At 60.2% G+C, this 55676-nt stretch carries 58 protein-coding genes and 1 tRNA gene (1 of these 59 only partly in view); 27 read left to right on the top strand and 32 right to left on the bottom strand.

Annotated features, from left to right (window positions below; translation table 11 throughout):
- The 8 genes from aceA to AD670_RS03895 all read right to left on the bottom strand — a co-directional run.
- A protein-coding gene (aceA, locus tag AD670_RS03860; RefSeq protein ID WP_003219577.1) for an isocitrate lyase crosses the window boundary here: on the bottom strand, positions 1 to 899 show its 5' portion. The gene continues 427 nt to the left of window position 1, outside the view; only the first 899 of its 1326 coding nucleotides appear in the window; it begins with the start codon at positions 897 to 899; its stop codon lies beyond the left edge, outside the window.
- Positions 900 to 1392: 493 nt separating this feature from the next.
- Positions 1393 to 2130, bottom strand: a complete 738-nt coding sequence (locus AD670_RS03865; protein ID WP_053128492.1) for a secretin N-terminal domain-containing protein — start codon at positions 2128 to 2130, stop codon at positions 1393 to 1395.
- 154 nt (positions 2131 to 2284) lie between these two features.
- Positions 2285 to 2707, bottom strand: a complete 423-nt coding sequence (locus tag AD670_RS03870) for a GNAT family N-acetyltransferase (RefSeq protein WP_053128494.1) — start codon at positions 2705 to 2707, stop codon at positions 2285 to 2287.
- Positions 2700 to 3866: a cupin domain-containing protein gene (locus tag AD670_RS03875; RefSeq protein WP_027606329.1), complete on the bottom strand. Its 1167-nt coding sequence runs from the start codon at positions 3864 to 3866 to the stop codon at positions 2700 to 2702. Before AD670_RS03875 ends, AD670_RS03870 begins: the two co-directional genes overlap by 8 nt.
- An 84-nt stretch (positions 3867 to 3950) precedes the next feature.
- Positions 3951 to 5321, bottom strand: a complete 1371-nt coding sequence (gene purB / locus AD670_RS03880; protein WP_032889684.1) for an adenylosuccinate lyase — start codon at positions 5319 to 5321, stop codon at positions 3951 to 3953.
- A 125-nt stretch (positions 5322 to 5446) separates the two neighbouring features.
- Positions 5447 to 6070, bottom strand: coding sequence for a high frequency lysogenization protein HflD (gene hflD / locus AD670_RS03885; RefSeq protein WP_027606331.1), 624 nt, complete (start codon positions 6068 to 6070; stop codon positions 5447 to 5449).
- The gene (mnmA, locus tag AD670_RS03890) at positions 6067 to 7191 is read right to left on the bottom strand and encodes a tRNA 2-thiouridine(34) synthase MnmA (protein WP_053128495.1); all 1125 of its coding nucleotides are present in this window, start codon (positions 7189 to 7191) and stop codon (positions 6067 to 6069) included. The genes hflD and mnmA overlap by 4 nt, the downstream gene beginning before the upstream one ends.
- A 59-nt stretch (positions 7192 to 7250) precedes the next feature.
- Positions 7251 to 7697, bottom strand: coding sequence for an NUDIX hydrolase (locus tag AD670_RS03895; protein ID WP_053128497.1), 447 nt, complete (start codon positions 7695 to 7697; stop codon positions 7251 to 7253).
- A gap of 187 nt (positions 7698 to 7884) precedes the next feature.
- On the opposite strand from AD670_RS03895, the gene AD670_RS03900 reads away from it, so the two are divergent.
- Positions 7885 to 8781 carry a DMT family transporter gene (locus AD670_RS03900; RefSeq protein ID WP_053128499.1) on the top strand — a complete coding sequence of 299 codons (897 nt, stop codon included), beginning with the start codon at positions 7885 to 7887 and terminating at the stop codon, positions 8779 to 8781.
- A 72-nt stretch (positions 8782 to 8853) separates the two neighbouring features.
- Positions 8854 to 9726 carry a LysR family transcriptional regulator gene (locus AD670_RS03905; RefSeq protein ID WP_053128501.1) on the top strand — a complete coding sequence of 291 codons (873 nt, stop codon included), beginning with the start codon at positions 8854 to 8856 and terminating at the stop codon, positions 9724 to 9726.
- A gap of 57 nt (positions 9727 to 9783) precedes the next feature.
- On the opposite strand, the gene AD670_RS03910 is transcribed toward AD670_RS03905, so the two are convergent.
- Entirely contained in the window at positions 9784 to 12009 is a 2226-nt protein-coding gene (locus AD670_RS03910; RefSeq protein WP_053128504.1) for an NADP-dependent isocitrate dehydrogenase, read from the bottom strand.
- A gap of 493 nt (positions 12010 to 12502) precedes the next feature.
- On the opposite strand from AD670_RS03910, the gene icd reads away from it, so the two are divergent.
- Entirely contained in the window at positions 12503 to 13759 is a 1257-nt protein-coding gene (icd, locus tag AD670_RS03915; protein ID WP_053128506.1) for an NADP-dependent isocitrate dehydrogenase, read from the top strand.
- A 79-nt stretch (positions 13760 to 13838) separates the two neighbouring features.
- Here the strand turns inward: icd and cspD are convergent, their stop codons facing one another.
- Complete coding sequence (gene cspD / locus AD670_RS03920; protein ID WP_053128588.1) at positions 13839 to 14105, bottom strand: cold shock domain-containing protein CspD; 267 nt, start codon at positions 14103 to 14105, stop codon at positions 13839 to 13841.
- Positions 14106 to 14330: 225 nt separating this feature from the next.
- On the opposite strand from cspD, the gene clpS reads away from it, so the two are divergent.
- Together clpS and clpA are read left to right on the top strand one after the other, a co-directional pair.
- Positions 14331 to 14699 (top strand): ATP-dependent Clp protease adapter ClpS, encoded by a 369-nt coding sequence (clpS, locus tag AD670_RS03925; RefSeq protein ID WP_010567912.1) that lies wholly within the window; start codon positions 14331 to 14333, stop codon positions 14697 to 14699.
- A gap of 29 nt (positions 14700 to 14728) precedes the next feature.
- Entirely contained in the window at positions 14729 to 16999 is a 2271-nt protein-coding gene (gene clpA / locus AD670_RS03930) for an ATP-dependent Clp protease ATP-binding subunit ClpA (RefSeq protein WP_053128508.1), read from the top strand.
- Positions 17000 to 17183: 184 nt separating this feature from the next.
- Here the strand turns inward: clpA and infA are convergent, their stop codons facing one another.
- From infA to aat, 3 genes are all read right to left on the bottom strand, one after another.
- The gene (gene infA / locus AD670_RS03935) at positions 17184 to 17402 is read right to left on the bottom strand and encodes a translation initiation factor IF-1 (protein ID WP_002553999.1); all 219 of its coding nucleotides are present in this window, start codon (positions 17400 to 17402) and stop codon (positions 17184 to 17186) included.
- 100 nt (positions 17403 to 17502) lie between these two features.
- Positions 17503 to 18210 (bottom strand): arginyltransferase, encoded by a 708-nt coding sequence (locus tag AD670_RS03940; protein ID WP_053128509.1) that lies wholly within the window; start codon positions 18208 to 18210, stop codon positions 17503 to 17505.
- A 56-nt stretch (positions 18211 to 18266) separates the two neighbouring features.
- Complete coding sequence (gene aat, locus AD670_RS03945) at positions 18267 to 18947, bottom strand: leucyl/phenylalanyl-tRNA--protein transferase (RefSeq protein ID WP_053128511.1); 681 nt, start codon at positions 18945 to 18947, stop codon at positions 18267 to 18269.
- 497 nt (positions 18948 to 19444) lie between these two features.
- On the opposite strand from aat, the gene AD670_RS03950 reads away from it, so the two are divergent.
- The 6 genes from AD670_RS03950 to cysG are packed head-to-tail and all read left to right on the top strand — an operon-like array spanning position 19445 to position 26947.
- On the top strand, positions 19445 to 21853 hold the full coding sequence (locus AD670_RS03950) for a DNA translocase FtsK (protein ID WP_053128513.1): 2409 nt from the start codon (positions 19445 to 19447) through the stop codon (positions 21851 to 21853).
- Between the two features lie 54 nt (positions 21854 to 21907).
- The gene (gene lolA / locus AD670_RS03955) at positions 21908 to 22531 is read left to right on the top strand and encodes an outer membrane lipoprotein chaperone LolA (protein WP_016975527.1); all 624 of its coding nucleotides are present in this window, start codon (positions 21908 to 21910) and stop codon (positions 22529 to 22531) included.
- A gap of 27 nt (positions 22532 to 22558) precedes the next feature.
- On the top strand, positions 22559 to 23881 hold the full coding sequence (locus AD670_RS03960) for a replication-associated recombination protein A (protein WP_027606344.1): 1323 nt from the start codon (positions 22559 to 22561) through the stop codon (positions 23879 to 23881).
- On the top strand, positions 23881 to 24255 hold the full coding sequence (gene crcB / locus AD670_RS03965; protein WP_027606345.1) for a fluoride efflux transporter CrcB: 375 nt from the start codon (positions 23881 to 23883) through the stop codon (positions 24253 to 24255). Before AD670_RS03960 ends, crcB begins: the two co-directional genes overlap by 1 nt.
- A 16-nt stretch (positions 24256 to 24271) precedes the next feature.
- Positions 24272 to 25552, top strand: coding sequence for a serine--tRNA ligase (serS, locus tag AD670_RS03970; RefSeq protein ID WP_053128515.1), 1281 nt, complete (start codon positions 24272 to 24274; stop codon positions 25550 to 25552).
- On the top strand, positions 25553 to 26947 hold the full coding sequence (gene cysG / locus AD670_RS03975) for a siroheme synthase CysG (RefSeq protein ID WP_053128517.1): 1395 nt from the start codon (positions 25553 to 25555) through the stop codon (positions 26945 to 26947).
- Positions 26948 to 27076: 129 nt separating this feature from the next.
- On the opposite strand, the gene AD670_RS03980 is transcribed toward cysG, so the two are convergent.
- The 6 genes from AD670_RS03980 to tusD form a co-directional block, all read right to left on the bottom strand.
- The gene (locus tag AD670_RS03980) at positions 27077 to 28072 is read right to left on the bottom strand and encodes a glutathione S-transferase family protein (RefSeq protein ID WP_053128518.1); all 996 of its coding nucleotides are present in this window, start codon (positions 28070 to 28072) and stop codon (positions 27077 to 27079) included.
- 88 nt (positions 28073 to 28160) lie between these two features.
- Positions 28161 to 29162 carry a glycosyl transferase family protein gene (locus tag AD670_RS03985; protein ID WP_053128519.1) on the bottom strand — a complete coding sequence of 334 codons (1002 nt, stop codon included), beginning with the start codon at positions 29160 to 29162 and terminating at the stop codon, positions 28161 to 28163.
- The gene (locus AD670_RS03990) at positions 29159 to 29494 is read right to left on the bottom strand and encodes a TusE/DsrC/DsvC family sulfur relay protein (RefSeq protein ID WP_053128521.1); all 336 of its coding nucleotides are present in this window, start codon (positions 29492 to 29494) and stop codon (positions 29159 to 29161) included. The genes AD670_RS03985 and AD670_RS03990 overlap by 4 nt, the downstream gene beginning before the upstream one ends.
- Complete coding sequence (gene tusB / locus AD670_RS03995; protein WP_053128523.1) at positions 29491 to 29769, bottom strand: sulfurtransferase complex subunit TusB; 279 nt, start codon at positions 29767 to 29769, stop codon at positions 29491 to 29493. The genes AD670_RS03990 and tusB overlap by 4 nt, the downstream gene beginning before the upstream one ends.
- Positions 29769 to 30119 carry a sulfurtransferase complex subunit TusC gene (gene tusC, locus AD670_RS04000; protein WP_053128525.1) on the bottom strand — a complete coding sequence of 117 codons (351 nt, stop codon included), beginning with the start codon at positions 30117 to 30119 and terminating at the stop codon, positions 29769 to 29771. Before tusC ends, tusB begins: the two co-directional genes overlap by 1 nt.
- Position 30120: 1 nt before the next feature.
- Positions 30121 to 30513 carry a sulfurtransferase complex subunit TusD gene (gene tusD / locus AD670_RS04005; protein WP_053128526.1) on the bottom strand — a complete coding sequence of 131 codons (393 nt, stop codon included), beginning with the start codon at positions 30511 to 30513 and terminating at the stop codon, positions 30121 to 30123.
- A 157-nt stretch (positions 30514 to 30670) separates the two neighbouring features.
- Here tusD and AD670_RS04010 point away from each other — a divergent pair, with 157 nt between their 5' ends.
- Complete coding sequence (locus AD670_RS04010) at positions 30671 to 31846, top strand: CaiB/BaiF CoA-transferase family protein (protein WP_053128528.1); 1176 nt, start codon at positions 30671 to 30673, stop codon at positions 31844 to 31846.
- Between the two features lie 96 nt (positions 31847 to 31942).
- Here the strand turns inward: AD670_RS04010 and AD670_RS04015 are convergent, their stop codons facing one another.
- Positions 31943 to 32437, bottom strand: coding sequence for a SprT family zinc-dependent metalloprotease (locus AD670_RS04015; protein ID WP_027606355.1), 495 nt, complete (start codon positions 32435 to 32437; stop codon positions 31943 to 31945).
- Between the two features lie 129 nt (positions 32438 to 32566).
- Positions 32567 to 33169 carry a Yip1 family protein gene (locus tag AD670_RS04020; RefSeq protein WP_027606356.1) on the bottom strand — a complete coding sequence of 201 codons (603 nt, stop codon included), beginning with the start codon at positions 33167 to 33169 and terminating at the stop codon, positions 32567 to 32569.
- Positions 33170 to 33433: 264 nt separating this feature from the next.
- Between AD670_RS04020 and ttcA the strand changes: the two genes are divergently transcribed.
- Both ttcA and AD670_RS04030 read left to right on the top strand, forming a co-directional pair.
- The gene (gene ttcA, locus AD670_RS04025; RefSeq protein ID WP_053128530.1) at positions 33434 to 34258 is read left to right on the top strand and encodes a tRNA 2-thiocytidine(32) synthetase TtcA; all 825 of its coding nucleotides are present in this window, start codon (positions 33434 to 33436) and stop codon (positions 34256 to 34258) included.
- Positions 34259 to 34338: 80 nt separating this feature from the next.
- Positions 34339 to 35010, top strand: a complete 672-nt coding sequence (locus tag AD670_RS04030; protein ID WP_053128532.1) for a DNA-3-methyladenine glycosylase I — start codon at positions 34339 to 34341, stop codon at positions 35008 to 35010.
- Positions 35011 to 35048: 38 nt separating this feature from the next.
- Here the strand turns inward: AD670_RS04030 and AD670_RS04035 are convergent, their stop codons facing one another.
- The 3 genes from AD670_RS04035 to arsC are packed head-to-tail and all read right to left on the bottom strand — an operon-like array spanning position 35049 to position 36401.
- Positions 35049 to 35453: a DUF2069 domain-containing protein gene (locus AD670_RS04035; protein ID WP_053128533.1), complete on the bottom strand. Its 405-nt coding sequence runs from the start codon at positions 35451 to 35453 to the stop codon at positions 35049 to 35051.
- Complete coding sequence (gene wrbA, locus AD670_RS04040; RefSeq protein ID WP_053128534.1) at positions 35437 to 36051, bottom strand: NAD(P)H:quinone oxidoreductase; 615 nt, start codon at positions 36049 to 36051, stop codon at positions 35437 to 35439. Before wrbA ends, AD670_RS04035 begins: the two co-directional genes overlap by 17 nt.
- Complete coding sequence (gene arsC / locus AD670_RS04045) at positions 36048 to 36401, bottom strand: arsenate reductase (glutaredoxin) (RefSeq protein ID WP_053128537.1); 354 nt, start codon at positions 36399 to 36401, stop codon at positions 36048 to 36050. The genes wrbA and arsC overlap by 4 nt, the downstream gene beginning before the upstream one ends.
- A gap of 115 nt (positions 36402 to 36516) precedes the next feature.
- On the opposite strand from arsC, the gene AD670_RS04050 reads away from it, so the two are divergent.
- On the top strand, positions 36517 to 36978 hold the full coding sequence (locus AD670_RS04050; protein WP_053128539.1) for a TlpA disulfide reductase family protein: 462 nt from the start codon (positions 36517 to 36519) through the stop codon (positions 36976 to 36978).
- 215 nt (positions 36979 to 37193) lie between these two features.
- On the opposite strand, the gene AD670_RS04055 is transcribed toward AD670_RS04050, so the two are convergent.
- From AD670_RS04055 to AD670_RS04075, 5 genes are all read right to left on the bottom strand, one after another.
- On the bottom strand, positions 37194 to 37598 hold the full coding sequence (locus tag AD670_RS04055; RefSeq protein ID WP_053128541.1) for an META domain-containing protein: 405 nt from the start codon (positions 37596 to 37598) through the stop codon (positions 37194 to 37196).
- Entirely contained in the window at positions 37595 to 38035 is a 441-nt protein-coding gene (locus AD670_RS04060; RefSeq protein ID WP_053128543.1) for a hypothetical protein, read from the bottom strand. Before AD670_RS04060 ends, AD670_RS04055 begins: the two co-directional genes overlap by 4 nt.
- Before the next feature lie 71 nt (positions 38036 to 38106).
- Entirely contained in the window at positions 38107 to 39096 is a 990-nt protein-coding gene (locus tag AD670_RS04065; RefSeq protein WP_053128545.1) for a 2-hydroxyacid dehydrogenase, read from the bottom strand.
- A 51-nt stretch (positions 39097 to 39147) separates the two neighbouring features.
- Positions 39148 to 41901 (bottom strand): response regulator, encoded by a 2754-nt coding sequence (locus AD670_RS04070; RefSeq protein ID WP_053128547.1) that lies wholly within the window; start codon positions 41899 to 41901, stop codon positions 39148 to 39150.
- Positions 41902 to 42140: 239 nt separating this feature from the next.
- Positions 42141 to 42656, bottom strand: coding sequence for a DUF2062 domain-containing protein (locus AD670_RS04075; RefSeq protein ID WP_053128548.1), 516 nt, complete (start codon positions 42654 to 42656; stop codon positions 42141 to 42143).
- A 135-nt stretch (positions 42657 to 42791) separates the two neighbouring features.
- Between AD670_RS04075 and AD670_RS04080 the strand changes: the two genes are divergently transcribed.
- The 8 genes from AD670_RS04080 (at position 42792) to murB (ending at position 49648) form a co-directional block, all read left to right on the top strand.
- Positions 42792 to 45017 carry a DNA internalization-related competence protein ComEC/Rec2 gene (locus AD670_RS04080; RefSeq protein ID WP_256243861.1) on the top strand — a complete coding sequence of 742 codons (2226 nt, stop codon included), beginning with the start codon at positions 42792 to 42794 and terminating at the stop codon, positions 45015 to 45017.
- A 109-nt stretch (positions 45018 to 45126) separates the two neighbouring features.
- A complete protein-coding gene (locus AD670_RS04085; protein WP_053128550.1) occupies positions 45127 to 45762 on the top strand; it encodes a MotA/TolQ/ExbB proton channel family protein in 636 nt (211 codons plus the stop codon).
- Complete coding sequence (locus AD670_RS04090; RefSeq protein WP_053128551.1) at positions 45759 to 46187, top strand: biopolymer transporter ExbD; 429 nt, start codon at positions 45759 to 45761, stop codon at positions 46185 to 46187. Before AD670_RS04085 ends, AD670_RS04090 begins: the two co-directional genes overlap by 4 nt.
- On the top strand, positions 46187 to 47197 hold the full coding sequence (lpxK, locus tag AD670_RS04095) for a tetraacyldisaccharide 4'-kinase (RefSeq protein WP_053128552.1): 1011 nt from the start codon (positions 46187 to 46189) through the stop codon (positions 47195 to 47197). Before AD670_RS04090 ends, lpxK begins: the two co-directional genes overlap by 1 nt.
- A gap of 24 nt (positions 47198 to 47221) precedes the next feature.
- Entirely contained in the window at positions 47222 to 47407 is a 186-nt protein-coding gene (locus tag AD670_RS04100) for a Trm112 family protein (protein WP_003174668.1), read from the top strand.
- On the top strand, positions 47404 to 48168 hold the full coding sequence (gene kdsB / locus AD670_RS04105) for a 3-deoxy-manno-octulosonate cytidylyltransferase (protein WP_053128554.1): 765 nt from the start codon (positions 47404 to 47406) through the stop codon (positions 48166 to 48168). Before AD670_RS04100 ends, kdsB begins: the two co-directional genes overlap by 4 nt.
- Entirely contained in the window at positions 48168 to 48632 is a 465-nt protein-coding gene (locus tag AD670_RS04110) for a low molecular weight protein-tyrosine-phosphatase (RefSeq protein WP_053128556.1), read from the top strand. Before kdsB ends, AD670_RS04110 begins: the two co-directional genes overlap by 1 nt.
- A complete protein-coding gene (murB, locus tag AD670_RS04115) occupies positions 48629 to 49648 on the top strand; it encodes a UDP-N-acetylmuramate dehydrogenase (RefSeq protein ID WP_053128558.1) in 1020 nt (339 codons plus the stop codon). Before AD670_RS04110 ends, murB begins: the two co-directional genes overlap by 4 nt.
- Before the next feature lie 62 nt (positions 49649 to 49710).
- Here murB and AD670_RS04120 read toward each other — a convergent pair whose 3' ends face one another.
- Complete coding sequence (locus tag AD670_RS04120; RefSeq protein ID WP_048728419.1) at positions 49711 to 50382, bottom strand: Bax inhibitor-1/YccA family protein; 672 nt, start codon at positions 50380 to 50382, stop codon at positions 49711 to 49713.
- A gap of 152 nt (positions 50383 to 50534) precedes the next feature.
- On the opposite strand from AD670_RS04120, the gene AD670_RS04125 reads away from it, so the two are divergent.
- The 4 genes from AD670_RS04125 to AD670_RS30540 all read left to right on the top strand — a co-directional run bounded on the left by AD670_RS04125 (position 50535) and on the right by AD670_RS30540 (position 53161).
- Positions 50535 to 50625 (top strand) — tRNA-Ser (locus AD670_RS04125).
- A 272-nt stretch (positions 50626 to 50897) separates the two neighbouring features.
- Positions 50898 to 51461: a hypothetical protein gene (locus AD670_RS31855; protein ID WP_256243862.1), complete on the top strand. Its 564-nt coding sequence runs from the start codon at positions 50898 to 50900 to the stop codon at positions 51459 to 51461.
- Positions 51462 to 51820: 359 nt separating this feature from the next.
- Complete coding sequence (locus AD670_RS04130; protein WP_156338094.1) at positions 51821 to 52462, top strand: alpha/beta fold hydrolase; 642 nt, start codon at positions 51821 to 51823, stop codon at positions 52460 to 52462.
- Between the two features lie 552 nt (positions 52463 to 53014).
- Positions 53015 to 53161 carry a hypothetical protein gene (locus AD670_RS30540; protein ID WP_172681440.1) on the top strand — a complete coding sequence of 49 codons (147 nt, stop codon included), beginning with the start codon at positions 53015 to 53017 and terminating at the stop codon, positions 53159 to 53161.
- A gap of 167 nt (positions 53162 to 53328) precedes the next feature.
- Here AD670_RS30540 and AD670_RS04135 read toward each other — a convergent pair whose 3' ends face one another.
- Positions 53329 to 54954 (bottom strand): methyl-accepting chemotaxis protein, encoded by a 1626-nt coding sequence (locus AD670_RS04135; RefSeq protein ID WP_053128590.1) that lies wholly within the window; start codon positions 54952 to 54954, stop codon positions 53329 to 53331.
- A gap of 243 nt (positions 54955 to 55197) precedes the next feature.
- Positions 55198 to 55431 (bottom strand): Pathogenicity locus, encoded by a 234-nt coding sequence (locus tag AD670_RS04140; RefSeq protein ID WP_053128562.1) that lies wholly within the window; start codon positions 55429 to 55431, stop codon positions 55198 to 55200.
- Positions 55432 to 55676: the final 245 nt, after the last annotated feature.

Below are 55676 nucleotides of genomic sequence, written 5' to 3' on the forward strand. Positions count from 1 at the left end.
TTGGCGGTTTCGCACCAGATCAGGTCGGCGTACGGCGCGTAGGCCAGGCCACGGGCGATGGCCTGGTCGAGACCGGCGCGCACTTTGTAGAAACCTTCCTGGGTGCGTTCGCCGGTTACGAACGGCTGGTCGTACGGGTCGCAGTCTGAAGTCAGCAGGTCCGCAGCGTTGGCGTCGGTACGGGCCAGGATGATGGTTGGCGTGCCGGCAACGTCAGCCGCCAGACGGGCAGCAGTCAGCTTCTGTACAGCTTCCTGGGTCGGTACCAGTACCTTGCCGCCCATGTGGCCGCATTTTTTCACCGATGCCAGTTGGTCTTCGAAGTGCACGCCGGCAGCGCCAGCTTCAATCATGCTCTTCATCAGTTCGTAGGCGTTCAGTACGCCGCCGAAACCGGCTTCGGCGTCAGCCACGATGGGTGCGAAGTAGTCGATGTAGCCTTCGTCGCCCGGGCCTTTACCGGCTTTCCACTGGATCTGGTCGGCACGACGGAACGAGTTGTTGATGCGCTTGACCACGGTTGGCACGGAGTCCACCGGGTACAGCGATTGGTCGGGGTACATGGATTCAGCGGAGTTGTTGTCCGCTGCCACTTGCCAGCCGGACAGGTAGATCGCCTGGATGCCGGCTTTCACCTGTTGAACTGCCTGGCCGCCAGTGAGGGCGCCCATGCAGTTGACGAAATCTTTCTCGGGGCGGAAGGATGGCTTGGCACCTTGGGTGACCAGCTTCCACAGCTTCTCGGCGCCGAGTTTTGCAAAGGTGTGCTCAGGTTGAACCGAGCCGCGCAGGCGGACGACGTCAGCAGCGGAATAAGCGCGGGTCACGCCTTTCCAGCGTGGGTTTTCAGCCCAGTCTTTTTCGAGGGCTGCAATTTGCTGTTCGCGTGTCAGTGCCATGGGGGAAAACCTCGTCGCATAGGTCTAGGTGGAAAATTCCATTTGCCAGCCACGGAGTGAATGCGTGGTTATGGCTGCTCGCTGACCAGAAGCTTAGGTGTTCAAGTCAAGTTCGGCGGGGTAGGCGACGGGATGAACGATGGCTCAAAGGGGAGTTGAGCAGGTAAGGGCGAACTGCGAACGGTCTTCGGGCGTCGTGGGCCTTTGTACGATCCATCAGTGTGTAGCCGGGTTACCTGGTTAGCTTCCGTCCCTCGGGACAACTTCGTTCCAGTCGCAACCTCGTCAAACACACCTTGTGGGCGGTACAGACACGAATCGGCTCAGGTGGGTAGCTTGGAGCGTCGATCCGAAGGCCCTTGCCAGGGCCCCTGATTAGCGGGAGCGAGGCCATCATGCCCATGCTTTTTTGGATCGTCAAATGTTTTGTAGTGCTTTTTTTCAGGCACTACATCTTTAGTCTAATAAGACTCATCAGTCAGTTTTTGGTGCTTCAGTTCAGGGTGTCGACCTTAACCCGTAATGTCAGGTCATCACGGCCCTGAGTAGAGTAGCTGCGGGTTGTAGAGGATTTGTCGGCCTGGGTCTTACGGTTGATGCCGGCAAGGGGGATCCATTCGCCAAGGCGCCCGCTGACGGTTGTGTCGGTGCTTTGCACATTCACTACATCAGGACGTTCCTGGCTCATGCGGTCACGGTTGGTACTGATCGCCAGATGCACGGTCTCGCCGGTGACGCTGGCGGTGACGTAGAAGCCCTGGGTTACGTTGCGATACTGGGTCTGGTTCTGCGCACGACCGTAGGCGTCGGGCTGGGTGGTGGTCAGTGGCACGCTCTGGCCGACCTGGATCAGCGCGGGTACGCCTTCGCTGGCCTGGATCTGCTGGATGCCGCCGTCGCGGCTGGCGGTGCCGTAGCTGATGATGCGGGTCTGGCTGTCGCCGCTGTTCTGCTGGTTGTTTTCGTTGGTATCGACGGTGATCAGCAGGCGCTTGGCCGGTGTGTCCAGTTGGGCAAGCAGTGCGCGCAGGTCCTGGATCTTGGCGGGGGCGGCGTTGACAATAAGCTGATTGCCGTAGGCGCTGACGGTGCCGTCCTTGCCGATGAAGTTCTGGGCCACGGGGAGCAGGTCGGTGCTGGTGCGGTTGCTCAGGTTGACGACTTCGGTGTCGGCCATGGCCGAGCAACTGGCGGTCAGGAGGAGGGCGGTGAGCAGGGTGCGTAGGGACATGTCCGTGATCTCTGCGAGTCATTTGGGCTTGATAGTGCCAGTTTGTCGGCCTGGTGGGTCGCAAGTTGAATCGTAGACGGCAAAATGCCCTGGCATGGCAGGGCATTGTTGGTGTTGCTGAAATAGCTATCGGTGGCAGCGACGCGGTCTCGAATCAGTCCCCGCGCACCATATCGACATGGGGAATCCCGACTTCCAGGAATTCCCCGCTGACGATCTTGAAGCCCAGTCGCTCATAGAACGGCGCCGCATAGACCTGCGCGCTGAGGAACTGTCTGGTCTGGCCGCGTTGCTCGGCCACGCCAATCACCGCCTCCATCAGCTTGTCGCCGACCTTCAGCCCGCGCCAGTCCTTGAGGACCGACACGCGGCCGATCTCGCCGCTGGGCAGCAGGCGTGCGGTACCAATCGGAAAGTCGCCTTCGAATGCAAGGAAATGCACTGCGTCTGCGTCGTCCGCGTCCCACTCCAGCTCGGGTGGGACCGATTGTTCAGCGATAAACACCGCTTCACGAATGCGCCGAATCTCGGCGATATCCTTTTGCCAGTCCGCGACACTTACGTGAATCTTATTCATCGGCAAACCCCAGGCTTCCTTGCTTGACCAGCTCGCACAGCAGGTCGCGGGCGTCTTCGTCCAACAGCCATTCGCCGAGGTTTTCGGCGTGCAGGGCATCGGCGGCGCAGACCAGTTTCAGCAGTTCGCGCAGTTTGCCCGGCAGGTAACGGCTCTGGCCGCTGGCGAACAGCAAAACGTCATCGTCGACTTCCGACCAGGCCATGCGCGCGCTTGGGTTGCGCACCAGGATCGCGCCGTCTTGCAGGCTGTTGATGAAGTCGTCTTCGCCCAGCTCTTCGCCCGCCACCAGTTCCGGATAACGCGGCTCGGTCATGAACTGGCCGAACCAGGTCAGCAGCATGCGCTCGTCGCTCATGTGTTCGGCCAGCAGGCTCTTGAGACGGTCGAGAGCGTCGCTCTGGATCTGGTGCGGGTCGCTGACCGGCTGCGCGTCGGCATCGGTGTAGCGCTCTTCGTCGGTCAGGTACTGGGCGAGGAAGTCGGTGAAGTGGGTCAGCACTTCAGCGGCGCTTGGGGCGCGAAAGCCCACCGAGTACGTCATGCAGTCATCTTCGGCGATGCCGAAATGCGCCAGGCGTGGCGGCAGGTAGAGCATGTCGCCCGGTTCCAGCACCCATTCGGCGCTTTCTTCGAATTCGGCGAGGATGCGCAGGTCGGCGTGTTGCAGCAGCGGGCTTTCGGAGCTGCACATCTGGCCGATCTTCCAGTTGCGCTTGCCTTGGGCTTGCAGCAGGAATACGTCGTAGTTGTCGAAGTGCGGACCTACGCTGCCGCCGGGTGCGGCAAAGCTGATCATCACGTCGTCGATGCGCCAGCTTGGCAGGAAGCGGAACTGTTCCAGCAGCTCGGCCACTTCTGGCACGAACTGGTCGACCGCCTGTACCAGCAGGGTCCACTCGCGCTCAGGCAGGGTGCTGAAGGCGTCTTCGGCGAACGGGCCGCGGCGCAGTTCCCACGGACGCTCGCCGTGTTCGATCACCAGGCGCGATTCGACTTCTTCTTCCAGGGCCAGGCCTGCGAGCTCGTCGGCGTCGATCGGGCTTTCGAAGTCAGGGATCGCCTGGCGGATCAGCAGCGGTTTTTTCTGCCAGTAGTCGCGCAGGAATTCCCGTGCCGTGATGCCGCCCAGAAGTTGAAGAGGGATATCAGGATTCATGTGTAACCTATTGAAAAAAAGCACTTTTCAGACTGGAATAAAAACGCCCGGCGCGGCCGGGCGTCTCAAGGGGGCTTGCGCGAATCAGATGCGCTTGGCTTGCTCTACAGCGTTGCCGATGTAGTTGGCCGGGGTGAGCAGTTTCAGCTCGGCCTTGGCCGCGGCTGGCATGTCCAGGCCGTCGATGAAAGTTTGCAGTGCTTCAGGGCTGATGCCCTTGCCACGGGTCAACTCTTTCAGTTTTTCGTAAGGGTTTTCGATGTTGTAGCGGCGCATCACGGTCTGGATCGGCTCGGCCAGCACTTCCCAGCAAGCGTCCAGGTCAGCGGCGATTTTCTGCGCGTTGAGTTCCAGTTTGCTGATGCCTTTGAGGCTGGCTTCGTACGCGATCACGCTGTGGGCAAAACCCACGCCGAGGTTGCGCAGTACGGTGGAGTCGGTCAGGTCGCGCTGCCAGCGGGAGATCGGCAACTTGCTGGCCAAATGCTGGAACAGGGCGTTGGCGATGCCGAGGTTGCCTTCGGAGTTTTCGAAGTCGATCGGGTTGACCTTGTGCGGCATGGTCGACGAACCGATTTCACCGGCAATGGTGCGCTGCTTGAAGTAGCCCAGGGAGATGTAGCCCCAGATATCGCGATCGAAGTCGATCAGGATGGTGTTGAAGCGCGCAATGGCGTCGAACAGCTCGGCAATGTAGTCGTGCGGTTCGATCTGCGTGGTGTACGGGTTGAAGCCCAGGCCCAGCTCGTCTTCGATGAAGGCGCGGGCGTTGGCTTCCCAGTCGATCTCCGGGTAGGCCGACAGGTGGGCGTTGTAGTTGCCGACAGCGCCGTTGATCTTGCCCAGCAGTGGGACTGCGGCGACTTGAGCGATCTGGCGCTCCAGGCGGTACACCACGTTGGCGAGTTCTTTGCCCAGGGTAGTCGGCGAAGCGGGCTGGCCGTGGGTGCGCGACAGCATCGGTACGTCGGCGAAACGGATGGCCAGCTCACGGATGGCTTCGGCGGTCTGGCGCATCAGCGGCAGCATCACGTCATCACGGCCTTCGCGCAGCATCAGGGCGTGGGACAGGTTGTTGATGTCCTCGCTGGTGCAGGCAAAGTGGATGAATTCGCTGACCTGGGCCAGTTCCGGCAGCTTGGCCGCCTGCTCCTTGAGCAGGTATTCGATGGCTTTGACGTCGTGGTTGGTGGTGCGCTCGATCTCTTTCACACGCTCGGCGTGCTCCAGGGAGAAGTTTTCCGCCAGGGTATTGAGCACAGCGTTGGCTTCGGCGGAGAACGCCGGCACTTCGCTGATGGCGGGGTGAGCGGCCAGGCGCTGGAGCCAGCGCACTTCAACCAGTACACGAGCACGGATCAAGCCGTATTCGCTGAAAATAGGGCGCAGGGCCTGGGTTTTGCCGGCGTAGCGGCCGTCAACAGGGGAAACCGCAGTGAGCGAAGAGAGCTGCATGGGGTGTTCTCGGACAGTCGGGCAACGAAATGGGGCGCGTATCATACATGAAAAAATTCGCCGGTCCGTTGCCAACTGACCGGCGTATTACGCGTAACGGCTTGAAAATAGCCTGTTGGTGCGACTTATTCGTTGCGCATCAACGGGTAAAGCTCTTTGAGCAATTTGCGTCGGCTGATCACCAACTGCCAACGATGGCCGCCCAATTGTCGCCACAACCGTGCCGAACGAATACCGGCGAGCAGCAGTGCGCGGATTTTCGAGGCGTTGTTCGGTTGCTGCAGGTTGCGCATGTCGCCGTGCACCTGGATGCGCTGGCGCAAGGTGCTCAGGGTGTCCTGGTACAGCGCACCACAGGCGGCGATCACGTTTTCGTGGGCCGGGCCGAAGTGTTCTACCTGGGACTGGATCTGTGGCAGGCGTTTGCCGATGGTTTCCAGCATGTCTTCGCGCTTGGCCAGTTGACGCTCGAGGCCAAGCATCGACAGGGCGTAGCGCAGCGGCTCGCGCTGCAGGGTGCTGGGGTCGCGCTCCAGGGCGCCGATCAGGGCGCGATAACCTTCACGCAGTGCGAGGTCGTCGCCGCCGTAGACTTCCAGGGTGTCCTTGGGGTCGCGGATCAGCAGGCTGCCGAGCATGCAGGTCAGGCCGGCTTCGGTGACCTGGCCGGTCTTGGCGATCTTGTCCACGAGCACGGCGGAGAGAAATACCCCGCCGAGTGCCGTCAATTGCTCCTGGGTCGGGCTCATGCCGGGTTGCTCCAGGCTTCGGCGACTTCAATCACGCCGCCGCCCAGGCAGATTTCGCCGTCATAGAACACCACGGACTGGCCAGGAGTGACCGCGCGTTGCGGGTCATCAAAGGTGGCGCGGTAGCCCGTCGCGGTTTTTTCCAGGGTGCAGGGCTGGTCGCTCTGGCGATAGCGCACCTTGGCCGTCAGGCGGCGCGGGGTGCTCAGGTCGATCGGGTTGACCCAATAGATCTCCGAGGCCAGCAGCGCGCCGGAGAACAGCAGCGGGTGTTCATTGCCCTGGCCGACGATCAGCACGTTGTGTTCCAGGTCCTTGACCAGCACGTACCACGGCTCTTCGCCAGCGTCCTTCAGGCCGCCGATGCCCAGGCCCTGGCGCTGACCGATGGTGTGGTACATCAGGCCGTGGTGACGGCCGATCACTTCACCCTCGGTGGTCTTGATCTCACCCGGCTGCGCCGGCAGGTACTGCTTGAGGAAGTCGCTGAAGCGGCGCTCGCCGATAAAGCAGATCCCGGTGGAATCCTTCTTCTTTGCGGTCGCCAGGCCGTGTTGCTCGGCGATCCTGCGCACTTCGGGCTTTTCCAGCTCGCCCACCGGGAACAGGGTCTTGGCGATCTGTTCACCGCCGACGGCGTGCAGGAAGTAGCTCTGGTCCTTGTTCGGGTCCAGGCCCTTGAGCAGTTCGGTGCGGCCATCGATGTCGCGACGGCGCACGTAGTGGCCAGTGGCAATCAGGTCGGCGCCAAGGACCATGGCGTAGTCGAGGAACGCCTTGAACTTGATTTCGCGGTTGCACAGGATGTCCGGGTTCGGCGTGCGACCGGCCTTGTATTCGGCCAGGAAGTGCTCGAACACGTTGTCCCAGTACTCGGCGGCGAAGTTGGCGGTGTGCAGCTTGATACCGATCTTGTCGCACACGGCCTGGGCGTCCGCCAGGTCGTCCATGGCGGTGCAATATTCCGTTCCATCGTCTTCTTCCCAGTTCTTCATGAACAGGCCTTCCACCTCATAACCCTGCTCCATGAGCAGAACGGCGGAAACGGAAGAATCCACGCCGCCGGACATGCCGACGATGACGCGCTTCTTTTGTGTGTCAGAAGGGGCTGGATCACGCATAGGGTTTCAACGGGTGTCTTGAAAAAGGACGCGATTCTAGCAGGCCTGGGCCCGCAAGGCTAAAGAGAAGGGCGGATCAATTCCAGACTGTGACGCTGGCCGGCCAGATAATCATCGATACAGCGGATGATCAGCTCGCTGCGCCAGTCGTCGCGCACGGCCATCAGCTCGTCACGGCTCAGCCAGCGGGCGCGCACGATGCCTTCGTCAAGCTGATAGTCCGGGTGGTGTTTCAAGGCCTTGGCGGTGAAGCATACCCGTTGGTAGGTCACGCCGTTGCTGGGGGCGGTGTACAGGTAGATGCCGACGATGCCCGTAGCTTCCACGTCCCAGCCGGTTTCCTCGAGGGTTTCGCGCACGGCGGCCTCGGTCAGGGTTTCATGTGGGTCGAGGTGGCCGGCGGGCTGATTGAGCACGGCGCGGCCGCCCTTGAGTTCTTCGACCATCAGGAACTTGCCGTTGTCTTCGACGATGGTGGCGACGGTGATGTGGGGTTGCCAGGTCATGGGATGCCTCTCGATTCTGAATGCAGCGCAGTCTTGGAGCAGGATTACAGTCAGTGCGGGAGGGGGGGGGGCTCCCACAAGGATGATGCATAAGCAATCTGCATGATGCGCCTGACATTTTATGATTTTACCGATTTCAGCGCCTGGCGCAGCTTATCTCTCCAGAGCCCTCAGTTTGGAGAGTGTCATGAACCCGATTGCCGATAGAAGCTACGAAGTGCGCCTTACATCGCCACTGCCCATTGCCTTCATCCTGCTGTGGAGTTCCGGCTACATCGGCGGTGCGTTCGGTGTGCGTTATGGCGAGCCCTTCACCATGACGTTCTATCGGTTTGCCCTGGCTGCCCTGGTGTTCCTGGGCGTTGCACTCGCCATCAAGGCGCAATGGCCTAAACGACTTGCCCCCTACCTCCATGCTGCGACAGTGGGGCTGCTGTTGCAGGCCCTGCAGTTCGGCGGCCTTTACACCGGCATCAGCCAAGGCGTTCCCGCAGGGCAGGCGGCATTGATCGTCGGGCTGATGCCGGTGTTCGTGGTGATCGGTGCCTATTTCTGCCTGGGTGAACAATTGAGCTGGCGCGACCTGCCGGGTTCGATCCTGGGTGTTGGCGGCGTGGCCATCGTCGTGGCCAGCAGCTTTTTTGGCTCCGAGGCGTCAGTGGGTGGTTACGGCGCGGTGGGCTTGGCGCTATTGGGTATCACGCTTGGCACGCTCTACCAGAAGCGCTTTCTTGGCGGGGTGAATCTATGGGTGGGGTGTTTCATTCAGATGGTCGCAGCGTCGTTGGTCATGTTGCTGCTGGCATACACCACCGAAACCATGCAGGTCACCGAGTGGGTTCCATTCGCAGCGTCGGTGGCCTGGATCACGCTGATGAACTCCGTGGGTGCGCTGACGCTGCTGTATTTGATGATTCGACGCGGGGAGGCGAGTAGGGCGACGAACTTGTTTCATGTTATTCCGGCTGTCACGCAGATCATGGCGTCGTTGGTGATGAGTGAGGTGCCGAGTGGGGTGGCGATTGTAGGGTTTGTTGTTTCAGGGGCAGGGGTTTATTGGATGAATCATGTGCGCGCCAAGTAGGTAGTCTTGACAGGTATAGCGGGCGCCTTGCACTAATGGCGGGGAATAATTACTCACTCGCATGGGTGTGTCATGAGAGTCAATCTTGATATTCAGTCGCTGCGCAGTTTTCTCAAGGTCGCAGAACTGGGCAGTTTCACCCGCGCCGCGCAGGCGTTGAGCCTGACTCAGCCGGCAATCAGTCAGCAGATTCGGCGACTTGAGGATTTGCTGGGTGTCGATCTTTTTGCCCGCGACAACCGTCAGGTGCTGCTCACCCTTGAAGGGGAGCGCCTGACCGGCTATGCCCAGCAGATGGTCAGCGTCAATGACAAGGTGGGGAGTCTGTTTGATGCCAGTCGCACTCAAGAGTCGGTGACGCTGGGTATTCCCGAATATTTCAGCGAGGAAATCCTGCAGCGCATTATTCCGGCTGTGGCGCTGGAATTACCCTCGGTGCGCATTGTGGTCAAGGTAGCGCGCTCTATGCTGCTCGCGGAGGCGTTCAGTGAAGGGCGAATCGATATTGGCCTGATGATTGATGAGTTGCCAAAAGTCGCTGGCGTGCCCTTACATGCACTTTCGTTGATGTGGCTGGGTGGCGAGTGTGCGGCAGCTCCCATGGAAGGGCAGGAAGTTTCGCTGGCCCTGTTCAAGGCGCCCTGTGTGTTCAGGAGCCTGGCGATTCGGCGTTTGGAGGAAAGTGGCATCAGCTGGCGCTGCGTGTATGAGTCTGAAGACTTGATGTCGCTGCGTTCAGCGGTCCAGGCGGGAGTCGGTGTGACGCTTTTGCCCTGGTTTGCCCAGGTGCCGGGCTTGAAAAACGTCGAAGCGCTCGCGCATTTGCCTGCGCTGCCGGGGTTTGGGGTCGAACTCAAGCAGAGGGCGGGCTGGGAGCCTTGGTACAAGCCGCAGTTGCTGGCGATTATCGAGGCCGCGTGGCGCGAGGAGTACGGGGTTGCATAAGCCCTGAAAACACAAACCCCGGCACTTGGCCGGGGTTTGTGATGCATCCTTACAACCTTACTTCAACTTGGCAATCGCCGCGTTGAGGGTGTTGCTTGGGCGCATGGCCTTGCTGGTCAGCTCTGGGTTCGGCGCGTAGTAGCCGCCGATGTCCACTGGCTTGCCCTGTACGGCATTGAGCTCGGCAACGATGGTTGCTTCGTTCGCGGCCAGGGTTGTGGCCAGTTCGCCGAACTGCGCTTGCAGTGCAGTGTCTTCGGTCTGGGCGGCCAGGGCTTGGGCCCAGTACAGCGCCAGGTAGAAGTGGCTGCCGCGGTTGTCGATGTTGCCGACTTTGCGCGATGGCGACTTGTTGTTGTCGAGGAACTGGCCGGTGGCCTGATCCAGGGTCTTGGACAGTACCAGGGCTTTCGGGTTGTTGTACGTCACACCCAAATGCTCGAGGGAAGCGGCCAGGGCCAGAAACTCGCCCAGGGAGTCCCAACGCAGGAAGTTTTCTTCCAGCAGTTGCTGTACGTGCTTCGGTGCCGAGCCGCCGGCGCCGGTTTCGAACAGGCCACCGCCATTCATCAGCGGTACGATCGACAGCATCTTGGCGCTGGTGCCCAGTTCCATGATCGGGAACAGGTCGGTCAGGTAGTCGCGCAGTACGTTGCCGGTCACCGAAATGGTGTCCAGGCCCTTGCGGGTACGTTCCAGGGTGAACTTCATCGCGTCGACCGGCGACATGATGCGGATGTCCAGGCCTTCGGTGTTGTGGTCTTTCAGGTAGGCCTGAACTTTCTCGACCACGACGCCGTCGTGAGCGCGCTGTGGGTCCAGCCAGAAGATGGCCGGGGTGTTGCTGGCGCGAGCACGATTGACGGCGAGTTTGACCCAGTCCTGGATCGGCGCGTCTTGGGTCTGGCACATGCGGAAGATGTCGCCCGCCTCGACTTTCTGTTCCATCAGCAGGTTGCCCTTGCTGTCGGTCACGCGGACGACGCCGTCAGCCTTAACCTGGAAAGTCTTGTCGTGGGAGCCGTACTCTTCGGCTTTTTTTGCCATCAGGCCAACGTTTGGCACGCTGCCCATGGTGGTAGGGTCGAAGGCGCCGTTAGCCTTGCACTCTTCGATCACTGCCTGGTAGATGGTCGCATAGCAGCGATCCGGGATCACGGCCTTAGTGTCGTGCAGCTGGCCGTCGGTGCCCCACATTTTGCCGGAGTCACGGATCATCGCTGGCATCGAGGCGTCGACGATCACGTCGCTCGGCACGTGCAGGTTGGTGATGCCTTTGTCTGAGTTGACCATCGCCAGGGAAGGGCGAGCGGCGTAGACCGCCTGGATGTCAGCTTCGATCTGCGCCTGTTGCTCGGCCGGCAGGGCCTTGATGCGAGCGTACAGGTCGCCGATGCCGTTGTTCAGGTTGAAGCCGATCTGTGCCAGCACGTCTGCGTGCTTGGCCAGGGCGTCTTTATAGAACTCGGCAACGATCTGGCCGAACATGATCGGGTCGGAGACCTTCATCATGGTGGCTTTCAGGTGGACCGACAGCAGTACGCCTTGTTTCTTGGCGTCTTCGATTTCAGCGGCGATGAAGCTGCGCAGGGCTTTCTTGCTCAGTACTGCGCTGTCGATGATTTCGCCGGCCTTTACGCTGGTCTTTTCTTTCAGGACGGTGGTGGTGCCGTCTTGAGCGATCAGCTCGATTTTGACAGCGTCAGCAGCTTCGATCTGTACGGCTTTTTCGCTGCCGTAGAAGTCGCCGTTGCTCATGTGGGCAACGTGGGATTTGGAGTCGGCAGCCCAGGCGCCCATTTTGTGCGGGTGCTTGCGAGCATAGTTCTTGACCGACAGCGGTGCGCGGCGATCGGAGTTGCCTTCGCGCAGTACCGGGTTCACGGCGCTGCCCTTGACCTTGTCGTAACGTGCACGGGTTTCTTTTTCCGCGTCGGTGGTTACGGTTTCCGGGTAGTCCGGCAGGGCGTAGCCCTGGGCCTGCAGTTCCTTGATCGCCGCCTGCAGTTGCGGGGTCGAGGCACTGATGTTAGGCAGCTTGATGATGTTAGCTTCAGGCGTAACGGCCAGGTCGCCCAGTTCGGCGAGGTGGTCCGCGATAGCCTTGTCGCCCAGTTGCTCGGGGAAGCTTGCGAGGATGCGCCCTGCGAGGGAGATGTCGCGGGTTTCCACGGCAATATCAGCGGAAGCGGTGAAGGCCTCTACGATAGGCAGCAGTGAATAGGTGGCGAGGGCTGGGGCTTCGTCGGTGAAGGTGTAGATGATCTTCGAGCGGGTGGGCATATTCGGATTAACTCTCTTCTTTGCTGAAAGCGTGCGCAGAAACTCGAGATGCGCCGGGTGGAGCGCGTTCGTTCAAAGTCATCCATGAGCGAAAGGTCGAGGTTTCTTCGCGGTGATGTTGGGTTGCATCAGTCGAGCGTCAAGCGGGTGGACTATTGTATTAGTCCTGCTTTGTAGCGGAAGGCATTGTTCTAGAGCGGTCCGCCGTCGTGACTCTTTGGTCAGCGGCGGCATTATACATAGGTCGCTATGCTTACGCCGAGCCTTCATACAAAAGGTGTGTCGTCCATTGGTCTAAAGGTCGCAGGTACCGGGTTACGCCTAAAGTCGCATGATGTGCTCAAGATTGGCGCTTTTCCCTTTGCTTTCAGGCTTGTAGGCGACAATTTATGCTGTTTTCGATGCAAATGAGCATGGCGCGAGGTTTCAGTCGCCATTTATCTGGAGTAGGCTCGAACGCAGCCAGATGTTCAATCCATAGATGGAGTTCAGCATGGGATACAAGAAGATTCAGGTTCCGGCAGTCGGCGACAAAATCACCGTCAATGCAGACCATTCTCTCAATGTTCCTGACCAACCGATCATCCCTTATATCGAAGGTGACGGTATTGGCGTCGACATCAGCCCGGTGATGATCAAGGTGGTCGACGCCGCTGTTGAAAAGGCCTACGGCGGCAAGCGCAAAATCTCGTGGATGGAGGTTTATGCCGGTGAGAAAGCGACTCAAGTCTACGACCAGGACACCTGGCTGCCCCAGGAAACCCTGGATGCGGTCAAGGATTACGTGGTGTCCATCAAGGGCCCGCTGACCACCCCGGTCGGTGGCGGCATTCGTTCGTTGAACGTGGCCCTGCGCCAACAACTCGATCTTTATGTATGCCTGCGCCCGGTGCGCTGGTTTGAAGGTGTGCCCAGCCCGGTCAAGAAACCAGGTGACGTGGACATGACCATCTTCCGTGAGAACTCCGAAGATATTTACGCCGGGATCGAGTGGAAGGCCGGCTCGCCGGAAGCGACAAAGATCATCAAGTTCCTCAAGGAGGAAATGGGCGTCACCAAGATCCGTTTCGACCAGGATTGCGGCATTGGTATCAAGCCGGTATCGCTGGAGGGCACCAAGCGCCTGGCGCGCAAGGCCCTGCAATATGTAGTGGATAACGACCGCGACTCGCTGACCATCGTGCACAAAGGCAACATCATGAAATTCACCGAAGGCGCCTTCAAGGAATGGGCCTACGAAGTGGCGGCTGAAGAATTCGGTGCGACCCTGCTGGATGGCGGTCCGTGGATGCAGTTCAAGAACCCCAAGACCGGCAAGAATGTGGTGGTCAAGGATGCCATCGCCGATGCCATGCTCCAGCAGATCCTGCTGCGTCCGGCTGAGTATGACGTGATCGCGACCCTTAACCTGAACGGCGACTACCTGTCCGACGCCCTGGCGGCAGAGGTGGGCGGTATCGGGATTGCGCCGGGTGCCAACCTGTCCGACACGGTGGCCATGTTCGAGGCCACCCACGGTACCGCGCCCAAGTACGCGGGCAAGGATCAGGTCAATCCGGGGTCATTGATTCTGTCGGCAGAAATGATGCTGCGTCATATGGGCTGGACCGAAGCGGCCGACCTGATCATCAAGGGTACCAACGGGGCTATCTCGGCCAAGACCGTGACCTATGACTTCGAGCGTTTGATGGAAGGGGCGAAGCTGGTGTCGTCGTCTGGTTTTGGCGATGCATTGATTTCGCATATGTAAAAGAGCACGAATAAAACGGCCACCTCAACTTGGATTGGGGTGGCCGTTTTTTTATCGCACCTACACACCCTGTGGCGGATCAGGCCAGTTGCTTCTTCTTGTGAGTGGGCAGCGCTGCGGTGTTTTCCAGTGTTTCAGCTTTAATGTTCACAGCATGCAGCCCTTTGGGTCCTTGAATGATTTCAAAGGTGACTGCTTGGCCCGCTTTCAGCGTTTTATACCCGTCCATGGTGATCGCTGAGTAGTGAGCAAAAAGGTCCTCGCTTTTACCTTCTTCGAGAACAAAGCCATATCCTTTGGCGTTGTTGAACCACTTGACCTTGCCATTGATCTTGACGCCAGACATACCCATTTCCCTCTGCACCAGACTCCATCACTGGAGTATCATCCAGTTTATCCGTCCTAACCCGAATAAATAAGGTTGACTGCGCGGACCTTTTTTACCCACTGTGGGTTCTATTGGTTGTAACACCGATTTGCCGATAGTCAAGGCGACCGGGTGGTCAGGAGTTGAAATTCTGACAGGTCGCCCCCACCACTGTATTTGAACCACTGACGAACCTTTCTTTCCATGCATGCAATCAGCCAGATTCGACTAACATTCAATCAGGATCGACCGGATCACGAACACGATGACGACGGTTCTGCAGGCATTGCTGTTCAGGAGGCCAAGCCTGCTTTACAGGCGCCGCCGATGTACAAGGTGGTTTTGTTCAATGATGACTACACACCGATGGATTTCGTGGTCGAAGTACTCGAGGTGTTTTTTAACCTGAACCGCGAGTTGGCGACCAAGGTAATGCTGGCCGTTCACACAGAAGGACGGGCAGTATGTGGAGTGTTTACCCGTGACATCGCCGAGACAAAGGCCATGCAGGTCAACCAGTACGCCAGGGAAAGCCAGCATCCGCTACTCTGTGAAATCGAGAAGGACGGTTAACGCCGACCACTTGGGTATGAGGTGAAGCTATGTTAAACCGCGAGCTCGAAGTCACCCTCAATCTTGCCTTCAAGGAGGCTCGTTCGAAGCGTCATGAATTCATGACCGTCGAACACCTGCTGCTGGCACTTTTGGATAACGAAGCTGCCGCCACGGTTCTACGTGCGTGCGGCGCCAACCTCGACAAGCTCAAGCATGACCTGCAGGAGTTTATCGACTCCACCACGCCACTGATCCCCGTGCATGACGAGGACCGCGAAACCCAGCCGACCCTGGGCTTCCAGCGGGTGTTGCAGCGTGCTGTTTTCCACGTACAGAGCTCCGGTAAGCGTGAAGTCACGGGCGCCAATGTGCTTGTGGCGATCTTCAGCGAACAGGAAAGCCAGGCAGTGTTCCTGCTCAAGCAGCAGAGCGTTGCCCGTATTGATGTCGTCAACTACATCGCCCACGGTATCTCCAAGGTGCCTGGGCACGGCGATCATTCCGAGGGTGAGCAGGATATGCAGGACGACGAGGGCGGTGAGTCTTCTTCTTCAAGCAACCCGCTGGATGCCTATGCCAGCAACCTCAATGAGCTGGCGCGCCAGGGGCGGATTGATCCGTTGGTGGGGCGTGAGCTTGAGGTCGAGCGCGTAGCGCAGATCCTCGCGCGTCGCCGCAAGAACAATCCGTTGCTGGTGGGTGAGGCGGGCGTGGGTAAGACCGCGATTGCTGAAGGCCTGGCCAAGCGCATTGTCGACAACCAGGTGCCGGACCTGCTGGCCAACAGTGTCGTCTACTCCCTTGACCTGGGCGCGTTGCTCGCTGGGACCAAGTACCGTGGCGATTTCGAGAAGCGCTTCAAGGCGCTGCTCGGCGAGCTGAAAAAACGCCCGCAGGCGATCCTGTTCATCGACGAGATCCACACCATCATTGGTGCCGGTGCGGCATCCGGTGGGGTGATGGACGCCTCCAATCTGCTCAAGCCGCTGCTGTCGTCGGGTGATATCCGCTGCATCGGTTCGACCACCTTCCAGGAATTCCGTGGCATCTTCGAGAAGGACCGTGCCTTGGCGCGTCGCTTCCAGAAGGTCGACGTCTCCGAGCCGTCGGTTGAAGACACTATCGGCATCCTGCGCGGGCTCAAGGGCCGGTTTGAAGCGCACCACGGCATCGAGTACACCGATGAAGCGTTGCGTGCGGCGGCTGAGCTGGCGTCGCGCTACATCAATGACCGGCACATGCCGGACAAGGCCATCGACGTGATCGACGAGGCGGGGGCCTACCAGCGCCTGCAGCCGGTCGAGAAGCGTGTGAAGCGCATCGACGTGCCTCAGGTCGAGGACATTGTCGCGAAGATCGCGCGCATTCCGCCAAAGCACGTCAACAGTTCCGACAAGGAGCTGCTGCGTAACCTGGAGCGCGACCTCAAGCTCACGGTGTTCGGCCAGGACGCGGCGATCGATGCGCTGTCCACCGCGATCAAGCTGTCGCGTGCGGGCCTCAAGTCGCCGGACAAGCCCGTCGGTTCGTTCCTGTTCGCTGGTCCTACCGGTGTCGGCAAGACCGAGGCGGCACGGCAATTGGCCAAGGCCATGGGGATCGAGCTGGTGCGCTTCGACATGTCCGAATACATGGAGCGTCACACCGTGTCGCGCCTGATTGGTGCGCCTCCGGGCTATGTCGGTTTCGACCAGGGCGGCCTGTTGACCGAAGCGATTACCAAGCAGCCGCATTGCGTACTGCTGCTCGATGAAATCGAGAAGGCCCACCCGGAAGTCTTCAACCTGCTGCTGCAGGTGATGGACCACGGGACCCTGACCGACAACAACGGGCGCAAGGCGGACTTCCGCAATGTCATCGTGATCATGACCACCAACGCCGGTGCCGAGACAGCCGCGCGGGCTTCGATCGGCTTTACCCATCAGGATCACTCGTCTGATGCGATGGAAGTGATCAAGAAGAGCTTCACGCCGGAGTTCCGCAACCGTCTGGACACCATTATCCAGTTTGGTCGCCTCAGCCATGAGGTTATCAAGAGTGTGGTGGACAAGTTCCTCACCGAGCTTCAGGCGCAGTTGGAAGACAAGCGCGTGCAGCTGGATGTCACGGAGGCGGCGCGCAGTTGGATCGCCGAAGGTGGCTACGATGCGGCAATGGGCGCTCGTCCAATGGCGCGTCTGATCCAGGACAAGATCAAGCGGCCGCTGGCCGAGGAGATCCTGTTTGGCGAGCTTTCCGACCATGGTGGCGTGGTGCATATCGACCTGAAGGATGGCGAGCTGACCTTCGAGTTCGAAACCACGGCTGAAATGGCCTGATCGTTCTGCAGCAACACAAAAGGCGCCGAAAGGCGCCTTTTTGCTGTCTGAAATGCAATTTTTGGAGCAATGAAGATCCAGTGTGGGAGGGGGCTTGCCCCCTCCCGCATTGGGTTTCAGGTGTCAGGTAAATCCGACCCACACAAAAACGCCCGGCATAACCGGGCGTTTTGTATTGACTTGCTTAGCGAGCGCGGTAAGTGATGCGCCCTTTGCTCAAGTCATAGGGCGTCAGCTCGACGCGCACTTTGTCACCGGTAAGAATACGAATGTAGTTCTTGCGCATCTTGCCGGAGATATGCGCGGTTACGACGTGCCCATTTTCCAACTCCACACGAAACATGGTGTTGGGCAGGGTGTCGACGACAGTGCCTTCCATTTCGAAGCTGTCTTCTTTCGACATGCAGTAAAGCCCTCGGTATCCAGTGAATGGCCCGGTGCAACTGCGCCAGGCAAAAGCGGCGTGCATTGTGCCCGAAAAAGGGTGTTTAAGCCAAGGGGTTCTAGTTAAGCGTGACCCATCTTTGATTAATCAGCAGTTCTATGGGCCGATATTGGGTCTTGTAGTTCATCTTTTTGCAGTTCTTGATCCAGTATCCGAGGTACACCGCCTCCAGTTCCAGGCGCAGTGCTTCACCGATTTGCCAGAGGATCGCAAAGCGCCCAAGGCTGCGGCGCTCTTCGGCCGGCTCGTAGAAGGTGTAGACCGCCGACAGGCCGTTAGGCAGCAAATCGGTCACGGCGACGGCCACCAGGCGGCCGTCCGCGCGAAACTCGTAGAAACGCGAGAACGGCAGGTCGCGCACCAGAAAGGTGGAAAACTGGTCGCGGCTGGGAGGGAACATATCGCCGTCGGCGTGGCGTTGCTCGATATAGCGCTGGTACAGGTCGAAGTATTCTTCGGTAAATCGCGGCTTGGCAGCCGTCACCGTCAAGTCGGCGTTGCGCTTGAGGATGCGCTTCTGATTACGGTCCGGGAGAAACTGCGCCACAGGGATGCGTGCCGGCACGCAGGCATTGCAGTTCTGGCAGTGAGGCCGGTACAGATGATCGCCGCTGCGCCGAAAACCCATTTCCGAGAGATCGGCATACACGTGCACATCCATTGGCTGGCTGGGGTCGAGGAACAGCGTGGTGGCCTGCTCGTCGGGCAGATAGCTGCAAGAGTGGGGTTGAGTGGCATAGAACTTCAAACGCGCCAACTCGGTCATGATCAACCCTCGGGATAAGCTTTGGAATAAGTGTAAGCCAGGTGGGCGGATGTCGCCTACGAAACCCACGGCCCAGAGCTGGGTTGGTCCAGATGGTCACGCAGGAAACCTGCGAAGTCGCTGCGGGATATGGCGCGGGCGCCCAGGCTGTGCAGGTGATCGTTGGGCATCTGGCAGTCGATCAGTACAAAGCCCCAGGCCTGCAATTGCCGGGTCAATGTGGCAAAGCCGAATTTCGAGGCGTTATCGGCGCGACTGAACATCGACTCGCCGAAGAACAGCTGTCCCATCGCCAGGCCATACAGGCCGCCCACCAGCTCGCCGTTGTCCCATACCTCTACCGAATGGGCGTAACCGCGCTGGTGCAGCGTCAGGTAGGCGCTCTGTATGCCTTCGGTGATCCAGGTGCCATCAGCATACGCACGCGGCGCGGCGCACGCCTGGATGACGGCGGCAAAGTCCTGGTCGAAGGTCACGGTATAGCGCTGCTGGCGCAATAGTTTGCCCAGGCTGCGCGAGACATGCAGTTCGTCAGGGAATATCACGGTACGCGGATCCGGCGACCACCAGAGGATCGGCTGGCCCTCCGAGAACCAGGGGAAGCAGCCGTGGCGATAGGCTTGCACCAGTCGCTCGGCCGACAGGTCGCCACCTGCGGCGAGCAGGCCATTGGGTTCGCGCATGGCCTTGGCCAGCGGGGGGAATGTCAGTGAGTCGCGTTGTAACCAGGTCAGCATGGCATCCAGGCTTACGGAAGGGGAGGGGAGTGGCAGACGGGTCGTCTGCCCCAAGGGTGTGATTATTGTCGACGCAGCGCCGTGGGGCCAGCCCGAATCGGCCGTTGGCGTGCATTAGCGTGAGCGGGTGTTTCTGCAACTCTATGCCAGGGGTGTGGTCGTATTCGGGTCTGGCCCATGCAGGCCATTTGCCAAGCTTGCCTGGATTGGTAAAAACAGCTCATAAGCCTTTGTCAGCAAAGACAATGCATGCTCAAATTGAACATGTTGTGACACACAATTGGCTATGCTGCTTGAAGAAAGCCAAGTGGCGTGGCAACAGGAACACAAACCCGTACAATGCGGCCATTGTGGCGTTATCGCCATTTCATCCAGCAATCGCCCAGTGTTAAAAGTAGATTCCACGACGTTCGTTCATTTTTCAGCTGCTCGGATTGGGCAGTATTTGCACTTATTCAACAGATGGACGCGCTAACAGGCGCAGGAAAAGACCCGTTTTGAAGAAATCCGCCGCAACACCTAAAGCAGCAGTCGTGCCGGCCTGGCGCCAGCACCTGCATTATCGACTCAAGGAAGGCGCGCTGATCGCTATCGGCGCGCTGTGCCTGTTCCTGATGATGGCCTTGCTCACCTATGGCAAGGACGATCCGGGCTGGAGCCACAACAGCAAGATCGAAGACGTGCAGAACTTCGGTGGGCCTGCCGGTTCCTACAGCGCCGATATCCTGTTCATGGTGCTGGGTTACTTCGCTTACATTTTCCCTTTGCTGCTGGCGATCAAGACCTGGCAGATCTTCCGCCAGCGTCATGAGCCGTGGCAGTGGAGCGGCTGGCTGTTCTCGTGGCGCCTGATCGGCCTGGTATTCCTGGTGCTGTCGGGTGCCGCCCTGGCGCATATTCATTTTCACGCACCCACCGGCCTGCCGGCGGGCGCGGGTGGGGCGCTGGGTGAGAGCCTTGGCGACCTGGCGCGCAAGACCCTGAATATCCAGGGCAGCACCTTGATGTTTATCGCGCTGTTCCTGTTCGGCCTCACGGTGTTCACCGACCTTTCGTGGTTCAAGGTGATGGACGTGACCGGCAAGATCACCCTCGACCTGCTGGAGCTGTTCCAGGGTGCAGCCAATCGCTGGTGGGCCGCACGGGTCGAGCGCAAGCGCATGGTCGCCCAGTTGCGCGAGGTGGACACCCGCGTCAACGAAGTGGTGGCGCCCAGCACGCCGGACCGCCGTGAGCAGGCCAAGGTCAAGGAGCGTCTGATCGAGCGCGAGCAGGCCCTGAGCAAGCACATGTCGGACCGCGAGAAGCAGGTGCCGCCGGTGATCGCCCCGGCGCCGCCCAAGCCTGCCGAGCCGAGCCATCGTGTGCAGAAAGAGAAGCAGGCGCCGTTGTTTGTCGACAGCGCGGTGGAAGGCACCTTGCCGCCGATCTCGATCCTCGACCCGGCCGAGAAGAAACAACTCAACTATTCCCCTGAGTCCCTGGCGGCCGTCGGCCATCTGCTGGAAATCAAACTCAAGGAATTCGGCGTCGAAGTGTCGGTGGACTCGATCCACCCCGGCCCGGTGATTACCCGTTACGAAATCCAGCCGGCCGCGGGTGTAAAAGTCAGCCGCATTTCCAATCTGGCCAAAGACTTGGCCCGCTCACTGGCCGTGACCAGCGTGCGCGTGGTGGAAGTGATTCCCGGCAAGACCACCGTCGGTATCGAGATTCCCAACGAAGACCGCCAGATCGTGCGCTTCTCCGAAGTGCTGTCGACGCCCGAATACGACAACTTCAAGTCGCCGGTCACCCTGGCCCTGGGCCACGACATTGGTGGCAAGCCGGTGATCACCGACCTTGCCAAAATGCCTCACCTGCTGGTGGCCGGTACCACCGGTTCGGGTAAATCGGTGGGCGTGAACGCAATGATCCTGTCGATCCTGTTCAAGTCCGGCCCGGAAGACGCCAAGCTGATCATGATCGACCCGAAGATGCTCGAGCTGTCGATCTACGAAGGCATTCCGCACCTGCTGTGCCCGGTGGTCACCGACATGAAGGACGCCGCCAACGCCCTGCGTTGGAGCGTTGCCGAGATGGAACGTCGCTACAAGCTGATGGCGAAGATGGGCGTGCGTAACCTGTCGGGCTTCAATGCCAAGGTCAAGGAAGCCCAGGACGCCGGCACGCCGCTGAGCGACCCGCTTTACAAGCGCGAAAGCATTCACGACGAAGCGCCGCTGTTGAGCAAGCTGCCAACCATCGTGGTGGTGGTCGACGAATTTGCCGACATGATGATGATCGTCGGCAAGAAGGTCGAAGAACTGATCGCGCGTATCGCTCAGAAGGCCCGTGCCGCCGGTATTCACTTGATCCTTGCCACCCAGCGTCCGTCGGTGGACGTGATCACCGGCCTGATCAAGGCCAACATCCCGACCCGCATGGCGTTCCAGGTGTCGAGCAAGATCGACTCACGGACCATCATCGACCAGGGCGGCGCCGAGCAACTGCTGGGTCACGGCGACATGCTCTATATGCCGCCAGGTACCAGCCTGCCGATCCGGGTTCACGGCGCCTTCGTGTCCGATGATGAAGTGCACCGTGTGGTGGAAGCCTGGAAGCTGCGCGGCGCGCCTGAGTACAACGACGACATCCTTGCTGGTGTCGAAGAGGCCGGCAGCGGCTTCGACGGCGGCAGCAGCGGTGGCGACGATGATGCCGAAACCGACGCGCTGTACGACGAAGCCGTGGCGTTCGTGCTGGAAAGCCGCCGCGCGTCGATTTCTGCGGTGCAGCGCAAGCTGAAGATCGGCTACAACCGCGCCGCGCGCATGATCGAAGCCATGGAAAACGCTGGCGTCGTCACTGCAATGAACACCAACGGCTCGCGCGAAGTCCTTGCTCCTGGGCAGGCGCGCGACTGATTCCGTGCCGCGTGGCAGCACGCGGCGCGCCCTTACGACTCAATGAGGACTCCCATGCGTCTTATCCGCATGCTGTTGTTGCCGGCACTGGCTTTGACCGCTGTTTCGGCCCACGCTGACCCGGCCTCCGTCGCCAGCCTGAAAAACCTGTTGGACAAATCCCAGACCCTGACTGCGCGCTTCTCCCAGCTCACGCTGGATGCCGGTGGTACCCAGTTGCAGGAAACCGCTGGCGAGATGGCCGTGCAGCGCCCAGGGCTGTTCTACTGGCACACCGAAGGCAAGGCCGAGCAGACCATCGTCTCGGACGGCCAGAAAGTCACCCTGTGGGACCCGGACCTGGAGCAGGCGACCATCAAGAAGCTGGACCCGCGCCTGAACCAGACCCCGGCGCTGCTGCTCTCGGGCGACGTGTCAAAAATCAACGACAGCTTCGACATCACCTCCAAGCAAACCAGCAACGTGATCGAGTTCACCCTCAAGCCGAAATCCAAGGACACGCTGTTTGACACGTTGTCCCTGTCGTTCGGCAACGGCGTGATCAATAACATGCGCCTGGTCGACAGCGTCGGCCAGCGCACCGATATCCTGTTCTCCGGGGTCAAGGCCAACCAGCCGGTACCGGCGTCCAAGTTCAAGTTCGACATCCCCAAGGGTGCCGACGTGATCCAGGAATAAACTCCCCAGAGGTTTCAAACGCTGCCCATGGATCTGTTTCGAAGTGACCCGATTGCCCAGCCTTTGGCCGCGCGCTTGCGCTCGACCAATCTGGATGAGTACGTCGGTCAGGAACACCTGCTCGCTCGCGGCAAGCCGTTGCGCGAAGCCCTGGAGCAGGGTGCACTGCACTCGATGATTTTCTGGGGGCCGCCGGGCGTGGGTAAGACCACCCTGGCGCGGCTGCTGGCAAAAGTCTCGGATGCGCACTTCGAAACGGTCTCGGCCGTGTTGGCCGGGGTCAAGGAGATCCGCCAGGCCGTCGAGGTGGCCAAGCAGCAGGCCGGGCAATACGGCAAGCGCACCATCCTGTTTGTCGACGAAGTGCATCGCTTCAACAAGTCGCAGCAGGATGCGTTCCTGCCCTATGTCGAAGATGGCACGTTGATTTTTATCGGTGCCACCACCGAAAACCCTTCCTTCGAACTGAACAACGCCTTGCTCTCGCGTGCGCGGGTCTATGTGCTTAAAAGCCTGGACGAAGCCGCGATGCAAAAGCTGTTGCACCGTGCCCTGAGCGAAGACAAGGGCCTGGGCAAGCGCCAACTGAGCCTCAGCGATGAAGGCTTCAAGATTCTGCTAAGCGCCGCCGATGGTGATGGCCGGCGCTTTCTCAACCTGCTGGAGAACGCCTCCGACCTGGCCGAAGACGGCAGCGAGATTGGCGTCGACCTGCTGCAAAGCCTGCTTGGCGACACGCGTCGGCGTTTCGACAAAGGCGGCGAAGCCTTCTACGACCAGATTTCGGCGCTGCACAAATCCGTGCGTGGCTCCAACCCGGACGGCGCGCTGTATTGGTTTGCGCGCATGATCGACGGCGGCTGCGACCCGCTGTACCTGGCCCGCCGCGTGGTGCGCATGGCCAGTGAAGACATCGGCAACGCCGACCCGCGTGCCTTGAGCCTATGCCTGGCGGCCTGGGAAGTGCAGGAGCGCCTCGGCAGCCCGGAAGGTGAGCTGGCGGTGGCCCAGGCCATCACGTACCTGGCCTGCGCGCCGAAAAGCAACGCGGTGTACATGGGCTTCAAGTCCGCCCTGCGCGCGGCTGCCGAACACGGCTCCCTCGAAGTGCCGCTGCACCTGCGCAATGCGCCGACCAAGTTGATGAAACAACTGGGCTACGGTGATGAATACCGCTATGCCCATGATGAGCCGGACGCCTATGCCGCCGGTGAAGACTATTTCCCCGATGAGCTTGAGCCGCAGCCGTTCTACCAGCCTGTGCCCCGTGGCCTGGAGCTGAAGATCGGTGAAAAGCTCAATCACCTCGCCCAACTCGACCGCCTCAGCCCCAAACAGCGGAGAAAGTAGTGTTCAAGACGATTCTTGCCGTGTCCGCAGCCGGCATCGCTGGTACATTATTGCGTTTCGCCACCGGTACGTGGGTGAGCGCCAATTGGCCGAAGCATTTTTATGCGGCGACCCTGGCGGTCAACCTGGTGGGTTGCCTGATCATCGGGTTGTTGTACGGCTGGTTCCTGTTGCGCCCGGAAGTACCGATTGAAATTCGCGCTGGCTTGATTGTCGGCTTTGTAGGCGGTCTGACGACCTTTTCATCCTTTTCACTGGATACGCTGCGCTTGCTGGAAAGCGGGCAGGCCCTGGTCGCCTTCGGGTACCTCGGCATCAGCGTGTTCGGCGGGCTGCTCGCCACCTGGGCCGGCCTGTCCTTGACCAAACTTTGATAAACGAGAGACCGACATGCTCGATTCCAAACTGTTACGTAGCAACCTTCAGGACGTAGCGGACCGCCTGGCATCCCGTGGCTTTGCCTTGGATGTTGCGCGCATCGAAGCGCTGGAAGAACAGCGCAAGAGCGTCCAGACCCGCACCGAAGCACTGCAGGCTGAGCGGAATGCGCGTTCCAAATCCATCGGTCAGGCCAAGCAACGTGGCGAAGACATCGCGCCGTTGATGGCGGACGTCGAGCGCATGGGCACCGAGCTGTCCGACGGCAAGGTCGAGCTGGAAGGCATTCAGTCCGAGCTGGATTCGATCCTGCTGGGTATTCCCAACCTGCCGCACGAGTCCGTGCCGATTGGCGAAGACGAAGACGGCAACGTCGAAGTGCGTCGCTGGGGCACGCCAACAGCGTTTGATTTCGAGATCAAGGACCACGTCGCCCTGGGCGAATTGACTGGCGGCCTGGATTTCGAAACCGCCGCCAAGATGTCCGGTGCACGCTTTGCCTTGCTGCGCGGCCCGATCGCACGCATGCACCGTGCCCTGGCGCAGTTCATGATCAACCTGCACACCGGCGAGCACGGTTACGAAGAGGCTTACACCCCGTACCTGGTACAGGCGCCGGCGCTGATGGGCACCAGCCAGCTGCCGAAGTTCGAGGAGGACCTGTTCAAGATCAGCCGCGATGGTGAAGCCGATCTGTACCTGATCCCGACCGCCGAAGTGTCGCTGACCAATATCGTTGCGGGCGAGATCCTCGATGCCAAGCAACTGCCGCTCAAGTTCGTCGCCCACAGCCCGTGCTTCCGCAGTGAAGCCGGTGCGTCGGGTCGGGACACCCGCGGCATGATCCGCCAGCACCAGTTCGACAAGGTCGAGATGGTGCAAGTGGTTGAGCCGTCGACCTCCATGGATGCCCTGGAAGGCCTGACCGCCAACGCCGAACGCGTCCTGCAGCTGCTGGAGCTGCCGTACCGCGTCCTGGCGCTGTGCACTGGCGACATGGGTTTCAGCGCCGTGAAGACCTACGACCTCGAAGTGTGGGTACCCAGCCAGGACAAATACCGCGAGATTTCCTCGTGCTCCAACTGCGGTGATTTCCAGGCCCGGCGCATGCAGGCGCGTTTTCGTAACCCGGAAACCGGCAAGCCGGAGCTGGTGCACACCCTCAACGGTTCGGGCCTGGCTGTAGGTCGTACCCTGGTGGCGGTGCTGGAAAACTACCAGCAGGCTGACGGTTCGATCCGTGTACCTGAAGTGCTCAAGCCTTACATGGCGGGCGTTGAGGTCATCCGCTAAATGGAATTTCTGCCGCTGTTTCATAACCTGCGCGGCAGTCGTGTGTTGGTCGTCGGTGGGGGGGAGATTGCCTTGCGCAAATCCCGCCTGCTGGCTGACGCCGGCGCAGTGCTGCGGGTGGTTGCTCCCCGGATCGAAGACCAGTTGCGTGAGTTGGTGCAGGGCAGTGGCGGGGAAATGATTCTGCGCGGTTATCAGGAGGCCGACCTTGAAGGCTGCACCCTGATTATCGCGGCGACCGACGACGAGCCACTGAACGCGCAAGTGTCCAGTGACGCCAAGCGTCGTTGCGTACCGGTCAATGTGGTGGACGCGCCGGCCTTGTGCAGCGTGATCTTCCCGGCGATCGTCGACCGTTCGCCCTTGGTGATCGCGGTGTCCAGCGGCGGCGATGCGCCGGTGCTGGCGCGCTTGATCCGCGCCAAGCTGGAAACCTGGATTCCGTCCACCTACGGCCAGTTGGCCGGGCTGGCGGCGCGGTTTCGTGCCCAGGTCAAAGGTTTGTACCCGGATGTGCAGCAGCGTCGGGCGTTCTGGGAAGAAGTATTCCAGGGCCCGATTGCCGACCGTCAGTTGGCCGGGCAGGGCGATGAGGCTGAGCGTCTGTTGATCGAAAAGGTCAACGGTGCGCCGCCTTATGCGCCGGGCGAGGTGTATCTGGTAGGGGCTGGCCCGGGCGACCCGGACCTGCTGACCTTCCGTGCGCTGCGCCTGATGCAGCAAGCCGACGTGGTGCTATACGACCGTTTGGTGGCGCCGGCGATTCTGGAACTGTGCCGTCGTGATGCCGAGCGCATCTACGTCGGTAAACGCCGCGCTGACCACGCCGTGCCGCAAGACCAGATCAACCAGCAACTGGTGGACCTGGCCAAGCAAGGCAAGCGCGTGCTGCGCCTCAAGGGTGGCGATCCGTTCATCTTTGGCCGTGGCGGTGAAGAAATCGAGGAACTGGCGGCCCATGGCATCCCGTTCCAGGTGGTGCCGGGGATCACCGCAGCCAGTGGTTGCGCGGCGTACGCCGGGATTCCGCTGACCCATCGCGACTATGCGCAGTCGGTACGCTTTATTACCGGGCACTTGAAGAATGGGACGTCGGACCTGCCTTGGAGTGACCTGGTAGGGCCGTCGCAGACCTTGGTGTTCTACATGGGCTTGATTGGCTTGCCGATCATCTGTGAGCAACTGATCAAGCATGGTCGTGCTGCGGATACCCCGGCGGCGTTGATCCAGCAGGGCACCACGTCCAACCAGCGCGTGTTTACCGGCACCCTGGCAGACTTGCCGCGCATGGTGGCGGAGCATGAAGTGCATGCGCCGACACTGGTGATCGTCGGTGAGGTGGTGGTGTTGCGCGAGAAGCTGAAGTGGTTTGAAGGCGCCCAGTCACAAGTCTGAGCACCTGCGCACACATCGACTGTAGGAACGAGCTTGCTCGCGAAAATCGTCAACGATAACGCGCCCATCCTGAATGCACGCGGTGTTTTTGAGTTATTCGCGAGCAAGCTCGCTCCTACGGGTTTTGTATCAGCTCCAAATGCCTTTGCTGGTTAGTCGCGCTCGATCATGCCCGGCATCAAACGCCTGCAACGGCCCCTTCGGCACAATCCCCATCGGGTTGATGGTGCGGTGGCTCGCATAGTAATGCCCCTTGATATGCTCGAAATCCACCGTCTCGGCCACGCCCGGCCACTGATACATCTCCCTCAACCAGTTCGACAAGTTCGGATAATCGGCAATCCGCCGCAGATTGCATTTGAAGTGGCTGTAATACACCGCGTCAAAACGAATCAGCGTGGTGAACAAACGCACATCCGCCTCGGTCAGGTACTCGCCGGCCAGATAGCGATGGTCGCCCAAGTGCTGCTCGAGGTGATCCAGTTCGGCAAACACATCATCAAACGCGCTTTCATAGGCTTTTTGTGAGGTGGCAAAGCCTGCGCGGTATACGCCATTGTTCACGGCCGGGTAGATCCGCTCGTTCAGCCCATCGATGGTCGCGCGCAGCGGCTCGGGGTAGAGGTCCAGGGTGTTGCCGGTCAGCCCGTTGAACGCGCTGTTGAACATGCGGATGATCTCCGCCGATTCATTGCTGACGATGCGATTGAGCTGCTTGTCCCACAGCACCGGCACGGTGACGCGGCCGGTGTAGTCGGCGGTGTCGGCGGTATAGCGCTGGTGCATGAATTCGAAACCATCGAGCTTATCGCCGGTGGAGCCGTGGGCCTTGTCGAAGGTCCAGCCGTTCTCCAGCATCAACCAACTGACCACCGAGACGTCGATCAAGCGTTCCAGGCCCTTGAGCTTGCGCAGGATCAGGGTGCGATGGGCCCATGGACAGGCCAGGGACACGTAGAGGTGATAACGACCGGCCTCGGCCTTGAAGCCGCCTTCGCCGCTGGGCCCAGGCTGGCCATCGGCGGTCACCCAGTGGCGGCGCTGTGCCTGTTCCCGCTGGAAAGCGCCATCTGCGCTACTTTCGTACCACTGGTCTTTCCAGTGTCCTTCGATCAGCAAACCCATGACTGGCTCCTTGGCTAATAAGCGTTGGAGCCCAGTCTAAAGGGATGAGTTCGAACTAAAAGCGCAAAGACCGGGCGGGAATGATCGATTAAATCGATTTGTCCCGTGCATCCCAGTATTGCCGGGCCAATTCGAATGCCTGTTCCCGTGGGTGGCCGAGGCCGCGCAAGGCCAGGGCCATGGTGGCGATCAGCGCCAGTTGCGGGTAGCTGTCCTCTACGTCGCCGCGCCACACGGCCTTCAAGTGTTCAGGCTCCAGGGTTGCCGGCTTGACGTGACGCTGGTCGGAGAGGGCGGGCCATTCTTCATCCCAGCTTTCGCCACCGGTGGTGCCGTAGAGGTGGCTGATCGTATCGGGGTTGATCTCGACTTCGCCGCCGTCGCCCTTCACCACAATCACATGGTCGCCAAGCAGGCCGCTGGCATCGCGGTGCACGCCCTGGTAACCCGGGTGGAAAATGCTTTGCAGGCCGCAGCGCGCATTCAGCGGATTGAGCAGGCGCGCCAAGGAGTGGATCGGCGAGCGCAGGCCCAGGGTGTTGCGCAGGTCGATCATGCGTTGCAGTTGCGGCGCCCAATCGCCCAGCGGGATAAACGCCAGGTTGCCTTGTTCAAACGCGGTCCCGACCTGCTGCCAGTTACGGCACAGCGGGATGTGCAGGGTTTGCAGCAATTGTTCGGTGTACAGCCGGCCCGCCGTGTGTGCGCCGCCGCCGTGCATGAGAATGCGCACGCCATTTTGCGCCAGGCACTTGGCCGCCAGCAGGAACCACGGCAGATGGCGTTTCTTGCCGGCGTAGGTCGGCCAGTCGACATCCACATTCAGTGCCGGGGCGTCCAGGCGTTCGCGCACGGCTTCGGTAAAACCGGCGAGTTCTTCCGGGCTTTCTTCCTTGTGGCGCAGCAGCATCAGGAAGGCGCCGAGCTGGGTGTCTTCGACTTTTTCGTCGAGCAGCATGCCCATGGCTTCGCGGGCCTCGTCGCGGGTGAGGTTGCGCGCGCCGCGCTTGCCTTTGCCCAGGATGCGCACGAACTGCGCAAACGGATGCTCGGCAGGGGTTTCAAGGGTCAGCGGGGCGAAGTCGGTCATAAGCAATTCGTCGGTCTGGGCAGGCCCGCCAGCTTGGCGGCGAGTTTGGCGGGAGTGCCGTTGAACAGTCTGTTGAGGTGCAAGCTGTTGCCCTTTTCCGGGCCCAGCTTCAAGGCCGTGTACTTGATCAGCGGCCGCGTGGCAGGGGACAGCTGGAATTCGGCGTAGAACTGGCGCAGCAGTTCGAGGATCTGCCAATGATCGGCGGTCAATTCCAGGCCTTCGACGGCGGCCAGGGCATTGGCCACCTCATCGGACCATTCATTCAGGTCGACGAGGTAACCGTCCTTGTCCAGGTCCAGGGTGCGCGCGCCTATGGTCAGGGTGTTCATAGCCAGGTGTTGACCTTGCTGTAGTCGAGCGACAGCTGCACGAAACCCGGGTAGTCCACGCTGTCGGCCCAATCCGGCAGCGGCAGATTGCGCGCCTGCATGTCTTCGGCCAGCACAAAAACCTTTATGCCCTTGGTGTGCAGGGCCGCGTTATGCAGCCCATAGGCGCCATCGCCGCAGAGCAGGATCGCGTCTTCGGCGCCACAGATACGCAGGCAACTGTCGAGGCGGCTATCGGTAAACGGGGAGTGGGAAACCACATGTAGAGTCGACATCAGAGGGTCATCACCTGGTCGTAACGGTCAATCAGCTTGGCGATCGCTTCGCTGTCCAGCGACTGGGCGTTGGCCGGCTGCGTCAGCCCGCGCTCACCCAGGCTATGGCTGCAGGCGAACACGTCATCGATGCCGAACAGGCCCAACGCCTGCAAGTTAGCGCTGAGGTCCTTTTGCTGCACGGCCTTGGCATCCTGGTGCGGCGCCAGTTGGAACACGCCGTCATCCATGAACAGCACGCCGATCTGCAGATCGAATGCGCCTCCGGCCAGCACGATATCCAGCGCTTCGCGCGCGCTCGGCCCGGACCAGGGCGCCTGGCGGCTGATCACCAATAAGGATTTGGACATGTCACGGCCCTCCAAAACAGATCAGGCGGTCGGCAGCCTGGGCGGCGTCGTGTAATTGCCCCAGGCCCGACAACGCCCAGGGCGCATCCAGATTGACTGCGCTGCGTTGATAGCGTTTGGCTTCCTCAGTGTTCAGCACGCCGCGACGCAAGGCGGCGGCGATGCAAACCACGCCGTCCAGCTGATGCGTGCTGACAAACTCGCGCCATTGGCGGGCGATGTCCTGCTCATCCTGGGGCGCAACGAGGGTGTTGGAGGCGTTGTAGATGCCATCCTGATAGAAGAACAGCCGCACAATCTCATGCCCGCCGGCCAACGCCGCCTGGGCAAACAGCAGGGCGCGGCGCGAGGAGGGCGCGTGGGCGGCGGAAAACACTGCAATCGCAAACTTCATGGAACACTCTGCAAGCAAACGTGGGGCAATGATAAGGCCGCTGCCGCGAAAAAGCCCGCCGCGATCAAAACAGTCACTCTCGATGATCGTTCTGACGATTGCCGGTAGGCGCCAGGCTGCCTAGTCTGTGGGCATTCAAAACCCAAATGGAGTTCCCATGTCAGGCCCCTTGGCGTCCCTCAAAGTGTTGGATTTTTCCACCTTGCTGCCTGGCCCGTTTGCATCGTTGATGCTCGCGGACATGGGCGCTGAGGTGCTGCGCATCGAATCGCCGACGCGCATGGACCTGTTGCGTGTATTGCCACCCCATGACCAGGGGACTTCGGCCAGCCATGCCTATCTCAACCGCAACAAACGCAGCCTGGCGCTGGATTTGAAGCAGGCCGAAGCGCTGGAGATCGTGCGCGAACTGGTCAAGGACTACGACATTGTCCTCGAACAATTTCGCCCCGGGGTGATGGAGCGTCTGGGCCTGGGGTACGAGGCGCTGAAGGCGATCAACCCGCGGCTGATTTATGTGTCGATCACCGGTTACGGCCAGACCGGGCCCTATAAGGACCGTGCCGGGCATGACATCAATTATCTGGCGCTGGCCGGGGTGGCCAGCTACACCGGGCGCCAGGACAGCGGGCCATTACCGTTGGGCGTGCAGTTGGCGGACGTGGGCGGCGGTTCGCTGCATGCGGTGGTGGGGCTTCTCGCTGCCGTCATTTCCCGGCAGCAGAGCGGGGTCGGCCAATACCTGGATGTCAGCATGACCGATTGCTCCTTCAGCCTGAACGCCATGGCCGGAGCGGGTTACCTGGCCTGCGGGGTCGAGCCGGAATGGGAAGGCCATGTGCTCAATGGTGGCAGTTTCTACGACTACTACCGCTCTCGGGACGGGCGCTGGATGTCAGTGGGCAGCCTGGAGCCGGCCTTTATGCGGCAATTGTGTGAAGCGTTGGGGCGTCCCGAGTTGGCCGCGCAGGGCTTGAAGCCTGAGCAGCAGCCGGCGCTTAAGCTGGCCTTGCAGGTGGAGTTCGAGAAGCGCAGTTTCGAGCAATTGTGCGAGCTGTTTGCCGGGGTGGATGCCTGCGTGGAGCCTGTACTGACGCTGAGCGAAGCCGTGGCCCATCCGCAGTTAAAGGCGCGGGCGCTGGTCAGCCAGGTGCCAAGGGGCGATGGTTCGAGCCAGGCGCAGATTGCCTGCCCGTTGAAGTTTTCGGAAGGGTTGCCAGCGCCCCGGCACATTGGCGTCGCCGTGGGCGCGCACAGTGATGAAGTGTTGGCGGAGCTTGGCTTGAGCCCGCAGCGCATCAGCGAGCTGCGCAGCTCCAAGGTGATTATGTAGTGGCTGGGCGGACGCTATCGGGAGCAAGCCGCCTCCCACATTCAGGCCTGTGAATACGATCAAAATGTGGGATGGGGCTTGCTCCCGATGAGGCCTTTATTCCACCCGGGTTTCGCCGGTAAATACCAATGTCTGCCGACAGCGCCGACACAGGTACCGTCGCCCCTGAGCCACCATGCCATGGCGCTGCGACGAAAACGGGAAGTCGCTGTCGGCACACGGGCAACGGTAGATATAGCGGGTCACCTGGCGACGCTTCACGGCATAGGTGTGGCAACGGTCCGGCGGCAGTTCGTAAACCCCACGCATGATCAGTTGCCATTCCTCGCCATGGGGCTGAATGCGCTCGCCAAACAATTGGTGGGCGATCAGATGCGCCACCTCATGGGCCACGGTCTGTTTCAGGAAGTGTTGGCTGTTTTCTCGGTACAACTGTGGGTTGAAGCGCAGCAGGTTCTCGTGCAAATGCGCGACACCGGCCTTTTGGCCCCGCAGCTTGAGGCTGACCTGGGGGCGTTTGAAGCTTCGTTTGAAAAAGGATTCGGCTTGCAGGAAACAATCTTCGACGCGGGTATTGAGTTGCTCGGGCATGCTGTACATATCTCCACAGGCGTCCAGTATGCCGCAAAGCGCTGTGTTTCCGAATCTGTCAGGCGCCGAATGGTCATTCATAACGTAAAAGGCCACCTTGCGGTGGCCCTGCCTTCACGATTGAACGGGTTAGTTGGTGTAGATCGGTCCTACGCCCAGCCCCCAGACAATCACGGTAAACGCCATGATCGCCACCAGTACCACCAGTCCTACGGCCAGTATCGAGCTGGAAAACAGGAAGCCTTCATCCGGGTCGATGCTCATGAAGGTCGGTACGCCGACATACAGCAGGTACACCGTGTAGCAGATCGCCGCAGTGCCCACCACCATGCCCAGCCACATATGCGGGTAGAGCGCCGCCAGCCCGCCGATAAACAGGGGGGTCGCGGTATAGGTGGCAAACGCCACGCACCGCGCCATGCTGGGGTTGGCGTCGTAGGTGCGGGCCATCCAGTGAATGAACGCGCCCATCACCGCCACGCCGCCGAGCATGGCCGCGTAGGACATGAGAGTCATCCACAGCGCACTTTCCTGGGTCAGCATGACCGGTGAGCGGTTGCCGATGACCCAGCCGACCTGGGTGGTACCGATAAAAGCGGATACGGCGGGGATCGCCGCGAGAATCAGGGTGTGAGTGAGGTACATGTGGCCGATGCTTTCTTCTTTATCGCCACGAATTTCCCGCCATTCCTGGTCGGGATGGGTAAAAAGCCCCACGACGTGATGGATCATGCCAGTCACTCCTGTCGTTATTACCATCGCCCCCCATCGGAGCGCCTACGGGCCAAATGGCCACAAAGGTCTGGATATCTGTGTGCGACCTCTAGTCGCAGTATAGGAAGTGATGACCGGAATAACTGTAGGGCCTTTAGAGCAAATTGCGCTGTAAACATGGGTCCTAATCGCGGCGGGGTCTTTTACTGTTAGCCCTTTAGCTGTTTTTTTTGCGTAAAATACCCGGCTTTTCGTCACACACCTCTAGCGGATCCAAGCGCCATGGGCACTCTTACGGTCAACCAGAACAAACTGCAAAAACGCCTGCGCCGCTTGGCCGGTGAGGCAGTCGCCGACTTCAACATGATCGAGGACGGCGACAAGGTCATGGTCTGCCTCTCCGGCGGCAAAGACAGCTACACCATGCTCGACGTGCTGCTGCACCTGCAAAAGGTCGCGCCGATCAAGTTCGAGATCGTTGCCGTCAACATGGACCAGAAACAACCGGGCTTCCCCGAGCACGTGCTGCCGGCCTACCTCAAGGCACTGGGCGTCGAGTACCACATCGTCGAAAAAGACACCTACTCGGTGGTCAAGGAACTGGTGCCTGAAGGCAAGACCACCTGCTCGCTGTGCTCACGCCTGCGCCGTGGCACGCTCTACACCTTTGCCGATGAGATCGGTGCAACCAAGATGGCCCTGGGTCACCACCGCGACGATATCGTCGAGACCTTCTTCCTCAATATGTTCTTCAACGGCTCGCTCAAGGCCATGCCGCCCAAGCTGCGTGCCGATGACGGGCGCAACGTGGTGATCCGCCCGCTGGCGTATTGCAACGAGAAGGACATCCAGGCCTACTCCGACCTCAAGCAATTCCCGATCATCCCGTGCAACCTGTGCGGCTCCCAGGAAAACCTGCAGCGCCAGGTGGTCAAGGAAATGCTGGTGGAGTGGGAACGCAAGACGCCAGGGCGTACCGAAAGTATCTTCCGCAGCCTGCAGAACGTGCAGCCATCGCAATTGGCCGACCGCAACCTGTTCGACTTCACCAGCCTGAAAATCGATGAGACCGCCGCGTCGCGCTTCGTCAATGTTGTGAACCTCTGAGCCCATTCAACGCTCTGACACACGGCGCTTGCGGGCGCCGTTTTCAATTCAATTGCCAGCATTCAACAGCAGGAGAGGGCATGCGTGATTACAAGTGGCTGCACGAATACTGTCTGAACCGCTTCGGTTCAGCGGCCGAGCTGGACGCCCACCTGCCGGTGCCCAAGACTCCGGCGCAGTTGCGCAAGATCAGTGATGATCGCTACCTGTCGACCTTGGCGCTGCGCGTGTTTCGCGCCGGCTTGAAACACAGCGTGGTGGATGCCAAGTGGCCGGCGTTCGAGCAAGTGTTCTTTGGCTTCGACCCGGAAAAAGTCGTGCTGATGGGCGCTGAGCATCTGGAGCGGCTGATGCAGGACACGCGCATCATCCGCCACCTGGGCAAGCTCAAGAGCGTGCCGCGCAATGCGCAGATGATCCTGGATATCGAGCAGGAAAAAGGCAGCTTTGGCGCGTTTATCGCCGACTGGCCGGTGACCGATATCGTTGGGTTATGGAAATACCTGAGCAAGCACGGTCATCAGCTGGGCGGGCTTTCGGCGCCGCGCTTTTTGCGGATGGTGGGCAAGGATACCTTTGTGCCGAGCTATGACGTGGTGGCGGCCTTGAATGCGCAGAAGATCGTCGACAAGGCACCCACCAGCCTGCGCGACCTAGCCACGGTGCAGGCCGCGTTCAACCAGTGGCATGCCGAGAGTGGGCGGCCGATGTGCCAGCTGTCGATGATGCTGGCGTACACCGTCAACCATTGACCGGGGTCTATTACGTGGCGAGCCTGCTCGCCACACAGTTACTCGGCCAACCGGCGGTTCAGTTGGTGCCGCCAGCGCACATACAGCAGCGCCGTGCAAAACACTGCCAGGCTGGCCAGCATCTCCAGCACCCCGAACCACTGCCGGTTCGGGTCATACGCTGCCAGCGCGCCCTTGATGAAATACAGGTTCACCACAAAGCACATCCACGAATGCCCGCGCGCACTGCCGATGATCATCCCCGGCGCGAGCACCAGCAGAGGTACCAGCTCGATCAGCAGGATCACCCACGGACGCGCGCCGTGCAGGTCGGCGACGAACAGGTAGTACCCACATAACAAACCCACCAGGCCGAAAAACGCCAGCAGGCTTAACGCGCGTGCAGCCTTGACCCGTGGCTCCAGCCACGCTTGCGGCGGTAGAACCTTAGGCTTCCTGGCCACGGCCGTTCTCCAGCAGCGTGGCGGTCTTGGCCAGGCGCAGGCCCAGGGCCCGGCACAGGGTGATTTCATGCGGGTCGAGCAGGCGTTTGCCATCCGGGCCGGCATGGTGGCTGGCGCCATACGGCGTGCCGCCGCCCTGGGTGTCGAGCAGTGCCTGCTCGCTGTAGGGCAGGCCAGTGATCAGCATGCCGTGGTGCAGCAGCGGCAGCAGCATCGACATCAGCGTGGTTTCCTGGCCGCCATGCAGGCTGGCGGTGGAGGTGAACACCCCGGCCGGTTTGCCGACGAGCGCGCCGGTCAGCCACAGGTTGCTGGTGCCGTCGATGAAGTACTTCAACGGCGCGGCCATGTTGCCGAAGCGCGTCGGGCTGCCCAGGGCCAGGCCCGAGCAGTTCTTCAAGTCATCGAGGCTGGCATACAGCGCGCCTTCATCCGGGATGCTCGGCGCCACGGCTTTGCACTCGGTGGAGATCGCCGGCACGGTGCGCAGTCGCGCTTCCATCCCGCCTTGCTCGATACCACGGGCAATCTGCCGAGCCATTTCGCTCACCGAGCCATTGCGGCTGTAATACAACACCAGCACATACGGCGACGTCACGGCAGGATCTCCAGCACGTTCTCTGGCGGACGGCCAATGATGGCTTTATCGGCGGTTTCCAGGATCGGGCGTTCCATCAGCTTGGGGTGTTCGGCGATGGCGGCAATCAGTTGCGCTTCGCTGAGGCTGGCATCGGCCAGGTTGAGGGCCTTGTATTCGTCTTCGCCGGTGCGCAGCAGTTGGCGGGCGCTGATGCCCAGCTTGGCCAGCAGTGCCTTCAATTGCGCGGCATTCAGCGGGGTTTCCAGGTAGCGCACCACGGTAGGGGCGAGGCCGCGGGCTTCCAGCAGTTCGAGCGCACCGCGGGATTTCGAGCAGCGCGGGTTGTGATAAAGCGTCAGATCGGTCATGTGCGGGTCGCATCTTGCGTAAGGTGGCGGGTATTCTACCTGCGCTGTGGCCCGTCCTTAAACCGTAAGAGGCGATAGGTCGCAACCAACGTTCATTTTTGCGAAGGATTACCCCATGACAAGGCGACTGATCGGTGCATTGGCGATCATCACAACCCTGCTGCTCAGCGGCTGCGGCAATGACTACGGCGTTGACCAATACGGCCAGAAGGTCGCGTCCGAGCGCCTGGACAAACAGTGGCTGGTGGTCAACTACTGGGCGGAATGGTGTGGCCCGTGCCGTACGGAAATCCCTGAGCTCAACGCCCTGGCGGAACAGTTGAAGGGGCAGGGCGTGGGGGTGTTCGGGGTTAACTTCGACAATGTGCAGGGAGAGGAGCTGAAAGAAGCCAGCGACAAGCTGGGGATCAAGTTCACGGTGCTGGCGCAGAACCCGGATGGAATTTTCGATATTCCGCGCAGCGAGGCATTGCCGGTGACCTACATCATCGATGACAAGGGCAAGGTGCGTGAGCAGTTGATGGGTGAGCAGACGGCGGAAGGGGTGTTGGCCAAGCTCAAGGCCTTGCGCGGCTAGAGTATTGCCCCCGATCAAATGTGGGAGGGGGCTTGCCCCGATAGCGGTGTGTCAGCCGACACACCTGCCAACCATGCCACCGCCATCGAAGCCTCGCTAAAGCTCGACATCTCCCACAGGGGCCCAGCGGTGCCCACGAGATCTACAGCTGAGCAACTTCCCACCTGCCAACCCATCTCATTATTTAAATCTCACCAACCTGCAGATCGGTGGAATCAGCCCTCTTCGAGCCACAGGCGAATCGGCTTGCCTTCGGCCGGCCAGAAGCGCGTCTGTTCGATCGGTGAGATGTCCCAGCGCTGTACGCCTTGCAGGGCCTGGAAGAAGCGCTGTTCCTGCTCCATCAAGGCCTCGGCGCAGAGCTTGCGGGTGCTGCCGATCTTGCCGAAGCTGAGCTTCTCGCCCTCGACGGTGTACGGCGCGAACCAGTGGTTGCAACCGCCATTGCCGTAGGCGCGCCCATCGGCGCCGAGGGTGACGGTCAGGTGTGCGTAATCCATCAACGGCCGCTCACCAATCCACTCCACCACGTAGCTGTGATCCTGCTTGAGCTTGACCGCATCACCGGCGCAGCCACCCAAGGCCGCACCGGCGGCGGCGAGCAGAAGCAGGCCTTTCATTGCCCGGCCTTCTGGCATTTCGGGCAACGGTGCTTGGCGCCTTCGCTGGCCCAGCCCAACTCGGCAATGCGCGCGTTGGCGGCCGGTTGCAGCGGCTCTTTGGTCAGCTTGGTTTCCACCGCGAATTCAAACTCCAGCACAGCGTCGCAGCTGTCGCAGTTGACCTTCCAGGTGTGAATCTCCAGCTCGCCGAACTTCGGCCCCAGGGCCATGGCGACCCACTGGCCCGCCGGGCGGATGGAGTAGCGTGCGTCACCTTCGACGGTGAGTCGCATCGACAGGGTTTTACTGCCGCGCAGGGTGACGATCAGCACGTCGCCATGCTTGATCGAACCACCGTTGCCGGTGACCTGGTAACGGCCCGGCACCAGGGCGCGGCATTCGATCAGGGTGTGTTGCGGGCTCAGCAAGCTGAAGCGGAAATCGTGTTCGGCCATGGATCCTCCAAATAGGCGCGGCATCCTATCACGGGTGCCGGCCCATCATGACCCTGGTATGTGACCGCTGATCATCCTTCGACGAGGTTCTGCGCCCGGCCATCGGCCCATGCCGCAATATTGGCCAACGTGGTGCCGGCAATCGCCGCCAACGCCTCGCGGGTGAGGAACGCCTGGTGCGCGGTGATGATCACGTTGGGGAAGGTCAGCAGGCGCGCGAGTACGTCGTCCTGCAACGGTAGGTCCGAGCGGTCCTCAAAAAACAGCTGGGCTTCTTCCTCATACACATCCAGCCCCAGGTAGCCGAGTTGGCCGTCCTTGAGTGCTTCGATCAGCGCCGGCGTGTCGACCAGGCCGCCGCGACCGGTGTTGATCAGCATGGCGCCGGGCTGCATCTGCGCCAGGGAGCGCGCATTGATCAGGTGCTTGCTGTCGGCGGTCAGCGGGCAGTGCAGGCTGATGATCTGCGCCTGGGCCAACAGCTCCGGCAGGCTTACATAGCGCGCCCCGAGGGCCTGGACCTGCGGATTGGGGAAGGGGTCGTAGGCGAGCAGCTGGCAGCCGAAGCCCGCCATGATCTTGGCGAACGTGGCGCCGATCTGGCCGGTGCCGACCACGCCGACGGTCTTGCCCACCAGGTCGAAACCGGTAAGGCCATGCAGGCTGAAATCGCCGTCGCGGGTGCGGTTGTAGGCACGGTGCAGGCGGCGGTTGAGGGCGAGGACCAGGGCCACCGCATGTTCGGCAACCGCGTGGGGCGAATAGGCCGGGACACGCACGATGGTCAGGCCCAGGCGTTGGGCGGCAGGCAGGTCCACATGGTTGTAACCGGCCGAACGCAACGCGATCAACCGCGTGCCGCCCTTGGCCAGGTGTTCCAGCACCGGGGCACTGAGGTCATCGTTGATAAAGGCGCAGACCACCTCGTGGTGTTCTGCCAGGGCGACGGTGTCGAGGTTGAGCCGAGCGGGTTGGAATTGCAGTTCCAGGCCCTCTGGTAGCGGCTCGCCGAGGAAGCTGTCGCGGTCATAGGTTTGGCTGCTGAAAAGAATCACGCGCATTAAACATGCTCCCTGCCATTTATCAGTTGATCAGTGCCCATAAAAACAGGCTCAGGCACTGACCCGCGCTTCACTGGCCAGCCTGGCGATGGCCATGTCCAGTTCGTCCAATGCGTGCATGGCCTTGGCGTCGTCCTGCTTGAGCAGGGTTTCGGCCCGTTGGCAGGCGGCGCGCAGTTGCGGCACGCCACAGTAGCGGGTGGCGCCGTGCAGGCGGTGGACGCGCTCGATCAGGGCCAGGTTGTCTTTGGCGTCGCGGGCGACCTGAATGGCCTGCCGGTCGGCTTCCAGGGAGGCCAGCAGCATGGCGAGCATGTCGGCGGCCAGATCGGTCTTGCCAGCGGCCAGGCGCAGGCCTTCCTCGTGGTCCAGCACCGGCAATTGCACGCCCGGGCCGAGGCCTTCGACGGCGCGCTCCGGCACTTGGTTGCGCAGGGCCAGGCCGGTCCATTTCAGTACCACTTGGGCCAGTTGCCGTTCGCTGATGGGTTTGGTCAGGTAATCGTCCATACCGCTTTGCAGCAAGGCACGCTTTTCGTTGGCCATGGCGTGGGCGGTGAGGGCGACCACCGGCAACGGCGTGCCATGGCGCTCGCTTTCCCACTGGCGGATCGCCTCGGTGCTCTGGCGCCCGTCCATGCCGGGCATTTGTACGTCCATCAGCACCAGGTCGAAGGTGTCCTGTTTCACCGCGTCGACCGCCGCGTAGCCGCTTTCCACTGCACGGACCTGCGCGCCCATGTCTTCCAGCAGGGTTTGCACCAACAGCAGGTTCGCCGGATTGTCGTCGACACACAGCACACGCGGCGCACGGCTGGACAGCGGCTCGCCCGGCTCACTGCGCGACGGGCGCGGGCTGATCAGGTCGGACAGGGCGCGGCGCAGCTTACGTGTACACGCCGGCTTGGCCTGCAACTGGCTGTTGGGGTTGGGCACCGACTCGTTGAACAGCATCTGTTCGGTGGTGGGGCAGAGCACCAGCACCTTGCAGCCCAGGTGTTCGAGGTCCCATAGATGTTGGTTGAGGCGCTCGGGCGGGATGTCGTTGGCGGTGACGCCGAGTACGGCCAGGTCGATGGCCTGCTCGGTCTGGTGAGCGCTGGTGATGCCGTTGGTCAGGCTTTCCAGGGTATTGAACGGCGTGACTTCCAGGCCGCAGTCTTCCAATTGGTGCTGCAGGGCCTGACGCGCCAGTTCGTGATTTTCCAGCACCGCCACGCGATGGCCCAGCAGCGGCGCGCAGGGCAGGTCTTCGACGTCGTCGCGGGTCTTGGGCAGGTTCAGGCTGATCCAGAACTCAGAGCCTTCGCCCGGCGTGCTGTCGACGCCGATTTCGCCGCCCATTTGCTCGATCAGGCGCTTGGAAATCACCAGGCCCAGCCCCGTGCCGCCGGGTTGGCGCGACAGCGAGTTATCGGCTTGGCTGAACGCCTGGAACAACGCACGCACATCCTGGCTGGACAGGCCGATCCCGGTGTCCTGCACGCTGATGCGCAGTTGCACGTTGTCTTCCTGTTCGTCCTCGACCATCGCTCGGGCGACGATGGTGCCTTCGCGGGTGAACTTGATCGCATTGCTGATCAGGTTGGTCAGGATCTGCTTGAGCCGCAGCGGGTCGCCCACCAGCGCCAGCGGCGTGTCGCGGTAGACCAGGCTTACCAGTTCCAGCTGCTTGGCATGGGCAGCGGGGGCGAGAATGGTGAGGGTGTCTTGCAGCAAATCCCGCAGGTTGAAGGGGATGCTGTCGAGTACCAGTTTGCCGGCCTCGATCTTCGAGAAGTCGAGGATCTCGTTGATGATGCCCAGCAAGTTGTCGGCGGATTTTTCGATGGTGCCCAGGTAGTCCAGCTGGCGCGGGGTCAGCTCGCTTTTTTGCAGCAGGTGGGTAAAACCGAGGATGCCGTTGAGTGGCGTGCGGATTTCATGGCTCATGTTCGCCAGGAATTCGGACTTGATGCGGCTGGCCTCCAGGGCTTCCTTGCGCGCCAAGTCCAGCTCGATGTTCTGGATTTCGATGGTTTCCAGGTTCTGGCGCACGTCCTCGGTGGCCTGGTCGATGCTGTGCTGCAATTCTTCCTGGGCGTTTTGCAGGGTTTCGGCCATGCGGTTGATACCGGAGGCGAGTTGGTCCAGCTCCTGGCTGCCGAGTGCCGGCAGACGGGTTTCCAGGTTGCCGTCCTTGAGTTGGGCGACCGCTTGCTTGATCAGGCCAATCGGCGAATTGATCGTTCGGCTGATGCGCAGGGCGAGGGCTGCGGTGAAGATCAGGCCGATGGCAATCAGCAGCAGGCTGGCGAACAGGCTGCGATAGCCGCGCAGCAACATGCCGTTGTGGGACAGTTCCACCTCGACCCAGCCGAGCAGGCGGTCGGCTTCATCGGGGATCAGGTCGCCAGCGAGGTTGCGATGGCGGCCAAATACCGGCAGCAGGTAACGCGTGGCGTCGTTGCCGGTGCGCTGCAGCAGGTGGGAACTGTTGCCGACCGGCGGTTGGTTGAGCATGGTCGGCCCGGCGTGCGCGAGGGGTGTGCGGTCCGGCGCGAGGAACGCCACGGTGCGCACGTCGGGCTGCTCCAGGGATTGGGTGGCAATACGCTCCAGGAGGTCGGTGTTCTTGCTGCTCAGGGCCGGGGCCACCAGGGGCGCCAGCTGCTCGGCGATCATTTCGCCGCGTTGCAGCAGTTGGGCCTGCAACTCCGAGAGCTGCATCCAGGTGAAATAACCCCCCAACAACAACGCCATCAGGCTGGTCGGTAATAAGGTCAGCAACAGTACGCGGCCTTTTATCCCCATTCTTCTAAGCACGCCACTCTCCTGCTACCACACTGATATCAATCTTCCACGCCGGCATCCGGCCCGCGCCACCTGCGCAGTGTAGCCATTTGCGCGGTCTGGAATCTTGCAAATTAATGACAGGCGTCAATCTTCGGGCTATTTGGCGCCCCGGGGGCGACTGGCTGTGGCGAGGTTATCTTGAATAATCACGCATGGAGAATGCGTGTTTTGAAAGCGATTGGCGTGCGTATCGGTGCTTGTACTGACCTTCAAGCGCGGCGCTGTTTGCGCTTCTTCCATTGGTGCGCGACCCACCAGCGCCAATAGCCCATGGTCAGGCAATAGGCCAGGGCGCCCAACACCAGCCCCAATACCACCGAACCCAAGAGGAAGGGTTGCCACAGCGTGCTCAACTGGCCGCTGATCCATTCCCAGGTCAGGTCATCGGGCAGGCTGCGCGGCGGGACATTCATCAGCCAGGCGCCGGTCATATAGGTGCAAAGGAACACCACCGGCATGGTGATGGGGTTGGTCAGCCAGACCAGGCTGACGGCGATGGGCATATTGCCGCGCACGGTGATTGCCAGTACCGCCGCCAAGAGCATCTGCAACGGGATCGGGATGAAAGCCGCGAACAGACCCACCGCCATGGCGCGTGCCACTGAGTGCCGATTCAGATGCCAGAGGTTCGGATCATGCAGCAATGTGCCAAGAAACTGTAAAGACTTGTGTTCCCTGATACTGGTGGGGTCGGGCATGTACCGTTTGAATAAGCGCCGAGGCATAAGGGGTCCAGGTCAGTTCGAGGGGCAAGTATGCCCGCATTCTATAAACAGAAAATTCAGACTTTGTGACAAAACATCATAGGCCACGCTGGGCACCCGGCTAAGACTGAGTGGATCACTTGAAAAGGAGGGTTCATGAGGACAGGGATGTTCGCGCTGGCGCTGGGGTTGCTTGCCCTGCGCTTTCTACCTGGGTTGCCGACGACCGGGTGGCTGCTGGCCATGCTGGTGCTGGCATTGATGTTATTGCCCTTTCGCACGTTTCCATTGGCATTTTTCCTGCTGGGCTTGAGTTGGGGGTGCATCAGCGCACAGTGGGCGCTGGATGATCGACTGCGCCCGCAGCTTGATGGCCAGACGCGATGGCTGGAAGGCCGTGTCACCGGGTTGCCGCAGCAGACGGATACGGGCGTGCGTTTCGAGCTGACCGACAGCCGCGCGCGCAAAGCCCGGTTGCCCAAGCGCATCCGTGTGTCCTGGCACGGCGGTCCGCCGGTCCGCAGTGGCGAGCGCTGGCGTCTGGCTGTAACGCTCAAGCGGCCGTCCGGGCTGCTGAATTTTCATGGTTTTGATCAGGAAGCGTGGCTGCTGGCCCAGCGTGTGGGCGCCACCGGCACGGTGAAGGATGGTGAGCGCCTGGCGCCGGCTCGTCATGCCTGGCGTGACACTGTCCGCCAACGCCTGATGGCGGTGGACGCCCAAGGCCGCGAGGCGGGCCTGGCGGCCTTGGTATTGGGAGATGGCTCCGGGCTGGCAGCCGAGGATTGGCAGGTGCTGCAGGACACCGGCACGGTGCACCTGCTGGTGATTTCCGGCCAGCACATTGGTTTGCTGGCGGGGTTGATCTACGGGTTGATCGCGCTCTTGGCACGCTACGGTTACTGGCCCCGTAGCTGGCCGTGGCTGCCGTGGGCGTGTGGCCTGGCGTTCGCCGCTGCATTGGGGTACGGCCTGCTGGCAGGGTTTGGTGTGCCCGTGCAGCGCGCCTGCGTGATGGTGGGGTTAATGCTGCTGTGGCGTTTGCGCTTCCGCCATCTGGGGTTTTGGTGGCCGTTGTTGCTGGCGCTCAATGGCGTGCTGATCCTGGAACCATTGGCCAGCTTGCAGGCAGGGTTCTGGCTGTCGTTTACGGCGGTCGCGGTGTTGGTCCTGGCATTGGGTGGGCGTCTGGGGCCTTGGAGTGTCTGGCAGGCATGGACACGCCCTCAGTGGTTGATTGCCATTGGTCTGTTTCCGGTGTTACTGGTACTCGGTTTGCCCGTCAGCGTCACTGCGCCGCTGGCCAATCTGATTGCCGTACCGTGGGTCAGCCTGGTGGTGTTGCCGCTGGCGTTGCTGGGCAGCGTATTGCTGCCGCTGCCGTACCTGGGCGAGGGCATGTTGTGGCTGGCGGGTGGGGCGCTTGACGGGTTGTTCCAGGGCTTGGCGTGGCTCGCCGGGATAATGCCCGCCTGGATACCGGCCGAGGTGCCGGTGGGGTACTGGCTGATCAGCCTGATCGGCGCGGTGCTGGTTTTGCTGCCCAAAGGCGTGCCGTTTCGGCTGCTGGGCTGGCCGCTGCTGTTGTTGGCGGTATTTCCTCCGCGCGAGCCGGTGCCCCATGGGCGGGTGGAAGTGGTGCAATTGGATGTTGGGCAAGGGCAGGCATTGATCCTGCGCACCCGCCATCACACGTTGCTCTACGATGCCGGGCCGCGTTCGGGGACGGCGGACCTCGGTGCGCGCGTGGTATTGCCGGCGTTGAAAAAGCTCGGCATCGGGGCGCTGGACATGATGTTACTCAGCCATGCCGACGCCGATCATGCCGGTGGGGCGACGGCGGTTGCCCGAGGGGTGCCGATCCGGCGTGTCGTGGGCGGTGAAACCGAGGGGTTGCCGGCGTTTCTCGGAACCCAGCCCTGTATCAGCGGTGAGCGGTGGGTGTGGGACGGCGTGTCATTCGAACTGTGGCAGTGGCCTGACGCGACTGATGGCAACCCTAAGTCCTGTGTTCTGCAGGTCGAGGCCAATGGCGAGCGGCTGCTGCTCACCGGGGATATTGATCGGGCGGCCGAGCGGGCATTTCTCGCCTCATCGTTGGCCGTGCGCACCGATTGGCTGCAATCGCCTCACCATGGCAGTCGCAGTTCGTCGTCATGGCCTTTTCTACAGCGCTTGGCACCCACGTCGGTGCTGATTTCCCGGGGCCGTGGCAATGCGTTCGGCCATCCTCACCCGCAGGTGGTGGAGCGTTATTGGACACTGGGCAGCCAGATCTACGACAGTGCCGAGCAGGGGGCGGTGCGCGTGCAATTGGGGTCTTTCAAGCCACCGACTGTTGCGCGTAGTCAACGCCGTTTTTGGCGCGAAGCGTTACCTTAATCCAGCTTTGCTGAAGGCCGCAGCCCAAGACAGGCGCGTCTGTGGTCGACGAGCCCCGCCGCCGAACCTATATGGTAAAGTGGCGCACTTTTTCGAGGGGACATTCACTGTGTGGGAATTGGTCAAATCTGGCGGCTGGATGATGTTGCCGATCATCTTGAGCTCCATCGCCGCACTCGGCATCGTTGCCGAACGTTTGTGGACCCTGCGTGCCAGCCGCGTTACCCCCGAGCATCTGCTGGGGCAGGTCTGGGGCTGGATCAAGAACAAGCAGTTGGACAAGGAAAAGCTCAAGGAACTGCGCGCCAATTCGCCGTTGGGTGAAATCCTCGCCGCGGGCCTGGCCAACTCCAAGCATGGTCGCGAGATCATGAAAGAGTGCATCGAAGAGGCAGCCGCCCGGGTCATTCATGAACTGGAGCGCTATATCAACGCACTCGGCACCATCGCCGCCATGGCGCCGCTGCTAGGTTTGCTGGGGACGGTGCTGGGCATGATCGATATTTTCAGCTCGTTCATGGGGTCGGGCATGACCACCAACGCGGCCGTGTTGGCCGGCGGCATCTCCAAGGCCCTGATTACGACGGCGGCGGGCCTGATGGTCGGTATTCCGTCGGTGTTCTTCCACCGCTTCCTGCAACGGCGCATCGATGAGCTGGTGGTCGGCATGGAGCAGGAAGCCATCAAGCTGGTGGAGGTGGTTCAGGGCGACCGTGATGTGGACCTGGTTGGGGACAAAGCGTGAAATTTCGCCGCAAGCAACGGGAAAATGTCGATATCAACCTCGCGTCGTTGATCGACGTGGTGTTTATCCTGCTGCTGTTTTTTGTCGTCACCACCACCTTCACCCGGCAGACCGAGTTGCGCGTCGACTTGCCGGAAGCCGTCAGTGGTTCGCCGGCCGAAGACCAGGAAGTCAAGCAACTGGACATCGCCATCAGCGCTGACGGAGCTTTTTCGGTGAATAACCAGTTGCTGGAGAAAAACGACCTCGCCAGCCTGATCGTTGCCCTGGAGAAAGAGTCCGGCGGCGATACCAAGATGCCGTTGTCCATCAGCGCCGATGGCAAGACCCAGCACCAGGCCGTGATCACCGCGATGGACGCCGCCGGCAAGCTCGGTTTCAGCCATTTGCGCATGAGTACTGTCGAGGCGGCGAGCCAACCCTGATGGCCATGTCCGATCGTTTGCTCAAGGCCTGGTACGAGGGCCATCCGGCGCTCGCGTTGTTGCGGCCACTGGAGTCTTTGTATCGCCGGGTGGTGCAGCGCAAACGTGCGCGGTTCCTGGCAGGAGAGGGCGAGATCTATCAATCGCCGGTGCCGGTGGTGGTGGTCGGTAATATCACCGTGGGCGGCACCGGCAAGACGCCGTTGATCCTGTGGTTGATCGAACACTGTCGGCGCAGTGGCCTGCGGGTAGGTGTGGTCAGCCGCGGCTATGGCGCCAAGCCGCCGCAGTTGCCATGGCGTGTCGAGGCCAGCCATAGCGCTGCTGTGGCAGGTGACGAGCCTTTGCTGATCGTGCAGCGCTGCGGCGTGCCCCTGATGATCGATCCCGACCGCAGTCGCGCGGTGAAGGCCTTGCTCGCCAGCGAGGCCCTCGACCTGATCCTCTCCGACGACGGCCTGCAACACTACCGCCTGGCCCGTGACCTCGAACTGGTGTTGATCGACGCCGCCCGTGGCCTGGGCAACCGCCGGTGCCTGCCGGCTGGGCCGTTGCGCGAACCGGTTGAGCGTTTGCGCAGTGTTGATGCGCTGCTCTACAACGGTGCCGGCTCGGATCGCGACGATGGCTTTGCGTTTCGCCTGCAACCCACCGCGCTCGTCAACCTGCACAGCGGCGAGCGCAAGTCGGTGGTGCACTTTGCGGCGGGGCAGCAGGTACATGCGGTCGCCGGTATCGGCAACCCGCAACGTTTCTTCAACACCCTCGAAACGCTACACTGGCAGCCGATTCCCCATGCTTTTGCCGACCATGCGCCGTACAGCGCCGAGGTCTTGAATTTTACGCCGTCATTGCCGCTGGTCATGACCGAGAAGGACGCGGTGAAGTGCCGCGCCTTTGCCCAGCCCGACTGGTGGTACCTTGCGGTGGATGCGGTGCCGTCGCCGGCGTTCGTCGCCTGGTTCGACACGCAGCTGATGCGCTTGTTACCCGCCCGTCTCTTGCCTTAAAACGCTTCTTTCCAGGAAACACTCATGGACACCAAACTGCTCGACATCCTCGCTTGCCCGATCTGCAAAGGCCCGCTCAAGCTCAGCGCCGATAAAACCGAGCTGATCAGCAAGGGCGCCGGCCTGGCTTACCCCATCCGTGACGGCATTCCGGTGATGCTGGAAAGCGAGGCCCGTACCCTGACCACCGATGAGCGTCTGGATAAATGACCACCGCCTTTACCGTTGTCATTCCTTCGCGCTACGCCTCGACCCGCCTGCCGGGCAAGCCGCTGCAATTGATCGGCGGCAAGCCGATGATCCAGCTGGTGTGGGAGCAGGCCTGCAAAAGCAGCGCTGAACGTGTCGTGGTGGCCACGGATGACCCGCGCATCATCGATGCCTGCAAAGGGTTTGGCGCCGAGGCGGTGCTGACCCGTGAAGATCATAACTCCGGCACTGATCGCCTGGCCGAAGTGGCCACGAAGTTGGGCCTGGCGCCCGACGCCATCGTGGTCAACGTGCAAGGTGACGAACCGTTGATCCCGCCGAGCGTGATCGACCAGGTGGCCGCCAACCTGGCCGCCCATGGTGAAGCGAGTATGGCGACCCTGGCCGAGCCGATTGAAGACATCGACACCCTGTTTAACCCGAACGTGGTCAAGGTGGTCAGTGATGTCAACGGCCTGGCGCTGACCTTCAGCCGTTCGACCTTGCCCTGGGCGCGCGACGCCTTCGCCAAGCACCCTGACGTGTTGCCAGAAGGTGTGCCTTACCGCCGCCATATCGGCATCTATGCCTACCGTGCCGGTTTTCTGCATGACTTCGTCAGTTGGGGCCCATGCTGGCTGGAAAACACCGAATCCCTGGAGCAGCTGCGTGCCCTCTGGCACGGCGTGCGTATCCATGTGGGTGACGCTCTGGAAGCGCCGCCTGCGGGTGTCGACACGCCGGAAGATCTTGAGCGCGTCCGTCGCCTGTTGGGGGCCTGATGGAGGTTCTGTTTGTCTGCCTGGGCAACATCTGCCGCTCGCCCACCGCTGAAGGTGTACTGCGCCATAAATTGCGCGAGGCCGGGTTGGCGGGGCAGGTCGAGGTGGCGTCCGCCGGCACTGGCGAGTGGCATATCGGCAACCCACCGGACCAACGCAGCCAGCGTGCGGCGTTGGTGCGCGGTTATGACTTGTCGGGCCAGCGTGCCCAGCAGGTCTCCCGCGCCGACTTTGCGCGCTATGACCTGATCCTGGCGATGGACAACAGCAACCTGCGCAATCTAAAGGCCATGCAGCCCGGCCAGGGCAAGGCGGAGCTGGACCTGTTTCTGCGCCGCTACGACGCTGAAGTGGACGAGGTGCCAGATCCCTACTACGAAGGCGAACAAGGCTTCGAACGGGTCCTGGACCTGATCGAGCAGGCGTGTGATTTATTGGTGATCGAATTGAAGGGGCGGTTATGACCTTGCAAGTGCTGGCGCAGGTGTCGCTCAAGCCATTCAACAGCTTTGGCATTGATGTGCGTGCCCAACTCTTCGCCGAAGCTCACAGCGACGCCGATGTGCGCGAGGCGCTGGCCTATGCGTCGACCCAGGCGTTGCCCTTGCTGGTGATCGGCGGTGGCAGCAACTTGCTGCTGACCCAGGACATCCCTGCTTTGGTGTTGCGCATGGCCACCCAGGGCATTCGGGTGCTGCAGGATGATGGTGTGCAGGTGGTGGTCGAAGCCGAAGCCGGCGAAGCCTGGCACCCGTTTGTACTGTGGACCCTGGAACAGGGCTTCTGCGGCCTGGAAAACCTCAGCCTGATCCCCGGCACCGTCGGTGCTGCACCCATGCAGAACATCGGTGCCTACGGTGTTGAGATCAAAGACGTATTTGCCGGCTTGACCGCCCTGGATCGCCAGACGGGCGAACTGCGCGACTTCAGCCTCGAAGAATGCAACTTTGCCTACCGTGACAGCCTGTTCAAGCACGAAACCGGGCGCTGGCTGATCCTGCGGGTACGCTTCGCCCTGAGCCGTGCCAGCCATCTCAAGCTCGACTACGGCCCAGTGCAGCAGCGCCTGGCGGGGCAGGGGATCACTGAGGCGACACCGAGCGATGTCAGTCGCGCGATTTGCAGCATCCGTAGCGAAAAATTGCCCGACCCGGCAGTGCTGGGCAATGCCGGCAGCTTCTTCAAGAATCCGCTGGTCTCCAGGGCCCTGGCTGAAGAGTTACAGACACAGTATCCGGACCTGGTGGCCTACCCGCAGGCGGATGGGCAGATGAAGCTGGCCGCTGGCTGGCTGATCGACAAGGCTGGCTGGAAGGGCTTTCGAGACGGCGATGCGGGCGTTCATGCCCTGCAGGCGTTGGTGCTGGTCAACTATGGCGGGGCCACGGGGCACGATATTGCCAACCTGGCCCAGCGTATCCAGCGCGACATCGCCCAGCGTTTCAAGGTCGAGCTGGAAATGGAACCCAATCAGTACTGAAACCCTGAAAACAAAAATGCCCCGCATCTTTCGATACGGGGCATTTTTTATGCAGCGAGGAATCAGTCGTCGCGGCTCATGATGCCGAAGATCTGCAACAGGCTGATAAACAGGTTGTAGATCGACACATACAGGCTGACAGTCGCCATGATGTAGTTGCGTTCACCGCCGTGGATGATGGCGCTGGTCTGGAACAGGATGCACACGGAGGAGAACAGCACAAAACCCGCGCTGATCGCCAGTTGCAGGCCGCTGATCTGGAAGAACATGCCCGCAACCACTGCCGCCAGCAACACGAAGAAGCCTGCGGTGATGAAACCGCCCAGGAAGCTCATGTCCTTGCGGGTGATCAGCACGTAGGCCGACAGGCCACCAAACACCAGGGCCGTCATGGCAAATGCCGAGCTGACCACTTCCGCACCGCCGGCCATGCCGAGGTAACGGTTGAGGATCGGGCCGAGGATAAAGCCCATGAAACCGGTTAAGGCAAACGCCGACACCAGGCCCCAGGCCGAGTCACGCAGCTTGTTGGTCAGGAAGAACAGGCCATAGAAGCCGATCAGCACGACAAAGATATTCGGGTAGCCGACGTGCATCTGCTGGGCCACGAACGCCATTACGCCGCTGAATGCGAGGGTAAGGGCGAGCAGGCCATAGGTATTGCGCAACACGCGGCTGACTTCAAGCTGCTCAGCCTGCGCGTTACCATTCACTGCGTAATTCTGTTCGCGCATGGCGACACTCCTTCGGTTTTGAAACGTTCAGTCGCAAAGATCATAACAGACGCTCTGTAACAAGCTATGGCGAGAGTTTGACAGTGTGTTTCATTCGGGTATTATGGCGCCCGCTGAGACAGGATGGGCTAGCATAATCCTGTGACGCACAAGGGAAATTGGCAGAGTGGTTGAATGCACCGGTCTTGAAAACCGGCGAACGTTAATAGCGTTCCCAGGGTTCGAATCCCTGGTTTCCCGCCAAGATTCAAACGAAAGCCTCGCGAAAGCGGGGCTTTTGTGTTTCTGGGGTTTGATAACACCGGCTTCTTAAAGGCTGATCGTTTCCGCATCATTACAATCAGGATGCATGCGCAGCTCGGTGCCACAGTAATTGTCCTACCAAATTTGTGACTTTTCTGACGACCTTTTACTCGTCATCTGTTTGTTTTTTTACTATTATCGTCCATCTGCGCACTCAAGGAAGAGAGGCTGAGCGCCTTGAGGCTGGTAGAAAATTTACACTCGATCATTGAGTGAGTTATTACTTTTACCCAGAACCTAACGACTCAGCCAACCATAATTACTTCTTGGTGAAACCGATGGATAAAATGTGTGGCATCGTTGTAGTGGTAGGACTTGCCCTCTCGGGATGCGCTACGAAAACTCCAGAAAAACCTCAAGTGCCCCCACCTCCTGCCGTCGTCCAGCAAGCACCAGCGGAAGTCGCACCTGCGACGCCAGAAAAATGGTCTGTGCGATACGAGGCTGCACCTGAACACGCCAGTGCTGAGGCCCCAACTCCTGCCTCTCCAGAAGCCGCTGAGCCTGAATCAGAAAAAAACTTAAACCAAAATCGCGCTGAGCAATGCCGTAAAGAGCTGGATGTCTTAAAGGTTTACAACAAAGCGTCTTACACTAAATACGAGACGGAATACCAAGCCATTGCTGCCAAGACTGCCAAATACATGGAAGTTAAAGACTCACTAGGTCCCGATTTAAACTACATGGTTATGCCCGCTTATCAATTTCAAATTCGTGAATTCTGTTTCCGAGTTAAGACCCGTCTGTCGCAGCTTGTGCTTCGCCAAGCCAAATAATGACCCCGCGTTAGGGTGCGTCTTTTGCCAGTTAAGGAAACGCCGAAAAAGACTTCCATCTCTGATGAAATACTCGCCTCACGCGAATTTGCATAGCGGCCTTGAAAACCGGCGAACGTTAATAGCGTTCCCAGGGCTCGAATCCCTGCATCCCGCCAAGATTCCAACGAAAGCCTCGCGAAAGCGGGGCTTTTGCGTTTCCGGTTTCTCCATAGTTAGATAGCCTATTTTCTTAATACCCGTGGAGGAGGGCGCCAGAGTAAGGCCGACTGAGCGCGCTCTTTGCGGTCTCGTACAATGTTGCCGTTTGCCCCATTTATCTAGCGCCTATGCGTCAAGCCATCTCAAGGATCGAGCCCGTGATCAACTCTCCCGAAAAAATCATATTTTTGCCCGGCGCTTCCGGTAACACGCAGTTCTGGCGTCCAGTGTGTGAACTTCTCAGGATTAGAGCTCAGAGGCTTCATGTCGGATGGCCCGGCTTCGGTGATATGCCGCCAATCCCTTCCGTCGCCAGCATGGATGATTTGGTAGCTCGCGTAGTCGCTGAAATAGACCGGCCAACCGCTTTAGTCGCGCAATCCATGGGCGGCATTGTCGCTATGCGCGTAGCGCTTGAGAACCCTGACTTGATCACCCATCTTGTCCTGACTGTCACCTCTGGCGGTGTGGATATGTCCGACCTGGGTGCGCACGATTGGCGCGAGGAGTTCGCCGCAAATTATCCGGAGTTACCCCGTTGGTTCCTCGACGATCGCACCGATCTCACCCACCGACTGCTCGAGTTGCACATGCCCGTATTGCTCATCTGGGGGGATTGCGACCCCATTAGTCCGGTCGGTGTTGGCCAGCGATTGATGCAACTCCTTCCCTCAGCAGAAATACATGTGCTCCCCGGCGGCGGTCATGACCTGGGCTTTACCCACCCCGTAGAAGTGGCGGGGTTGATCGATAAACATCTGGCTCATGGGCTGCCTGAGCCGTCACCAATTTTGACATAAGCGGCGTACTACACGTCGTTGGGTGTAATCCTTTTCCCCCCAATTCAGCGGAACAAAAATCGGATTTCGACATCATTTACAAAAATTGCGCATTTGTAGAGGTTTTATGTCAGCCAAAGACGATTTGATTGAATGGAGCAGCCGATGGCAAATCTCTAAGGACATTATTTCATGCAAGAAATGCCAGGCGCGGCAGTCAGAAAGTCAGGGAAGGGATGAATTCGTACACTCTCCAAGCTGTGCTTTACACGGACAACCGCATACGCCGTGGGAAGAGCTGCAAGCCATTGCGAAAAGACTCCAGAACTCCTGAACTCAACGCGATGGCTCCGGCAGCTCATGCGAGCGGCGACCTCAATGTCTCGGCTTACGAATCAAGGCTCATGCAGTGATGTCGCAATGAAATCACTGCAATTAAGATGTTCCATGGTTGTACAAACGTCCTACTCCGGGTTGTGAGAACTCCATGAATATCCCTTGCCGCCGGGTGCGCCAGTCAGTCCTCTAACGCCGGCCTGGCGAAGATGCAGGAAACCCGCATTACTATTCGTCTTGGAAGATATCAACCGCAATGTGACCGAGATTCGCAACAGCAGTGTTGCGCTGATGGAGGGCATAGAGGACAACGCGGTGACAGCGCAGGAGCTTTTGTTGCTGACGGGGGAGTTGCGTACTGTTGTTTCGCGTTTCCAGCTATAAGGCGACGCAGAGCAGGCTTCAATTTATTAGCTGCGCCGCCCTTTGGCGGCACCGGCTGATCTGGGGTGTCGCGATAGGGCCGGGCAACCCCTACAGCTAAGCCATTACTGAGCATGTGCCTGGTCGGTGCTGGCTGAAACTGCAGGAGTGGTCGTTTGCTCCCGGCCCTACGTCCTGAATCGCAGAACCAAATCGTTCAGGTTGACGGCCAAGCGTGACAGCTCATTGCTTGCAGTCAACGTCTGGCGGGTTCCCTCGCTGCTCTGAACGGCAAGGTCGCGGATACTTATCAGGCTGCGATCAACGTCACGGGCCACGTGCGCCTGTTCCTCGGATGCCGTTGCAATCTGGATATTGCGATCATTGATTTCGAGTACTGAGTCTATGATTTGGCGAAGCGATTGGCCTGCCTGCTCTGCGGTATCACGCGTACTGTAAACCTCCGATGTACTCTTCTGCATCGATGCTACTGCGGCGGAAGAGCCTGCTTGAATTGTCGCGATCATCTGTTCGATTTCTTGAGTTGAAGTCTGGGTGCGGTGCGCCAGCGCCCGAACTTCATCTGCGACCACCGCAAACCCACGACCCTGTTCGCCTGCGCGTGCCGCTTCAATCGCCGCGTTCAATGCCAGCAAGTTGGTCTGTTCAGCAATAGCCCGGATGACGCTGAGCACTTTGCTGATGTCTTGCGCCTGACCTGCGAGCTCTTTTACCTGGTCTGACGAAACTTCGACCAATCCTGTCAGGCCCCTCATGGCAGTCAGGGTTTCGGTGACTTTTTTGTTGCCAAGATCGGCGGCCAGGCTGGACTGCATGGCGGCTTCCGAAGTGGAGTTGGCATTGCGGGCAACCTCTTCCACGGCAACGCTCATCTCGGTGACTGCGGTGGCGGCTTGCTCTATTTCGCTGTTTTGCTGTTGTAATGTGCGATCCGCACTTTCTGTGATCGAGGTCATTTCAACGGCAGCAGTACTCAACTGAGCAGACGCTCCTGAGATTTCCAGGATCGTGTGCCGGAGGTTTTTCTGCATCCTGTTCAGTGCATGCATCAAGCGCGATGCTTCATCCGAACCCGTGACTTCAAGGTCATGGGTAAGGTCGCCTGCGGCAATATCTTCTGCCAACTTCAGAGAGGCACTGATAGGGGTCACAATACTTTTAGTAAACAAGGTGGCCAGAATCAGGGTGAGCGCAAACGCTACAACCAGTACGGCTATCAGTACGTTGACGCTATGGTTATATACGTCTGCCGCATCTTGGCCAGACACCGTGGCCTGACGTGCATTTTGCTCGCGCAGAATAGTCAGCTGGTCTTGATAGGCGCTGGCCCGCTGTGCCTGCTCTGTGTTCGCGTAAGTGACTGCTTGTTCATGGTCAGGTACATCGAGGGCGAGTACTTTTCTCAGTCCATCAATGTAGCTGTTCATTGCTTGGGTGACCTTCTCAAATTGTATTTTATCCTGCTCCCCAGCTATCAAGTTGTCGCGATAAAACGCTGTCTTCGATTGGAGTGTGCCCACGGCCTCCTCGACCTTTGACAGCGACGCATCATGCACTTCTTTGGTGGTACTTGAGAGCATGCGGATACTCTCAAGACGGGCATGCAGAAGGGCGATTTGAATATCGTCAATTACCTGGATGCTGGGCAGTGAATTCAGCTCGATGTTCTGTTCGGCAGTGCGCAGATGGCCGATTTGCAAATACGAGAAGCCTGCCAGGCTGATCAGCAACAGTGTGATTAAGCCAAAGCAGACGAAAGCTCTGCGCGCGATATTCAAGGATCTTAGTGTCATATAGGCCTCCGAGGGCCGAGGTGTCAGGGGAGTGGCCCCCTGCGTCAGTCTGTTGGTCGCAAGCAAAAGCAGCCTTTCAGGCGGCACATTGGCGCTCCATTGCATCCTGGCGGCGATATGTACATTGAGGAATTCAAAAAAATGAATCGAGATGATAGGCGCGCTAAATAATTGCGCACTTAAAAATAAGGCTCAAAGAAATTTTCAGCCGCGCCCTGATGTATCCGTCTGCGTGCGGCGCGCTCAAGCGCCTTGAGCAAACTCTACAGCTGCAGTAATGGCTGCACGGGCTTGGGGGCTGTTCTTCCAGCACGTCGAACCGAGCGCCGCAGATGCTTGAGACAGGATTTCACCCACCTTTGACTGGGCGAGGTCGGGCAGCGATTCGATCCCCATCTGCTCCAACCGACTAACGACAGTGGGGCCTACGCCTTTGAGCGCAAGCAAAGCGTTTCTCTCTTCCAATGAGAATGGCATCTGCAAAATCCGTTTTTCAATGAGTTGATCGGCCCTGAATAGACGGCCATACCTGCCCCCGCCGCCCTTGCAGCTGATATCAAAGGCAGTGACCCATGGCTCAGCAGAAAAGCTGAGCCACCGAAAGCAGGCAAATCACCTGTGCAAAAATCTGAGCTCTGATGGGATGTTTCATCTGCGCGATCCTCCTGTACAGCTGCGTGTGAGAGTGCCGTGCGCGATGTAGATCCTCCCTGGATCGCCAA

This window comes from Pseudomonas sp. MIACH (assembly GCF_001269925.1).
Taxonomy (GTDB): domain Bacteria; phylum Pseudomonadota; class Gammaproteobacteria; order Pseudomonadales; family Pseudomonadaceae; genus Aquipseudomonas.

Coding starts and splice junctions, on each gene's coding strand:
- AD670_RS03865 (WP_053128492.1), bottom strand. CDS start 2,130: ATGTCCCTACGCACCCTGCTCACCGCCCTCCTCCTGACCGCCAGTTGC.
- AD670_RS03870 (WP_053128494.1), bottom strand. CDS start 2,707: ATGAATAAGATTCACGTAAGTGTCGCGGACTGGCAAAAGGATATCGCC.
- AD670_RS03875 (WP_027606329.1), bottom strand. CDS start 3,866: ATGAATCCTGATATCCCTCTTCAACTTCTGGGCGGCATCACGGCACGG.
- purB (WP_032889684.1), bottom strand. CDS start 5,321: ATGCAGCTCTCTTCGCTCACTGCGGTTTCCCCTGTTGACGGCCGCTAC.
- hflD (WP_027606331.1), bottom strand. CDS start 6,070: ATGAGCCCGACCCAGGAGCAATTGACGGCACTCGGCGGGGTATTTCTC.
- mnmA (WP_053128495.1), bottom strand. CDS start 7,191: ATGCGTGATCCAGCCCCTTCTGACACACAAAAGAAGCGCGTCATCGTC.
- AD670_RS03895 (WP_053128497.1), bottom strand. CDS start 7,697: ATGACCTGGCAACCCCACATCACCGTCGCCACCATCGTCGAAGACAAC.
- AD670_RS03900 (WP_053128499.1), top strand. CDS start 7,885: ATGAACCCGATTGCCGATAGAAGCTACGAAGTGCGCCTTACATCGCCA.
- AD670_RS03905 (WP_053128501.1), top strand. CDS start 8,854: ATGAGAGTCAATCTTGATATTCAGTCGCTGCGCAGTTTTCTCAAGGTC.
- AD670_RS03910 (WP_053128504.1), bottom strand. CDS start 12,009: ATGCCCACCCGCTCGAAGATCATCTACACCTTCACCGACGAAGCCCCA.
- icd (WP_053128506.1), top strand. CDS start 12,503: ATGGGATACAAGAAGATTCAGGTTCCGGCAGTCGGCGACAAAATCACC.
- cspD (WP_053128588.1), bottom strand. CDS start 14,105: ATGTCTGGCGTCAAGATCAATGGCAAGGTCAAGTGGTTCAACAACGCC.
- clpS (WP_010567912.1), top strand. CDS start 14,331: ATGCATGCAATCAGCCAGATTCGACTAACATTCAATCAGGATCGACCG.
- clpA (WP_053128508.1), top strand. CDS start 14,729: ATGTTAAACCGCGAGCTCGAAGTCACCCTCAATCTTGCCTTCAAGGAG.
- infA (WP_002553999.1), bottom strand. CDS start 17,402: ATGTCGAAAGAAGACAGCTTCGAAATGGAAGGCACTGTCGTCGACACC.
- AD670_RS03940 (WP_053128509.1), bottom strand. CDS start 18,210: ATGACCGAGTTGGCGCGTTTGAAGTTCTATGCCACTCAACCCCACTCT.
- aat (WP_053128511.1), bottom strand. CDS start 18,947: ATGCTGACCTGGTTACAACGCGACTCACTGACATTCCCCCCGCTGGCC.
- lolA (WP_016975527.1), top strand. CDS start 21,908: ATGCGTCTTATCCGCATGCTGTTGTTGCCGGCACTGGCTTTGACCGCT.
- AD670_RS03960 (WP_027606344.1), top strand. CDS start 22,559: ATGGATCTGTTTCGAAGTGACCCGATTGCCCAGCCTTTGGCCGCGCGC.
- serS (WP_053128515.1), top strand. CDS start 24,272: ATGCTCGATTCCAAACTGTTACGTAGCAACCTTCAGGACGTAGCGGAC.
- cysG (WP_053128517.1), top strand. CDS start 25,553: ATGGAATTTCTGCCGCTGTTTCATAACCTGCGCGGCAGTCGTGTGTTG.
- AD670_RS03980 (WP_053128518.1), bottom strand. CDS start 28,072: ATGGGTTTGCTGATCGAAGGACACTGGAAAGACCAGTGGTACGAAAGT.
- AD670_RS03985 (WP_053128519.1), bottom strand. CDS start 29,162: ATGACCGACTTCGCCCCGCTGACCCTTGAAACCCCTGCCGAGCATCCG.
- AD670_RS03990 (WP_053128521.1), bottom strand. CDS start 29,494: ATGAACACCCTGACCATAGGCGCGCGCACCCTGGACCTGGACAAGGAC.
- tusB (WP_053128523.1), bottom strand. CDS start 29,769: ATGTCGACTCTACATGTGGTTTCCCACTCCCCGTTTACCGATAGCCGC.
- tusC (WP_053128525.1), bottom strand. CDS start 30,119: ATGTCCAAATCCTTATTGGTGATCAGCCGCCAGGCGCCCTGGTCCGGG.
- tusD (WP_053128526.1), bottom strand. CDS start 30,513: ATGAAGTTTGCGATTGCAGTGTTTTCCGCCGCCCACGCGCCCTCCTCG.
- AD670_RS04010 (WP_053128528.1), top strand. CDS start 30,671: ATGTCAGGCCCCTTGGCGTCCCTCAAAGTGTTGGATTTTTCCACCTTG.
- AD670_RS04015 (WP_027606355.1), bottom strand. CDS start 32,437: ATGCCCGAGCAACTCAATACCCGCGTCGAAGATTGTTTCCTGCAAGCC.
- AD670_RS04020 (WP_027606356.1), bottom strand. CDS start 33,169: ATGATCCATCACGTCGTGGGGCTTTTTACCCATCCCGACCAGGAATGG.
- ttcA (WP_053128530.1), top strand. CDS start 33,434: ATGGGCACTCTTACGGTCAACCAGAACAAACTGCAAAAACGCCTGCGC.
- AD670_RS04030 (WP_053128532.1), top strand. CDS start 34,339: ATGCGTGATTACAAGTGGCTGCACGAATACTGTCTGAACCGCTTCGGT.
- arsC (WP_053128537.1), bottom strand. CDS start 36,401: ATGACCGATCTGACGCTTTATCACAACCCGCGCTGCTCGAAATCCCGC.
- AD670_RS04050 (WP_053128539.1), top strand. CDS start 36,517: ATGACAAGGCGACTGATCGGTGCATTGGCGATCATCACAACCCTGCTG.
- AD670_RS04055 (WP_053128541.1), bottom strand. CDS start 37,598: ATGAAAGGCCTGCTTCTGCTCGCCGCCGCCGGTGCGGCCTTGGGTGGC.
- AD670_RS04060 (WP_053128543.1), bottom strand. CDS start 38,035: ATGGCCGAACACGATTTCCGCTTCAGCTTGCTGAGCCCGCAACACACC.
- AD670_RS04065 (WP_053128545.1), bottom strand. CDS start 39,096: ATGCGCGTGATTCTTTTCAGCAGCCAAACCTATGACCGCGACAGCTTC.
- AD670_RS04075 (WP_053128548.1), bottom strand. CDS start 42,656: ATGCCTCGGCGCTTATTCAAACGGTACATGCCCGACCCCACCAGTATC.
- AD670_RS04080 (WP_256243861.1), top strand. CDS start 42,792: ATGAGGACAGGGATGTTCGCGCTGGCGCTGGGGTTGCTTGCCCTGCGC.
- lpxK (WP_053128552.1), top strand. CDS start 46,187: ATGGCCATGTCCGATCGTTTGCTCAAGGCCTGGTACGAGGGCCATCCG.
- AD670_RS04100 (WP_003174668.1), top strand. CDS start 47,222: ATGGACACCAAACTGCTCGACATCCTCGCTTGCCCGATCTGCAAAGGC.
- kdsB (WP_053128554.1), top strand. CDS start 47,404: ATGACCACCGCCTTTACCGTTGTCATTCCTTCGCGCTACGCCTCGACC.
- AD670_RS04110 (WP_053128556.1), top strand. CDS start 48,168: ATGGAGGTTCTGTTTGTCTGCCTGGGCAACATCTGCCGCTCGCCCACC.
- murB (WP_053128558.1), top strand. CDS start 48,629: ATGACCTTGCAAGTGCTGGCGCAGGTGTCGCTCAAGCCATTCAACAGC.
- AD670_RS04120 (WP_048728419.1), bottom strand. CDS start 50,382: ATGCGCGAACAGAATTACGCAGTGAATGGTAACGCGCAGGCTGAGCAG.
- AD670_RS04135 (WP_053128590.1), bottom strand. CDS start 54,954: ATGACACTAAGATCCTTGAATATCGCGCGCAGAGCTTTCGTCTGCTTT.
- AD670_RS04140 (WP_053128562.1), bottom strand. CDS start 55,431: ATGCCATTCTCATTGGAAGAGAGAAACGCTTTGCTTGCGCTCAAAGGC.